This is a genomic window from Enterobacter cloacae complex sp. SHL009, assembly GCF_049237205.1.
Lineage (GTDB): Bacteria > Pseudomonadota > Gammaproteobacteria > Enterobacterales > Enterobacteriaceae > Enterobacter > Enterobacter cloacae_M.
This window is the reverse complement of record NZ_JBMKIW010000001.1, coordinates 1-56,113: the sequence shown is the minus strand read 5'-3', so window position 1 is coordinate 56,113 and position 56,113 is coordinate 1. Positions and strand designations below refer to the sequence as shown.

General features: G+C 58.2%; 53 protein-coding genes, 2 tRNA genes and 1 riboswitch (1 of these 56 cut by a window edge). Of the genes, 26 read left to right on the top strand and 29 right to left on the bottom strand.

The features are described from left to right. The 3 genes in view from ACOTZC_RS00275 to ACOTZC_RS00265 are tightly spaced (at most 20 nt apart) and all read left to right on the top strand, a layout consistent with a single transcriptional unit that may run on beyond the window. Positions 1 to 2,030, top strand: partial view of a fimbria/pilus outer membrane usher protein gene (locus ACOTZC_RS00275; protein WP_421635534.1) — the 3' portion only. 514 nt of this gene lie to the left of the window's left edge; 2,030 of the gene's 2,544 nt are visible here — the last part of the coding sequence; the start codon falls outside the window, past its left edge; the stop codon is at positions 2,028 to 2,030. Positions 2,031 to 2,050: 20 nt separating this feature from the next. Next, on the top strand, positions 2,051 to 3,043 hold the full coding sequence (locus tag ACOTZC_RS00270) for a fimbrial protein (RefSeq protein ID WP_045403826.1): 993 nt from the start codon (positions 2,051 to 2,053) through the stop codon (positions 3,041 to 3,043). Continuing rightward, entirely contained in the window at positions 3,040 to 3,543 is a 504-nt protein-coding gene (locus tag ACOTZC_RS00265) for a fimbrial protein (RefSeq protein WP_047173460.1), read from the top strand. Before ACOTZC_RS00270 ends, ACOTZC_RS00265 begins: the two co-directional genes overlap by 4 nt. Here ACOTZC_RS00265 and dinG read toward each other — a convergent pair. After that, positions 3,530 to 5,707 (bottom strand): ATP-dependent DNA helicase DinG, encoded by a 2,178-nt coding sequence (dinG, locus tag ACOTZC_RS00260; protein WP_047173459.1) that lies wholly within the window; start codon positions 5,705 to 5,707, stop codon positions 3,530 to 3,532. The genes ACOTZC_RS00265 and dinG overlap by 14 nt on opposite strands. Positions 5,708 to 5,804: 97 nt before the next feature. Beyond that, positions 5,805 to 7,190 (bottom strand): ATP-dependent RNA helicase RhlE, encoded by a 1,386-nt coding sequence (rhlE, locus tag ACOTZC_RS00255; RefSeq protein WP_047173458.1) that lies wholly within the window; start codon positions 7,188 to 7,190, stop codon positions 5,805 to 5,807. Between the two features lie 207 nt (positions 7,191 to 7,397). Here rhlE and cecR point away from each other — a divergent pair, with 207 nt between their 5' ends. Genes cecR through ACOTZC_RS00230 form a run of 5 tightly spaced genes read left to right on the top strand, consistent with a single transcriptional unit; the run spans position 7,398 to position 13,038 of the window. Continuing rightward, complete coding sequence (gene cecR, locus ACOTZC_RS00250; protein WP_039261402.1) at positions 7,398 to 8,075, top strand: transcriptional regulator CecR; 678 nt, start codon at positions 7,398 to 7,400, stop codon at positions 8,073 to 8,075. Continuing rightward, entirely contained in the window at positions 8,072 to 9,067 is a 996-nt protein-coding gene (gene hlyD, locus ACOTZC_RS00245) for a secretion protein HlyD (RefSeq protein WP_045355736.1), read from the top strand. Before cecR ends, hlyD begins: the two co-directional genes overlap by 4 nt. Further along, complete coding sequence (locus tag ACOTZC_RS00240) at positions 9,060 to 10,799, top strand: ATP-binding cassette domain-containing protein (protein ID WP_421635533.1); 1,740 nt, start codon at positions 9,060 to 9,062, stop codon at positions 10,797 to 10,799. Before hlyD ends, ACOTZC_RS00240 begins: the two co-directional genes overlap by 8 nt. Continuing rightward, on the top strand, positions 10,789 to 11,922 hold the full coding sequence (locus tag ACOTZC_RS00235) for an ABC transporter permease (RefSeq protein ID WP_163353583.1): 1,134 nt from the start codon (positions 10,789 to 10,791) through the stop codon (positions 11,920 to 11,922). Before ACOTZC_RS00240 ends, ACOTZC_RS00235 begins: the two co-directional genes overlap by 11 nt. 9 nt (positions 11,923 to 11,931) lie before the next feature. Then, on the top strand, positions 11,932 to 13,038 hold the full coding sequence (locus tag ACOTZC_RS00230; RefSeq protein WP_063621223.1) for an ABC transporter permease: 1,107 nt from the start codon (positions 11,932 to 11,934) through the stop codon (positions 13,036 to 13,038). Here the strand turns inward: ACOTZC_RS00230 and ACOTZC_RS00225 are convergent. Beyond that, positions 13,000 to 13,410, bottom strand: a complete 411-nt coding sequence (locus ACOTZC_RS00225) for a YbhQ family protein (RefSeq protein ID WP_047173454.1) — start codon at positions 13,408 to 13,410, stop codon at positions 13,000 to 13,002. The genes ACOTZC_RS00230 and ACOTZC_RS00225 overlap by 39 nt on opposite strands. Positions 13,411 to 13,543: 133 nt before the next feature. Between ACOTZC_RS00225 and ACOTZC_RS00220 the strand changes: the two genes are divergently transcribed. The 3 genes from ACOTZC_RS00220 to ACOTZC_RS00210 are packed head-to-tail and all read left to right on the top strand — an operon-like array spanning position 13,544 to position 16,502. Continuing rightward, entirely contained in the window at positions 13,544 to 14,305 is a 762-nt protein-coding gene (locus ACOTZC_RS00220; protein ID WP_163353582.1) for an endonuclease/exonuclease/phosphatase family protein, read from the top strand. Continuing rightward, the gene (gene clsB, locus ACOTZC_RS00215; protein WP_421635532.1) at positions 14,302 to 15,540 is read left to right on the top strand and encodes a cardiolipin synthase ClsB; all 1,239 of its coding nucleotides are present in this window, start codon (positions 14,302 to 14,304) and stop codon (positions 15,538 to 15,540) included. The genes ACOTZC_RS00220 and clsB overlap by 4 nt, the downstream gene beginning before the upstream one ends. Continuing rightward, on the top strand, positions 15,540 to 16,502 hold the full coding sequence (locus ACOTZC_RS00210) for a lysylphosphatidylglycerol synthase domain-containing protein (protein ID WP_421635531.1): 963 nt from the start codon (positions 15,540 to 15,542) through the stop codon (positions 16,500 to 16,502). The genes clsB and ACOTZC_RS00210 overlap by 1 nt, the downstream gene beginning before the upstream one ends. A 105-nt stretch (positions 16,503 to 16,607) precedes the next feature. On the opposite strand, the gene ACOTZC_RS00205 is transcribed toward ACOTZC_RS00210, so the two are convergent. The 6 genes from ACOTZC_RS00205 to moaA form a co-directional block, all read right to left on the bottom strand. Further along, positions 16,608 to 17,315 (bottom strand): Bax inhibitor-1/YccA family protein, encoded by a 708-nt coding sequence (locus ACOTZC_RS00205; protein WP_008501145.1) that lies wholly within the window; start codon positions 17,313 to 17,315, stop codon positions 16,608 to 16,610. 64 nt (positions 17,316 to 17,379) lie between these two features. Beyond that, positions 17,380 to 17,832 carry a molybdopterin synthase catalytic subunit MoaE gene (moaE, locus tag ACOTZC_RS00200; protein WP_045403777.1) on the bottom strand — a complete coding sequence of 151 codons (453 nt, stop codon included), beginning with the start codon at positions 17,830 to 17,832 and terminating at the stop codon, positions 17,380 to 17,382. A gap of 1 nt (position 17,833) precedes the next feature. Continuing rightward, positions 17,834 to 18,079, bottom strand: coding sequence for a molybdopterin synthase sulfur carrier subunit (moaD, locus tag ACOTZC_RS00195; RefSeq protein WP_008501143.1), 246 nt, complete (start codon positions 18,077 to 18,079; stop codon positions 17,834 to 17,836). Continuing rightward, positions 18,072 to 18,557: a cyclic pyranopterin monophosphate synthase MoaC gene (moaC, locus tag ACOTZC_RS00190; protein WP_023292962.1), complete on the bottom strand. Its 486-nt coding sequence runs from the start codon at positions 18,555 to 18,557 to the stop codon at positions 18,072 to 18,074. Before moaC ends, moaD begins: the two co-directional genes overlap by 8 nt. 3 nt (positions 18,558 to 18,560) lie before the next feature. After that, positions 18,561 to 19,073 carry a molybdenum cofactor biosynthesis protein B gene (gene moaB / locus ACOTZC_RS00185; protein WP_045403780.1) on the bottom strand — a complete coding sequence of 171 codons (513 nt, stop codon included), beginning with the start codon at positions 19,071 to 19,073 and terminating at the stop codon, positions 18,561 to 18,563. Between the two features lie 24 nt (positions 19,074 to 19,097). Further along, on the bottom strand, positions 19,098 to 20,087 hold the full coding sequence (gene moaA, locus ACOTZC_RS00180) for a GTP 3',8-cyclase MoaA (RefSeq protein ID WP_045403782.1): 990 nt from the start codon (positions 20,085 to 20,087) through the stop codon (positions 19,098 to 19,100). Continuing rightward, positions 20,075 to 20,208, bottom strand: a riboswitch (molybdenum cofactor riboswitch). It overlaps the preceding gene by 13 nt. A gap of 225 nt (positions 20,209 to 20,433) precedes the next feature. Between moaA and yvcK the strand changes: the two genes are divergently transcribed. After that, positions 20,434 to 21,342, top strand: coding sequence for a uridine diphosphate-N-acetylglucosamine-binding protein YvcK (gene yvcK, locus ACOTZC_RS00175; RefSeq protein ID WP_023310851.1), 909 nt, complete (start codon positions 20,434 to 20,436; stop codon positions 21,340 to 21,342). Positions 21,343 to 21,414: 72 nt separating this feature from the next. Here the strand turns inward: yvcK and uvrB are convergent, their stop codons facing one another. After that, positions 21,415 to 23,430, bottom strand: coding sequence for an excinuclease ABC subunit UvrB (gene uvrB, locus ACOTZC_RS00170; RefSeq protein WP_109846300.1), 2,016 nt, complete (start codon positions 23,428 to 23,430; stop codon positions 21,415 to 21,417). A 752-nt stretch (positions 23,431 to 24,182) separates the two neighbouring features. Here uvrB and ACOTZC_RS00165 point away from each other — a divergent pair. After that, entirely contained in the window at positions 24,183 to 24,905 is a 723-nt protein-coding gene (locus ACOTZC_RS00165) for an ABC transporter ATP-binding protein (RefSeq protein WP_023310849.1), read from the top strand. On the opposite strand, the gene bioD is transcribed toward ACOTZC_RS00165, so the two are convergent. From bioD to bioB, 4 genes are read right to left on the bottom strand one after another with little or no spacing between them, the layout of a single operon-like run. After that, positions 24,868 to 25,569 carry a dethiobiotin synthase gene (gene bioD / locus ACOTZC_RS00160; RefSeq protein WP_045403786.1) on the bottom strand — a complete coding sequence of 234 codons (702 nt, stop codon included), beginning with the start codon at positions 25,567 to 25,569 and terminating at the stop codon, positions 24,868 to 24,870. The genes ACOTZC_RS00165 and bioD overlap by 38 nt on opposite strands. Beyond that, complete coding sequence (gene bioC, locus ACOTZC_RS00155; RefSeq protein WP_045355743.1) at positions 25,562 to 26,317, bottom strand: malonyl-ACP O-methyltransferase BioC; 756 nt, start codon at positions 26,315 to 26,317, stop codon at positions 25,562 to 25,564. Before bioC ends, bioD begins: the two co-directional genes overlap by 8 nt. Beyond that, complete coding sequence (bioF, locus tag ACOTZC_RS00150) at positions 26,301 to 27,458, bottom strand: 8-amino-7-oxononanoate synthase (protein WP_213751003.1); 1,158 nt, start codon at positions 27,456 to 27,458, stop codon at positions 26,301 to 26,303. The genes bioC and bioF overlap by 17 nt, the downstream gene beginning before the upstream one ends. Beyond that, positions 27,455 to 28,495 (bottom strand): biotin synthase BioB, encoded by a 1,041-nt coding sequence (gene bioB / locus ACOTZC_RS00145; protein ID WP_163353573.1) that lies wholly within the window; start codon positions 28,493 to 28,495, stop codon positions 27,455 to 27,457. Before bioB ends, bioF begins: the two co-directional genes overlap by 4 nt. Positions 28,496 to 28,581: 86 nt before the next feature. On the opposite strand from bioB, the gene bioA reads away from it, so the two are divergent. Both bioA and ACOTZC_RS00135 read left to right on the top strand, forming a co-directional pair. Then, a complete protein-coding gene (gene bioA, locus ACOTZC_RS00140) occupies positions 28,582 to 29,871 on the top strand; it encodes an adenosylmethionine--8-amino-7-oxononanoate transaminase (RefSeq protein ID WP_411860031.1) in 1,290 nt (429 codons plus the stop codon). A gap of 48 nt (positions 29,872 to 29,919) precedes the next feature. Next, complete coding sequence (locus ACOTZC_RS00135; protein ID WP_008501131.1) at positions 29,920 to 30,396, top strand: kinase inhibitor; 477 nt, start codon at positions 29,920 to 29,922, stop codon at positions 30,394 to 30,396. A gap of 98 nt (positions 30,397 to 30,494) precedes the next feature. Here ACOTZC_RS00135 and hutH read toward each other — a convergent pair whose 3' ends face one another. The 5 genes from hutH to hutI all read right to left on the bottom strand — a co-directional run bounded on the left by hutH (position 30,495) and on the right by hutI (position 36,740). Continuing rightward, positions 30,495 to 32,015: a histidine ammonia-lyase gene (gene hutH / locus ACOTZC_RS00130; protein WP_023310843.1), complete on the bottom strand. Its 1,521-nt coding sequence runs from the start codon at positions 32,013 to 32,015 to the stop codon at positions 30,495 to 30,497. Next, on the bottom strand, positions 32,015 to 33,700 hold the full coding sequence (hutU, locus tag ACOTZC_RS00125) for a urocanate hydratase (RefSeq protein WP_045355747.1): 1,686 nt from the start codon (positions 33,698 to 33,700) through the stop codon (positions 32,015 to 32,017). Before hutU ends, hutH begins: the two co-directional genes overlap by 1 nt. Before the next feature lie 127 nt (positions 33,701 to 33,827). Beyond that, entirely contained in the window at positions 33,828 to 34,562 is a 735-nt protein-coding gene (locus ACOTZC_RS00120; protein ID WP_126302875.1) for a histidine utilization repressor, read from the bottom strand. Between the two features lie 19 nt (positions 34,563 to 34,581). Next, entirely contained in the window at positions 34,582 to 35,520 is a 939-nt protein-coding gene (gene hutG, locus ACOTZC_RS00115; protein WP_126302876.1) for a formimidoylglutamase, read from the bottom strand. Beyond that, the gene (gene hutI, locus ACOTZC_RS00110) at positions 35,517 to 36,740 is read right to left on the bottom strand and encodes an imidazolonepropionase (RefSeq protein ID WP_248168889.1); all 1,224 of its coding nucleotides are present in this window, start codon (positions 36,738 to 36,740) and stop codon (positions 35,517 to 35,519) included. The genes hutG and hutI overlap by 4 nt, the downstream gene beginning before the upstream one ends. Before the next feature lie 226 nt (positions 36,741 to 36,966). Between hutI and ACOTZC_RS00105 the strand changes: the two genes are divergently transcribed. Further along, positions 36,967 to 38,250 (top strand): putative acyl-CoA thioester hydrolase, encoded by a 1,284-nt coding sequence (locus tag ACOTZC_RS00105; protein WP_047173442.1) that lies wholly within the window; start codon positions 36,967 to 36,969, stop codon positions 38,248 to 38,250. 120 nt (positions 38,251 to 38,370) lie between these two features. Here the strand turns inward: ACOTZC_RS00105 and pgl are convergent, their stop codons facing one another. Then, positions 38,371 to 39,366 carry a 6-phosphogluconolactonase gene (pgl, locus tag ACOTZC_RS00100; protein ID WP_248168888.1) on the bottom strand — a complete coding sequence of 332 codons (996 nt, stop codon included), beginning with the start codon at positions 39,364 to 39,366 and terminating at the stop codon, positions 38,371 to 38,373. A 140-nt stretch (positions 39,367 to 39,506) separates the two neighbouring features. Between pgl and ACOTZC_RS00095 the strand changes: the two genes are divergently transcribed. Next, a complete protein-coding gene (locus ACOTZC_RS00095) occupies positions 39,507 to 40,325 on the top strand; it encodes a pyridoxal phosphatase (protein ID WP_174412799.1) in 819 nt (272 codons plus the stop codon). Here the strand turns inward: ACOTZC_RS00095 and modC are convergent, their stop codons facing one another. The 4 genes from modC to ACOTZC_RS00075 all read right to left on the bottom strand — a co-directional run bounded on the left by modC (position 40,326) and on the right by ACOTZC_RS00075 (position 43,177). Next, positions 40,326 to 41,384, bottom strand: coding sequence for a molybdenum ABC transporter ATP-binding protein ModC (modC, locus tag ACOTZC_RS00090; RefSeq protein ID WP_126302879.1), 1,059 nt, complete (start codon positions 41,382 to 41,384; stop codon positions 40,326 to 40,328). It lies immediately after the preceding gene. A gap of 2 nt (positions 41,385 to 41,386) precedes the next feature. After that, positions 41,387 to 42,076 carry a molybdate ABC transporter permease subunit gene (gene modB / locus ACOTZC_RS00085; RefSeq protein ID WP_047173439.1) on the bottom strand — a complete coding sequence of 230 codons (690 nt, stop codon included), beginning with the start codon at positions 42,074 to 42,076 and terminating at the stop codon, positions 41,387 to 41,389. Next, complete coding sequence (gene modA / locus ACOTZC_RS00080) at positions 42,076 to 42,849, bottom strand: molybdate ABC transporter substrate-binding protein (protein WP_248168887.1); 774 nt, start codon at positions 42,847 to 42,849, stop codon at positions 42,076 to 42,078. Before modA ends, modB begins: the two co-directional genes overlap by 1 nt. Positions 42,850 to 43,027: 178 nt before the next feature. Next, a complete protein-coding gene (locus tag ACOTZC_RS00075) occupies positions 43,028 to 43,177 on the bottom strand; it encodes an AcrZ family multidrug efflux pump-associated protein (RefSeq protein WP_023310811.1) in 150 nt (49 codons plus the stop codon). A 127-nt stretch (positions 43,178 to 43,304) separates the two neighbouring features. Between ACOTZC_RS00075 and modE the strand changes: the two genes are divergently transcribed. From modE to gpmA, 7 genes are all read left to right on the top strand, one after another. After that, entirely contained in the window at positions 43,305 to 44,093 is a 789-nt protein-coding gene (modE, locus tag ACOTZC_RS00070) for a molybdenum-dependent transcriptional regulator (RefSeq protein WP_045357779.1), read from the top strand. Between the two features lie 67 nt (positions 44,094 to 44,160). Further along, entirely contained in the window at positions 44,161 to 45,633 is a 1,473-nt protein-coding gene (gene modF / locus ACOTZC_RS00065; protein WP_248212312.1) for a molybdate ABC transporter ATP-binding protein ModF, read from the top strand. A gap of 200 nt (positions 45,634 to 45,833) precedes the next feature. Next, on the top strand, positions 45,834 to 46,850 hold the full coding sequence (galE, locus tag ACOTZC_RS00060; protein ID WP_023334950.1) for a UDP-glucose 4-epimerase GalE: 1,017 nt from the start codon (positions 45,834 to 45,836) through the stop codon (positions 46,848 to 46,850). Positions 46,851 to 46,859: 9 nt separating this feature from the next. Next, positions 46,860 to 47,906: a galactose-1-phosphate uridylyltransferase gene (galT, locus tag ACOTZC_RS00055; RefSeq protein ID WP_045357773.1), complete on the top strand. Its 1,047-nt coding sequence runs from the start codon at positions 46,860 to 46,862 to the stop codon at positions 47,904 to 47,906. Between the two features lie 5 nt (positions 47,907 to 47,911). Beyond that, entirely contained in the window at positions 47,912 to 49,060 is a 1,149-nt protein-coding gene (galK, locus tag ACOTZC_RS00050; RefSeq protein WP_045403812.1) for a galactokinase, read from the top strand. After that, a complete protein-coding gene (gene galM / locus ACOTZC_RS00045) occupies positions 49,054 to 50,094 on the top strand; it encodes a galactose-1-epimerase (protein ID WP_348941812.1) in 1,041 nt (346 codons plus the stop codon). The genes galK and galM overlap by 7 nt, the downstream gene beginning before the upstream one ends. Before the next feature lie 206 nt (positions 50,095 to 50,300). Then, the gene (gene gpmA / locus ACOTZC_RS00040) at positions 50,301 to 51,053 is read left to right on the top strand and encodes a 2,3-diphosphoglycerate-dependent phosphoglycerate mutase (protein WP_023310804.1); all 753 of its coding nucleotides are present in this window, start codon (positions 50,301 to 50,303) and stop codon (positions 51,051 to 51,053) included. A 60-nt stretch (positions 51,054 to 51,113) separates the two neighbouring features. On the opposite strand, the gene aroG is transcribed toward gpmA, so the two are convergent. Continuing rightward, positions 51,114 to 52,166, bottom strand: coding sequence for a 3-deoxy-7-phosphoheptulonate synthase AroG (aroG, locus tag ACOTZC_RS00035; RefSeq protein ID WP_008501110.1), 1,053 nt, complete (start codon positions 52,164 to 52,166; stop codon positions 51,114 to 51,116). Positions 52,167 to 52,470: 304 nt separating this feature from the next. On the opposite strand from aroG, the gene ACOTZC_RS00030 reads away from it, so the two are divergent. Further along, entirely contained in the window at positions 52,471 to 52,851 is a 381-nt protein-coding gene (locus tag ACOTZC_RS00030; RefSeq protein WP_023310803.1) for a protein YbgS, read from the top strand. A gap of 106 nt (positions 52,852 to 52,957) precedes the next feature. Further along, a complete protein-coding gene (gene zitB / locus ACOTZC_RS00025; RefSeq protein ID WP_023310802.1) occupies positions 52,958 to 53,896 on the top strand; it encodes a CDF family zinc transporter ZitB in 939 nt (312 codons plus the stop codon). Here zitB and pnuC read toward each other — a convergent pair. From pnuC to ACOTZC_RS00005, 4 genes are all read right to left on the bottom strand, one after another. After that, positions 53,893 to 54,612 carry a nicotinamide riboside transporter PnuC gene (gene pnuC / locus ACOTZC_RS00020; RefSeq protein ID WP_047061376.1) on the bottom strand — a complete coding sequence of 240 codons (720 nt, stop codon included), beginning with the start codon at positions 54,610 to 54,612 and terminating at the stop codon, positions 53,893 to 53,895. The two genes, zitB and pnuC, sit on opposite strands and share 4 nt — an antisense overlap. Before the next feature lie 22 nt (positions 54,613 to 54,634). Continuing rightward, positions 54,635 to 55,678, bottom strand: coding sequence for a quinolinate synthase NadA (nadA, locus tag ACOTZC_RS00015; protein ID WP_252040758.1), 1,044 nt, complete (start codon positions 55,676 to 55,678; stop codon positions 54,635 to 54,637). A 222-nt stretch (positions 55,679 to 55,900) separates the two neighbouring features. After that, positions 55,901 to 55,976: transfer RNA gene (locus tag ACOTZC_RS00010), tRNA-Lys, on the bottom strand. 31 nt (positions 55,977 to 56,007) lie between these two features. Further along, a tRNA-Lys gene (locus tag ACOTZC_RS00005) sits at positions 56,008 to 56,083 on the bottom strand. Positions 56,084 to 56,113 lie beyond the last annotated feature (30 nt).

Sequence of the window (56,113 nt, the reverse complement as noted above, 5' to 3'; positions counted from 1 at the left end):
TCACCGCGGGCATCCTGAACTATAGCGTTAACGCCAGCCAAAGCCGCGCCCGCCAGCAGGGGAAAGCGGACAATAGCAGCCAGTTTATTAATCTGCGCCCCGGCTTTAACGCCGGTGCCTGGCGCGTGCGTAATTACAGTACCTGGAACCACAATTCGGACGGGGGTCAGGACGACGGCAAGCTGACCCCGGTCTATACCTATGCCCAGCGCGATATCGTGGGGCTGAAGAGCGAATTGACCGTGGGGCAGAGCAGCACCCAGGCCGACGTTTTCGACAGCGTCTCTTACACTGGCGCACAGCTGGCTACCGAAAGCGACATGCTGCCGGACAGCGAGCGCGGTTATGCCCCGGTGGTACGCGGCACGGCGCACAGTAATGCCCAGGTGGTGGTTCGCCAGAATGGCTACGTTATCTATCAAAACACCGTGGCCCCCGGCGCGTTTGAGATTAACGATCTCTACCCCACCGGCAGCAGCGGCGATCTGAACGTCACGGTAAAAGAGACCGACGGCAGCGAGAGTCATTTCGTGGTGCCGTTTGCCTCCGTGCCGGTGCTGCAGCGGGAAAAACACCTGAAATACAGCGTCGCGGCAGGGCGTTACCGTTCATACGATAAAGAGGTTGAGAAGACCCCTTTCGCCCAGGGCAGCGCCATCTATGGCCTGTCACACGGGGTCACCCTTTACGGCGGTACGCAGCAGAGTTCGCATTACCACTCCGCCGCGCTCGGCGCAGGGAAAAACCTTGGCGACCTCGGCGCGTTCTCCTTAGACGTTACCCGCGCCAAAGCGTTACTGAAAAAGCGCAAAACCAGCAAAGGGCAATCCCTTCGTCTGCGCTATAGCAAAAATTTTACCGCGACCGGCACTAGCTTCTCGCTGGCGGGTTATCGCTACAACAGCAAAGGCTTTTACACCCTGCAGGACACTATGGAGTCCTGGACTCGTGCAAACGACTGGTCCGCTCCACAGCAGCGCCGCGCACGAGCGGAGGCCACCATCGACCAGACGCTGGGCGATAAGTGGGGTTCGGTGACGCTAAGCCTGGTGAAAGAGCGTTACTGGAGCCAGAGTCAGGATATGACCTCCCTGAGCGTGAGCTACAACAACAGCTGGCACGGCGTGAGCTATAGCCTGAGCTACAGCGTCAATAAAAACAGCGACGACATGGACGAGGACGGTAAATCCATCAGCGATGACCGACAAATCGGCCTCAACGTGTCGGTTCCGCTCGACCGCTGGCTGCCTGACACCTGGGCAAACTACAGCCTGAACAACGGTAAAGACGGCACCACCCACAATCTGGGCCTGAATGGTACCGCGCTGGAGGGAGACAAGCTGAGCTGGAACGTTCAGCAGGGACTGGACAGCGCCAATAACAACACTTCTACCAGTATGAATGCGGATTACAAAGGTACCTACGGTGAAATACGCGGGGGCGTCAGCCAGGACAGCCATCAGCACACCGTGAGCGCCGGGATCCAGGGCGGCATCGTCGCCCACTCTGACGGCGTCACCTTCGGTCAGACCCTGGGCGAAACCGTGGTGCTGATTAAAGCGCCGGGAACACACGGCACGCACGTTGCCAACCAGACGGGCGTGGAAACGGACTCTCGCGGCTATACGCTGGTGCCCTTTGTCACGCCGTGGCGTCACAACCCCATTTCACTGGACACGGAGACACTGCCAGACGATGCCGACGTCACGCACGCCTCGCAGACGGTAACACCATCACGCGGCGCGGTAGTTCGCGCCAGCTTCGATACTCGCGTGGGCAACCGCGTCTTAATGACCCTCGCCTGGAATGATAAACCGCTGCCCTTCGGCGCAACGGTTACCACGGAAGATAAGAGCAGTGAATTTATCGTCGGTAACGACGGCCTGGTGTATCTCACCGGACTGCCGCAGCACGGACGCCTTTTCGTTTCCTGGGGCAAGGAGGGGAGCGAGCATTGCGTCGCCGATTACGCCCTGATGCAAGAGAAGGATAACACCAACATTATTAATGCTGCGGCGCAGTGTCACTGATTAACACCGGACCGATCATGATGCAGATAGCAAAATCATTTTTCTTACTTTTAGTTCTGGCGACGGCAGCACTCTTTATGCCGCACGCAAAAGCTTCTTGCCAATCGCCGAGCCTGCCCGCGCTACTATCATTAACGTCGATTTCGGTCTCCACCAGCCTGCCCGTGGGTTCGACCATTCCGGGAACTGAACGCACCGTGCACATATCGGGAAACTGTTACTACGCGCCGGATGCGGGTCAGCCAATCATCGCGTGCTACAACGGCTTCGGCAAAGAGATCCCCGGGCTCCCTGGCGTCTATGAAACAGGCGTTGCTGGTATCGGTATCTCGCTAAAAAATGATAAAGGACAGCGCGTGACCGGCGCTGCGGACCAGATTTGTTCGGCGAACATGCCCGTAGGCCAGGTCTCCGGTACGATAAACAGTGACTCTACCATCCCCTTTAGCTTTGACGTGATGCTGGAACTGGTAAAAACCAGCGAAACCGTGGCTTCGGGCGCACTGACAATGAGCAATACGCAATTCAACCTTGCAGTGGGACGCGTTGAGGCCCTGGGTGACCCTAATACCCTCTCTTACTCAGGCAATGTTCAGGTAAAAGCAGTGACCTGTTCGGTGTCACCTAAATCCCTGACCGTCACGCTGGGTGATTTTCCGGTGAGCCGTTTTACCGGTCCGGGAACCCTGGTCTCACAGTCGGTATTCAATATCGGCATGCTCTGCGATCGGGATGTACAGCCGGAAATGATGATCACCAGCGCCAATGGCTATGAAACGAATTTTCCCGGCGTGATCAAATTAACGCCGGAAAGCGGCGTCGCCACCGGCGTGGGGGTGAAAATGCTCTTTGACGGTCAGATACCTGTTTTCGGGCAATATATGAATACCTTTACCGCCTATGCCAATGTCCAGTCGCAATATCCCTTCAGCGTCTCTTACGAACAAACCAGTTCGGAGGTGACGCCCGGAACGGCGAATGCCGTCGCAACCATTACGGTAGCCTACAAATGAAAACGTTATTAACCCTTTTACTGCTTGGTGTGGCCAGCCAGAGCCTGGCGGAAGAAATTCAACTCGATGTTCGCGGAAACATTTATGCCAACGCCTGCCAGGTGGACAGCGCCAGCCAGAACCTGACGGTCAATCTGGGCAAAGCGAATACCGGCGATTTTAAGGACGTGGGCGATACCGGACAATGGACATCATTCGACTTAACCCTGTCGAAATGCCCAACCACTTCCGTGCTGGCCACGGCCACCTTTCACGGTCAACCAGACAGCCTTCATCCGACTAAATTCGCCAGCACCGGAACCGCGAAAGGACTGGCGCTGGAGCTTGCCGACCCGCAGGATCAGATCTCGCTTGCCCCGGACGCCAGCTTCAGCGTGCTGATCAACCAGAACAATCACACGGCGGATTTCCCGCTGGCCGCCCGCTATTACGCCACCTCATTGCCGGTCACGGCAGGAACGTTCAGCAGCGTGGTACAGGTGACCTTCATTTACCAGTAGGACTGCGCCCCTTAGCACGGATGCTTTTCTTGCGCCCGGCGGCTGGTTTTGCCGGGCGTTTTTTTACCTCGGGCACCTCTGGCTGTTCGATCGGGAAGATCGGCAGGGCGTTCAGGAGCCGTTGGCCGTAATTTTTGGTGAGCAGGCGTTTGTCATAAATCACCACCTCGCCCCAGCAGCCGTGGCTACGTATCAAGCGGCCGACCTGCTGAATCAGATTAAACGACGCCGCAGGTAAACTCTGCACCTCAAACGGATAGCGGTTGAGGCTTTTCAGCCACTCCCCCTCGGTAATCACCACCGGGCTGTCGATAGGCGGGAAGGCTATTTTATGGATATGCACCTGCGTCAGGTAATCGCCTTTCAAATCCAGACCTTCAGCAAACGACTGCAACCCCACCAGCACGCTGCGCTCGCCGCTATCAATGCGTTTACGGTGGGTTTCCACCAGCCGGTAGCGCGGCTGCTCCCCCTGCACCAGCAGGAGTAAACGCAGATCGGTGACGTGTTCGAGGAAGCGCTGCATCGCCCGCCCGCTGGCAAACAGCACCAGCATGCCGGGGTACTTTTTACTCTCGACCTGATCGCGGAAGTAGGCCGCCATTTCAGCGATGTGCTGCTCTTCGTTATCAATAAGCGGCTCGAATTTCATGCGCGGAATGACCAGCTTGCCCTGCTCGCAGTGGTTAAACGGCGAGTCCAGCGCCACAAAGCGGTCGCCCGCTTTCTCTTTTAGCCCGCTCATCTCCTGCAGCCTTGAAAAACTGTTCAGGGAGCGCAGCGTGGCAGAGGTGACAACAACGTGCGGCACGCTGCGCCAGATCAGCTTTTCCAGCTGATCGGCCACGCGGATGCCCACGCAGTGGAAAAAGAGATGAACCTGCCCGTCCCGCACTTCGCGAGTGGCCCATTTGGTGACCGGCGCGCCGGACGCCTGCGCCATCGAGGCCAGACGCCAGAGCTTGCTTTGCGCTTCGAACATCCCCAGCGCGCGGTTCATCTGCAGCAGAACGCGGTGCAGACGTACCACGTCATGCGAGCCGGTTTTCTCGCTGAGATCGTTTAAGAACATCTCCGCCAGCCCGCGCAGCTTTTCCAGATGCTTCGCCAGCTGCTGGCAAATCTCCATCACCTCTTCCGGCAGCTCACCCATCGCAAAGCGGTGTTCGGCTTCCTGGGTTGCCGGAAGATAAAGATTCAGGATGTTGTTCAGGGATGAGATGAGGCTATACACCTCTTCGCAGTGGTCGCTCAGCCGCTCCGGCACCGCCAGCGGCGGCGTGGTTTTCGGGCGGAACTGCTCCATGCAGGTCGCCACCAGCTTGCAGAAGAGATCCAGCTGCAGGCGGAACCAGGGCGCGGTGATTTCGGCGCTCATCTCCAGCGCGTCACGCGCCACGTCCGGCAGATGATGACCTTCATCAAGCACCAGCAGCAGGTTTTTCGGCTCCGGCAGCACCGCTTCGCTCTCCAGCGCCGCCATTACCAGGGCGTGGTTAGCCACCACCACTTCGGCTTCCTGAATTTCGCGCCGGGCGACAAAGAACGGGCATTCGCGGTAGTAGTGGCAGTTGCGGTTCAGGCAGCTGGCTTTGTCGGTGCTGAGCCTGCGCCACAGGTCATCGCTGATGGCCTGACTGGTGTGATCCCGCAGGCCGTCCCACTTATAGCCGTCGAGCTCGGCTTTGAGTTTTGCACACTGCTCCTGCTCGGCCTTATTGTTTGGCGTCAGCTCGTCATCCAGAAACGCGAGCAGATCCTGCTGATTCGGCTCGCTGCTGGCCAGCGCCGCCAGGTTACGCGGACACACGTAACGCCCGCGCCCAAAGGCTGCCGTAAACCGCAGGTCGGGGATAATTTTGCGCAGCAGGGGTAAATCCTTGCTGAAGATCTGGTCCTGCAGCGCCACGTTGGCGGTGCTGACCACCAGCGTTTTGTCCTCTTCCCGCGCAATCGCGATGCCGGGAATGAGATACGACAGGGTTTTCCCGACGCCGGTTGGGGCTTCAATCGCCAGATGTCGCCCGTCGTCCCCGGCGAGCGTTTTTGCCACGTCAGCAATCATCTGCCGCTGCGGCGCTCGGGGGATAAAATCGGGGATCTGCTGTTGTAGCGCCTTATACCATGCGCCAATTTGCGCCTTGAGCGCAGCGGTTAAAGCCATCGGAAAACCTGAAACACTGTATAAACAGCCACTATTGTGGCACTTTCTCTTCGCTGCCGCAAAAAGAAAAGCCCGGCTTTACGACCGGGCTTCCAGATTACTGCGGGTTAGCGGGCTTGCGCGGGCGGCGTCGACGCTGCCCTTCTCCTGCCGGTTTCCCTTCGCCGCTGCGCCACGGGTTTTCACCCGCCGGTTTGCTGTCGTTGTTACGACGCGGCGGTTTGCCGGATGATTTCGGCGCGCTACCTTCGGCACGACGCGGCTGCTGACCGCGACCGCCGCCGCCCTGGCCACGTCCACCGCCGCCCTGACGACCGTTCTGAATCGGCTCGGCTTTGATCGACGGATCCACTTCGTAACCCGGGGTTTCGATGCGCGGGATCTCTTTCTTCAGGAGGCGCTCGATGTCGCGCAGCAGCTTGTGCTCGTCCACGCAGACCAGAGAGAGCGCTTCACCGGTTGCCGCCGCGCGGCCGGTACGGCCGATACGGTGAACGTAATCTTCCGGCACGTTCGGCAGCTCGTAGTTCACCACGTGCGGCAGCTCTTCAATGTCGAGACCACGGGCAGCGATGTCGGTCGCCACCAGCACGCGGATGTCGCCGGATTTAAAGTCCGCCAGCGCACGGGTACGCGCGCCCTGGCTCTTGTTACCGTGAATGGCGGCGCTGCGGATGCCGTCTTTATTCAGCTGTTCCGCCAGGTGGTTGGCGCCGTGCTTGGTGCGGGTAAAGACCAGCACCTGCTGCCAGTTGCCCTGACCGATCATCTGGGAGAGCAGTTCCCGCTTGCGCTTTTTATCCACAAAGTGAACGTGCTGCGTCACCTGCTCGGAGGCGGTGTTGCGGCGCGCGACTTCCACTTCCAGCGGGTTATGCAGCAGCTTTTCCGCCAGCGCCTTGATCTCGTCGGAGAAGGTCGCGGAGAAGAGCAGGTTCTGACGACGCGCAGGCAGCTTGGCCAGCACGCGACGAATATCGTGGATGAAGCCCATGTCGAGCATGCGGTCGGCTTCGTCCAGCACCAGAATTTCGATGTTATCCAGCTTCACCGCGTTCTGGTGTTCGAGATCCAGCAGACGGCCCGGCGTTGCTATCAGCACGTCCACGCCGCCGCGCAGCTTCATCATCTGCGGGTTGATGCTGACCCCGCCGAAAACCACCAGCGAGCGGATGTTGAGATATCGGCTATAGTCACGCACGTTCTCACCAATCTGCGCCGCCAGCTCGCGGGTTGGGGTCAGGATCAGGGCACGAACCGGACGACGGCCTTTGGCGTGCGGCTGGTTTTTTACCAGCAGCTCTAACAGCGGCAGGGTAAAGCCCGCGGTTTTGCCGGTACCGGTCTGGGCGCTCGCCATCAGGTCACGGCCCTGAAGAACGGCGGGGATCGCCTGCTGCTGGATTGGGGTTGGCTCAACGTAGCCCTGCTCTGCGATCGCGCGCAGAATTTCCGGGTTCAGGCCAAGGGAATCAAAAGACATAAAAACTCCGAACCGCCCCGACCATCACAGGTGTAGTTTTCAGGGAGATATAACGAATAGGGGAGGACAAAAACCACAATGTCGCGAAGGAGCGGAGTGTAGCAGCTTTTGTGACGTAGCGCATAAAATATCCCTCAGCGTTCCCTCGACGTAAGCGGGAATCAGGCATAATCTTAATCAATCGATTGATTAATTCTTAATGCCGCCATGAATACGACACCCACAACAACCAAAGGTGAACAGGCCAAAAATCAGCTTATCGCCGCCGCGCTGGCGCAGTTTGGTGAGTACGGGCTGCATGCAACCACGCGCGATATTGCCGCGCTGGCCGGGCAGAACATTGCGGCGATTACCTACTATTTTGGCTCAAAAGAGGATTTATACCTCGCCTGCGCCGAGTGGATCGCCGATTTTATCGGCACGCAGTTTCACCCGCACGTTGAGGAAGCCACCGCGCTGCTCGGCCAGCCGTCGCCGGATCGCGCCGCCGTTCGCCAGCTTATTCTCAATGCCTGTCACGATATGATCCGCCTGCTGACGCACGACGATACGCTCAACCTGAGCAAGTTTATCTCCCGGGAGCAGCTCTCCCCGACCGTCGCCTACCAGCGGGTACACGATCGGGTGATTGAGCCAATGCACTCGCACCTGACCCGGCTGATCGCCGCCTATACCGGGCGGGACGCCAGTGATACCGAGACAGTTTTGCATACCCACGCCCTGCTGGGTGAAATCCTTGCCTTCCGTCTGGGCAGGGAAACCATCCTGTTACGCACCGGCTGGACACAATTTGATGAGGATAAAGCCGCGCAGATTAGCAAGGTGATCGCCTGTCACGTCGATCTGATCCTGCAAGGCTTAACGCAAAGGAGCCTGAAGTCATGAAAAAACCTGTCGCCATCATTCTGGTGGTTGTTGTTTTGCTTGCCGCCGGAGTCGGTGGATGGCTGTGGTATCAGAGCCATCAGGATAAAGGCCTGACGCTGTACGGTAACGTGGATATTCGTACGGTGAACATGAGCTTCCGCGTGGGCGGACGTCTCGCCTCGCTGAGCGTGGACGAAGGCGATGCCATTAAAAGCGGGCAGACGCTGGGGATGCTGGATAAAGCGCCCTATGAAAATGCGCTGCTGCAGGCCAAAGCGGGCGTGTCCGTCGCCCAGGCGCAGTATGACCTGATGCTGGCTGGCTATCGCGACGAAGAGATCGCCCAGGCCGCCGCCGCCGTTAAGCAGGCGCAAGCCGCCTATGACTACGCGCAGAACTTCTACGCGCGCCAGCAGGGGCTGTGGAAAAGCCGCACCATTTCCGCCAACGATCTGGAAAATGCACGCTCGTCCCGCGACCAGGCGCAGGCCACGCTGAAGTCCGCGCAGGATAAATTAAGCCAGTACCACACCGGTAACCGACCGCAGGACATCGCCCAGGCGAAGGCCAGCCTTGAACAGGCGCAGGCGCAGCTGGCCCAGGCAGAGCTGGATCTGCACGACACCACCTTAATCGCGCCGTCTGACGGCATGCTGATGACCCGCGCCGTGGAGCCGGGCAGCATGCTCAGCGCCGGCAGCACCGTCTTAACGCTCTCCCTGACCCGCCCGGTCTGGGTACGCGCCTACGTTGATGAGCCAAACCTCGGCCAGATGCAGCCGGGCCGCGAGCTGCTGCTCTATACCGACGGTCGCCCGGACAAGCCGTATCACGGCAAGGTGGGCTTTGTCTCCCCTACCGCCGAATTCACGCCGAAAACCGTTGAAACACCGGACCTGCGCACCGACCTCGTGTATCGCCTTCGCATCATCGTGACCGATGCGGACGACGCGCTGCGTCAGGGCATGCCCGTCACCGTAAAAGTAGACAACGGGGAACGACATGAATGACGCGGTTATTCAGCTCAATAATCTGGTTAAACGCTTCGCGGGAATGGACAAACCGGCCGTCGCGCCGCTGAACTGCACTATCCAGAAAGGCTATGTGACCGGGCTGGTCGGCCCGGACGGCGCGGGGAAAACTACGCTGATGCGGATGCTGGCCGGACTGCTGAAGCCGGATGAAGGCTCGGCCAGCGTGCTGGGCCTGGATCCGATTAAAGACGACGGCGCGCTCCACGCCATGCTCGGCTATATGCCGCAGAAGTTTGGCCTGTATGAAGATCTGACGGTGATGGAAAACCTGAACCTGTACGCCGACCTGCGCAGCGTTACCGGCGAAACCCGGGAGAAAACCTTCGCCCGCCTGCTGGAGTTTACCTCCCTCGGCCCGTTCACCGACCGGCTGGCGGGCAAGCTTTCCGGTGGGATGAAGCAGAAGCTGGGTCTGGCCTGCACGCTGGTGGGCGAGCCAAAAGTGCTGCTGCTGGACGAGCCCGGCGTGGGCGTCGACCCGATATCGCGCCGCGAGCTGTGGCAGATGGTGCACGAGCTGGCGGGCGACGGGATGCTGATCCTCTGGAGCACCTCCTACCTCGACGAAGCGGAACAGTGCCGGGACGTGCTGCTGATGAACGAAGGCGAACTGCTTTATCAGGGCGAGCCGACGACGCTGACGCAGAGCATGGACGGGCGCAGCTTCCTGCTGCACAGCCCGCAGGAGTCCAACCGCAGGCTGCTGCAGCGGGTGCTTAGGCTGCCGCAGGTCAGCGACGGGATGATCCAGGGCCGCTCGGTACGGGTAATTCTCAAAAAAGAGGCCACCGTCGACGAGATTCGCCGCGCGCCCGGCATGCCTGAGATCGAGATGGAAGAGACCGCGCCGCGCTTTGAAGACGCGTTTATCGACCTGCTGGGCGGCGCGGGTACGTCAGAGTCGCCGCTTGCCGCCATTCTGCATACGGTGGACGGCACGCCGGGCGAAACGGTCATTGAGGCCAAGTCCCTCACCAAGAAATTTGGGGATTTCGCCGCCACCGACAACGTCAATTTCGCGGTGAAGCGCGGGGAGATTTTTGGCCTGCTCGGGCCGAACGGCGCGGGAAAATCGACCACCTTTAAGATGATGTGCGGCCTGCTGGTGCCGACGTCCGGCAAGGCGCTGGTGCTGGATATGGATCTGAAGGTCAGCTCCGGCAAGGCGCGCCAGCATCTGGGCTACATGGCGCAGAAGTTCTCCCTGTATGGCAACCTGACGGTCGAGCAGAATCTGCGCTTTTTCTCCGGCGTGTACGGCCTGCGCGGGCGGGCGCAGAACGACAAAATCCGCCGCATGAGCGATGCCTTCGGGTTAACGAACATTGCTTCACACGCCACCGACGAGCTGCCGCTCGGCTTTAAACAGCGGCTGGCGCTGGCCTGCTCGCTGATGCACGAGCCGGATATTCTGTTTCTGGATGAACCCACGTCTGGCGTTGATCCCATTACCCGCCGCGAGTTCTGGCTGCATATCAACAGCATGGTGGAAAAAGGCGTGACCGTGATGGTGACCACCCACTTCATGGACGAGGCGGAGTACTGCGACCGCATCGGGCTGGTGTATCGCGGCAAGCTGATTGCCCACGGCACGCCGGACGACCTGAAAAACCAGGCCGCCGACGATGAGGTACCGGACCCGACCATGGAGCAGGCGTTTATCACCCTCATCCACGACTGGGATAAGGAGAATGCCCATGCGCAGTAAGGCCATTTCCTGGCGCAGGGTGCGCGCGCTGTGCATTAAAGAGACGCGGCAGATCGTGCGTGACCCCAGCAGTTGGCTGATTGCGGTAGTGATCCCCCTGCTGCTGCTGTTTATCTTTGGCTACGGCATTAACCTGGATTCCAGCAAGCTGCGGGTCGGGATTTTGCTGGAGCAGCAGAGCAAAGAGGCGCTGGACTTTACCCACGCCATGACCGGTTCGCCCTACATTGACGCCACCATCAGCGATAACAGGCAGGAGTTGATCCAGAAAATGCAGGCCGGGAAAATTCGCGGCCTGATCGTCATTCCGGTGGATTTTGCCGCCAATATGGCGCGGGCAAATGCCGATGCGCCGATCCAGGTGATCACCGACGGCAGCGAGCCAAACACCGCCAACTTCGTGCAGGGCTACGCGGAGGGGATCTGGCAGCTCTGGCAGATGCAGCGGGCGGAAGATCGGGGTGAAGAATTTAAACCGCTCATCGACGTGCAGACGCGCTACTGGTTTAACCCCGCCGCCATCAGTCAGCACTTTATTATTCCGGGCGCGGTGACAATTATCATGACGGTGATTGGCGCGATCCTGACCTCGCTGGTGATCGCCCGCGAGTGGGAGCGCGGGACCATGGAGGCGCTGCTTTCTACCGAAGTCACGCGCGTCGAGCTGCTGCTGTGTAAGCTCATCCCCTACTATTTCCTCGGCATGCTGGCGATGCTGCTCTGCATGCTTGTCTCGGTCTTTATCCTCGGCGTGCCGTATCGCGGCTCGCTGGTGGTGCTGTTTTTTATCACCAGCCTGTTTTTACTCAGTACACTGGGCATGGGGCTGCTCATCTCCACCATCACCCGCAACCAGTTCAACGCCGCGCAGGTGGCCCTCAATGCCGCCTTTTTACCGTCGATTATGCTGTCCGGGTTTATCTTCCAGATTGACAGTATGCCTGCGGTGATCCGCGCCGTGACCTACATCATCCCGGCACGCTACTTTGTGAGCACGCTGCAAAGCCTCTTCCTGGCGGGGAATATTCCGGTGGTGCTGCTCGTCAACACGCTGTTTTTAATGGCGTCAGCGGCGATGTTTATTGGGTTGACGTGGATGAAAACCAAACGGCGACTGGATTAAGGAGCGAACATGTTTCACCGATTATGGACGTTGATACGCAAAGAGCTGCAATCCCTGCTGCGCGAGCCGCAAACCCGCGCCATTCTGGTGTTGCCGGTGCTGATCCAGGTTTTACTGTTCCCGTTTGCCGCCACGCTGGAGGTGACCAATGCCACCATCGCCATTTACAACGAAGACAACGGCAAACATTCCGTCGAGTTAACGCAGCGCTTTGCGCGTGCGAAAGCCTTTACCCACATCCTGCTGCTGAAAAGCCCGCAGGAGATCCAGCCTACCATCGATACGCAAAAAGCGCTGCTGCTGGTGCGGTTCCCGGCGGATTTCTCCCGCAATCTGGATACCTTCCAGACCGCGCCGCTGCAGCTGATCCTCGACGGACGCAACTCCAACAGCGCCCAGATCGCGGCCAACTATCTGCAGCAGGTCGTGAAGGATTACCAGCAGGAGCTGATGGACGGCAAACCGAAGCCCAACAACAGCGAGCTGGTGGTGCGCAACTGGTATAACCCGAATCTGGACTACAAGTGGTTTGTAGTGCCGTCGCTGATCGCCATGATCACCACCATCGGGGTGATGATCGTCACCTCCCTCTCCGTCGCCCGCGAGCGCGAACAAGGCACGCTGGATCAGCTGCTGGTCTCCCCGCTCGCCACCTGGCAAATTTTCGTCGGCAAAGCGGTGCCGGCGCTGATTGTCGCGACCTTCCAGGCCACCATCGTGCTGGGGGTGGGAATTTGGGCCTACCAGATCCCGTTCGCCGGATCGCTGGCGCTGTTTTACTTCACGATGGTGATTTACGGGCTGTCGCTGGTGGGGTTTGGGCTGCTGATTTCCGCACTCTGCTCGACGCAGCAGCAGGCGTTTATCGGGGTATTCGTCTTTATGATGCCCGCGATCCTGCTCTCGGGGTACGTCTCGCCGGTTGAGAATATGCCGGTGTGGCTCCAGGATCTGACGTGGATAAACCCGATTCGCCACTTTACGGATATCACCAAGCAGATCTATCTGAAGGATGCGAGTCTGGATATTGTCTGGGGAAGTTTGTGGCCGCTACTGGTCATCGCGGCCACGACGGGCTCAGTGGCGTACGCGATGTTTAGACGCAACATCGCGTAGCTTTTTCTCTTTGGTCAGCAACGAGACCACCGCAGGCCCTGCGAGGATAGCCAGACCCGCCAGGGCCAGCAGCAAGTTGTTTTGCAGCACGCGCGACAGCAGCCACAGGACAATCATCGCTGCGCCAAAGTACCAGGTGGTGGTGAGCTCTTCGAGCACATCACCCACCTCGCGCCAGCGCGCGTCATGGTGGCGCTGTAGGAACAGCATCGACAGCACGGTGACGCCGTAAAGGACGCATAGCCCCAGGCCAACACGCACCAGCGTGCCGCTCATCCAGCCCATCACCAGTACGGCCACGACCAGTAAATGCAACATTATCTGCCAGCAACTCAGGCCAGTTGCGACACGAACACGTTGTTGCCACTTCATGGCTTCTCTCCTGAAGGATTTTTCTCTGCTTAATCAGACTACCGCACTTTACGGAAAATTCCGTAACGCCGCATCTTTTTGTGACGCCGACTACACTTTATTTTCATTGGGATAGTCACTCAGGAAGGAGCTTATGACGAAAAAAATGCAGCATTTCTCGCTTAAAGTGCTGACGATAAACATTCATAAAGGCTTCACAGCATTTAACCGCCGCTTCATTTTACCGGAGCTGCGCGACGCGGTGCGCACCGTCAGCGCGGATATTGTCTGCCTGCAGGAGGTGATGGGCGCACACGAAGTGCATCCGCTTCACTTTGAGAACTGGCCCGACACGCCGCACTATGAATTTCTGGCCGACACCATGTGGAGTGATTATGCCTACGGCCGCAACGCGGTCTATCCGGAAGGGCATCACGGCAACGCGGTGCTGTCCCGCTACCCCATTGAACATTACGAGAACCGCGACGTTTCCGTCGGGGAGAGCGAAAAACGCGGCCTGCTTTACTGCCGCATTACCCCGCCCGACCTTGAGCTGCCCATCCACGTCGGCTGCGTTCACCTGGGCCTGCGCGAAGCCCATCGTCAGGCGCAGCTGAAAATGCTGGCCGAATGGGCCAACGCGCTTCCCGAAGGTGAACCGGTGGTGGTGGCGGGCGATTTCAACGACTGGCGACAGCGGGCAAACCATCCGCTGAAGGTGGATGCCGGGCTGGAAGAGATTTTTACTCGCGCCAACGGCAGGCCTGCGCGTACCTTCCCGGTCCGTTTCCCGCTGCTGCGGCTTGACCGCATCTACGTAAAAAATGCCCATGCCAGCAGCCCGACCGCCCTGGCGCTCCTCAACTGGCGGCATCTTTCCGACCATGCCCCGCTCAGCGCGGAGATCCACCTATGAAATGTTCCTGGCAGGAAGGCAACCGGATCACGCTGCTGGTCAACGGGGACGAGTATTACCCGGCCGTGTTTAAGGCGATTGATCACGCCCAGCAGAAGGTGATCCTCGAAACCTTTATCTGGTTCGAAGACGACGTGGGCAAGCAGTTGCATAGCGTGCTGCTGCGCGCCGCCCGGCGCGGCGTCAAAATTGAAGTGCTGCTTGATGGCTATGGTTCGCCGGATCTCAGCGATGCGTTTGTGAATGAATTGACCTCCGCGGGCGTGGTGTTTCGCTACTACGATCCCGGCCCTCGCCTGTTCGGCATGCGGACCAACCTTTTCCGCCGGATGCACCGCAAAATTGTGGTGGTGGATGAGACGGTGGCGTTTGTCGGCGGCATTAACTACTCCGCGGAGCATATGTCCGACTACGGCCCGGAAGCGAAGCAGGACTACGCCATTCGCATTGAAGGCCCGGTGGTGCAGGACATCTTACTGTTTGAGCTGGAGAACCTGCCGGGTAAAGAGGCCGTTCGCCACTGGTGGAGACGCCGCCATCGCCCGGAAGAGAACCGGAAGCCCGGCGAAGCGCAGGCCCTTTTCGTCTGGCGGGATAACGGCGAGCACCGGGACGACATAGAACGTCATTATCTCAAGATGCTCGCCAACGCGAAGCGCGAAGTGATTATTGCTAACGCCTACTTTTTCCCGGGCTATCGTCTGCTGCACGCCATGCGCAATGCGGCCCGACGCGGGGTACGCGTGAAGCTAATTGTGCAGGGCGAGCCGGATATGCCGATTGTCAAAGTGGGCGCACGCCTGCTGTATAACTACCTGGTGAAGGGCGGCGTACAGATCTACGAATATCGCCGCCGACCGCTGCACGGCAAAGTGGCGCTGATGGACGATCACTGGGCCACCGTGGGTTCGAGTAATCTCGATCCGCTGAGCTTATCGCTCAATCTCGAGGCTAATCTGATCATTCACGATCGCCAGTTTAACCAGACCCTGCGGGATAACCTGCAGGCGCTAATCGTTAACGACAGCGTGCGCGTGGACGAGTCCATGGTCCCCAAACGTACCTGGTGGAACCTGGGCATCAGCGTGGTGGTGTTCCACTTCCTGCGCCATTTCCCGGCGATGGTCGGCTGGCTTCCGGCGCATACGCCTAAGCTGGCGCAGGTGGACCCGCCGGTACAACCGGAAATGGAAACCCAGGACCGTATTGAAGCGGAAGATGGAGGCAAACCCTGATGTCGAAATCGCATCCGCGCTGGCGGCTGGCAAAAAAGATCCTGACCTGGCTGTTTTTTATTGCGGTCGCCGTTCTGCTGGTGGTCTACGCGCAGAAAGTTGACTGGGAAGAAGTGTGGAAAGTCATCCGCAACTATAACCGGATGGTGCTGCTGGGCGCTGTGGGGCTGGTTATTGTCAGCTACCTGATGTACGGCTGCTATGACCTGCTGGGCCGCGCTTACTGCGGCCACGAGCTGGCCAAACGTCAGGTTATGCTGGTGTCGTTTATCTGCTACGCCTTTAACCTGACGCTGAGCACCTGGGTCGGCGGCATTGGCATGCGCTATCGCCTTTACTCGCGGCTCGGCCTGCCGGGCGGGACCATCACGCGCATTTTCTCGTTAAGCATCACCACCAACTGGCTGGGCTATATTCTGCTCGGCGGGGTGATCTTCACCATCGGCGTGGTGCAACTGCCCGCGCACTGGTATATCGATGAGGCCACGCTGCGCATTCTGGGCATCGTGCTGCTACTGATTATCGCCGTTTATCTGTGGGCCTGCGCGTTTGCCAGACGCCGCCATATGACCATCAAGGGGCAAAAGCTGGTTCTGCCCTCGTGGAAGTTTGCGGTGCTGCAGATGGCGGTCTCCAGCGCCAACTGGATGGCAATGGGGGCCATTATCTGGCTGCTGATTGGCGAGGACGTGAACTACTTCTTCGTGCTGGGCGTGCTGCTGGTGAGCAGTATTGCGGGCGTAATTGTGCATATTCCTGCCGGGATCGGCGTGCTGGAGGCGGTATTTATCGCGTTGCTGGCCGGGGAGCATGTCTCTCAGGGAACGATTATCGCCGCCCTGCTGGCGTACCGCATGCTGTATTATTTCCTGCCGCTGGCGCTGGCAACGGTCTGTTATCTGGTGCTGGAGAGTCGGGCGAAGAAGCTGAGAGCGAAGAACGAGAAGGCGTTGGCGAAATAAAAGCAAAACGGCAACCTTGTTGCCGTTTTTGATGTTTGTTCCCTCTCCCGTGGGAGAGGGTCAGGGTGAGGGCACCAGACCGCACCGCCACCCGGCAAAACAACCTTAACGACGGTTGCCTAAAATTCGCAGCAGCATCAGGAACAGGTTGATGAAGTCCAGATACAGCGTCAGCGCGCCCAGAATGGAGTATTTGCGCAGGTTGGAACTGTCGCGCACGTCGATCTGCTCACCGATGTTTTTCAGCTTCTGGGTGTCATAGGCCGTTAACCCCACGAAGAGCACCACCCCGATATAGGTCACAGCCCACATCAGCGCGTCGCTCTTCAGCCACAGGTTCACCAGCGACGCCAGCACAATCCCGATCAGCCCCATAAACAGCATGCTGCCGAAGCCGCTCAGATCGCGCTTCGTGGTGTAACCGTACAGGCTCATCGCACCAAACATCCCGCCGGTCACCACGAAGGTGCTGGCGATGGATGAATAGGTGTAAACGATGAAAATGCTGGAAAGCGTCAGGCCCGTTAGCGCCGAATAGAGCATAAACAGGGTCGTTGCCATGCCGGCACTCAGCTTGTGCACCAGACCAGAAAGCACAAACACCAGCGCCAGCTGCGCAATAATCAGCCCAAAGAAGGTGATTTTGCTGGAGAAGATAAACATCATCAGCTCCGGCGTGTTCGCTGCATACCACGCGATAAACGCGGTAAGCAGCAGGCCAACCGTCATCCAGCCATACACCTGAGCCATATACGTCTGCAGGCCGCTACGGGTCTGCTGTACTATTGAATCGGAACGCGGAAATCGGTCCATGATTCACTCCTGATTAAGATTAAGTAGACACACTCGTTAAGAGTAACACATCCACGTAAACCAACTACCAACGGCTGGCGGCCTGCTTATCGCTGTCGCGAGATTCTACCCAGCGATCCCCTTCCGGCGTGGCTTCGCGCTTCCAGAACGGGGCTTTGGTTTTGAGGAAATCCATAATGAACTCCCCTGCCGCAAACGCGCTGCCGCGGTGGGCGCTGGTCACGCCGACGAAGACAATCTCCTCGCCGGGCCACATCTCGCCGATACGGTGAATAACCGTGACGCGCCCGAGCGGCCAGCGGCCTCGCGCCTCGTCGACAATCTCCGCCAGCGATTTCTCCGTCATGCCGGGATAGTGCTCCAGCGTCAGCGCCTTCACGCTGTCACCGAGGTTGTGATTGCGCACCTTGCCGGTAAAGGTCACGACCGCGCCGTCTTCATCGCGTTCCGCCAGCCAGCCGTATTCGGTCCCTACGTTAAAACGCTCAGGACTCACCAGAATTCGGGTTTCAGCCATCTTAGCCCCCTGTGACCGGCGGGAAGAAGGCCACTTCATCCCCGGCCTTCAGCGGATGGGTAAGCTCCACCAGCGTCTGGTTAACGGCGGCCAGCAGCTTGCCTTCGTCGAGCGCCAGCGCCCAGCGGTCGCTCTGTGCCGCCAGATGCGCGCGCAGGGCCGCAACGTTTTCAAAAGAGGCATCCAGAGTCAGGCTGTCGGTATTCACCAGCTCGCGCACCTGCGCAAAAAAGAGCACCTTAATCATGGCTGTCCACCTTAAAATCACCGGATTTGCCGCCGCTTTTTGCCAGCAGGCGAACCGGGCCAATCACCATATCTTTCTGCACCGCTTTGCACATGTCGTAGATGGTCAGCGCGGCAACGGAGGCCGCCGTCAGCGCCTCCATCTCCACGCCGGTTTTGCCGGTTAAGCGGCAGAGTGACTCAATGCGCACGCGACTCTGCTCCGGCTGCGCCTGCAGGTTCACCTCCACCTTGCTCAGCATCAGCGGATGGCACAGCGGGATGAGATCCCAGGTGCGCTTGGCGGCCTGAATACCCGCGATGCGCGCGGTCGCAAAGACATCACCCTTGTGATGGCTGCCGTCGATAATCATCGCCAGCGTTTCCGGCAGCATGGTGACGAACGCTTCGGCGCGCGCCTCGCGCACCGTTTCCGCTTTGGCGGAGACGTCCACCATATGCGCTTCGCCAGCGGCGTTAATGTGGGTCAGTTGTGACATAGCTTATTTCTTTAAATGGGGATGGAAATTACACGGACGGGTACGGGCGTCCAGCTGCGGGGCGATGATGTTTTCCCACGCGGTGCGGCAGGCTTTCGTCGAGCCCGGCATGGCGAAAATCAGGGTTTTGTTCGCCACCCCGGCAACGGCGCGCGACTGCAGCGTGGAGGTGCCAATCTCTTCAAAGGAGAGCATGCGGAACACCTCGCCGAAGCCTTCCACCTCGCGGTCGAACAGCGGGAGCAGCGCTTCAGGCGCCTGATCGCCCGCGGTAAAGCCGGTGCCGCCGGTGATCAGCACCACCTGCACCTCATCACTGGCGATCCACTGCGAGACCTGCGCGCGAATGGCGTAGCGGTTCTCCTTCACGATCGCTTTATCAACAATGTTATGCCCCGCGTCATGGGCCGCCTCGCGCAGCCAGTGGCCGGAAGTATCATCCTCTTCGCCACGGCGGTCGGAAACGGTAAGGATCGCAATGCGTGTCGGGATAAATTCTGCACTGACCTGACTCATCTTCTGATTCCTTCTTAAGACTGGTTACCCGCCAATGTAAGACAGGTTCTGAGTAATGCCGGTATTGCCCTGATGCAGGAAGTGGGTCTGTTTTTTATGCGTCAGTGCTTCAGAAATGCGCGCTTCAAGCGCCTCCTGCTGCGCATCGTCTTCCAGCAGATCGCGAAGGTCCACGCCGCCGTCGCCGAACAGGCAGAGATGGAGTTTGCCCACGGAAGAGACGCGCAGGCGGTTGCAGCTGGCGCAGAAGTCTTTCTCGTAAGGCATGATAAGCCCGATCTCGCCTTCATAATCAGGATGGCAGAAGACCTGCGCCGGACCGTCGCTGCGCTGGCGGATCTGGTGGATCCAGCCGCGCCTGAGCAGCTCGTCGCGCAGCACCATGCCGGAGATGTGATGGCGGCGAAACAGCTCGCTGCCCTCGCCGGTTTCCATCAGCTCAATAAAACGCAGCTGAATGGGGCGGGTTTTGATCCACGCCAGGAAAGTATCGAGCTGGTGATGGTTTACATCACGCATCAGCACCGTGTTGACTTTGACTTTTTCGAAGCCGGCCGCAAATGCCGCATCGATACCGTCCATGACCTGCTGGAATTTATCCTGGCCGGTAATGGCGTGAAACTGGCGGGCGTCCAGACTGTCCACGCTGACGTTAATGGCGGTTAAGCCCGCATCGCGCCAGGTGGCTACGTCGCGCGCCATACGGTAACCGTTGGTGGTTACCGCAATCTGGCGGATACGTTCGTTTTCACGCACGGCGGCAATGATGTCGGGGAAATCGCGGCGCAGCGAGGGTTCACCGCCGGTAAGGCGCACTTTTTCGGTGCCGAGCTCAGAGAAGGCGCGCGTGACGCGGCGCACTTCATCCACGGAGAGAAAGCCGTTATTGGTGACGCTGCCCGGTTTGTAGCCATCGGGCAGGCAGTAGGTGCAACGGAAGTTGCACACATCGGTAATCGACAGACGTAAGTAATAAAACTTACGCGCGAAAGCATCAGTAAGTTGTGAAGCCATGTACACCTTTCCAGATCGGGAGGCACAGTCATTTCTTTCTGTACCCTGGTGGCAAATTCGCCACGGCCAGAGCGCCATATCTTTCGACACAGGCACAAGGGCTAGAGTGTATGTTTTCAATTTTGAAAACGTGGTTAGGGCGATAGTAGCGCGGAAATTCTCACGACGCCATTATCGCCTTTCGCTATATAGTTACGTATATAGCGAATCAATCCTGCATTTTCGCTACAGAATACCTAAAAACCGCATTTTCACATTGATATACGTCATTTTGCGTCGGGTGAGGCATCGTCTTTTAGGGGTAGTTAGGTTACTGTTACGCGATCGAACGTGATAAGGAATACGTATGCGCAATCGCACTTTTGCGGATCTTGACCGAGTGGTCGCTCTTGGCGGAGGACACGGCTTAGGCCGGGTTATGTCCTCTTTGTCGTCACTCGGCTCAAGGCTGACAGGGATAGTGACCACCACCGACAACGGCGGCTCAACCGGACGCATTCGTCGTGCCGAAGGCGGTATTGCCTGGGGAGACATGCGCAACTGCCTGAACCAGTTAATTACCGAGCCAAGCGTCGCGTCGGCGATGTTTGAGTACCGTTTTGGCGGTAATGGCGAACTTTCCGGACATAACCTCGGAAATTTGATGTTAAAGGCGCTCGATCACCTGAGCGTAAGGCCTCTGGAAGCCATCAACTTAATCCGTAATCTGCTCAAAGTGGACGCATTCCTGATCCCCATGTCTGAACAACCGGTTGACTTGATGGCCATCGACGCCGAAGGGCATGAAGTTTACGGCGAGGTGAATATCGACCAGCTCATCCTGCCGCCCACGGAGTTAATGACCTATCCGAGCGTACCCGCCACGCGAGAAGCGGTGGAGGCCATCGGAGAAGCGGATCTTATCCTGATCGGTCCGGGCAGTTTTTATACCAGCCTGATGCCCATTCTGCTGGTGAAAGAGCTGGCGCAGGCGCTGCGCCGCACCCCTGCCCCGATGGTTTACATCGGCAACCTGGGACGTGAACTGAGTCCGGCGGCGGCGAGCCTGTCGCTGGCAGATAAACTTGAATTAATGGAGCAGTACGTCGGCAAAAAAATTATCGACGGCGTCGTGGTCGGGCCGAAGGTGGATGTGTCGGGTATTGGCGACCGCGTGGTGGTGCAGGAGCCGCTGGAAGCGAGTGACATTAAGTATCGCCATGACCGTCACCTGCTGCGCGAGGCGCTGGAGAAGGCGATTCAGGCGCTGGGCTAGATTCGTTTTGTGCGGCCTGATGCCCTCACCCCGGCCCTCTCCCTCAGGGAGAGGGAGAAAACAACGCTTTACTCACGATGCCGCGATGAAAAGATCCCGCAGCTGATGAAGCTGGTCGCGGATCTGCGCCGCTTCTTCGAACTCCAGGTTCTGCGCGTGCTGCATCATCTGCCCTTCCAGCTCGTGGATTTTCTGCTGCAGCGCTTTCGGCGTCAGCACGACGGTATCTTCTTCCACCACTGAACGCGCCTTGCCGCGACCTTTCGCTTTGGTTTTGGCAATGTTCTGACCCAGCGCCAGAATATCCACCACCTTCTTGTTCAGCCCCTGCGGGGTAATGCCGTGCTCTTCGTTGTAGCGCTGCTGTTTCTCGCGGCGGCGCTCCGTTTCGCCAATCGCTTTCGCCATCGACGGGGTGATTTTGTCACCGTACAGAATCGCTTTCCCGTTGACGTTACGCGCGGCGCGGCCGATGGTCTGGATCAGCGAACGCTCGGAACGCAGGAAACCCTCTTTGTCCGCATCCAGAATCGCCACCAGCGAGACTTCAGGCATGTCCAGACCTTCTCGCAGCAGGTTGATCCCCACCAGCACGTCAAACTCGCCCAGACGCAGATCGCGGATAATCTCCATGCGCTCCACGGTGTCGATATCCGAATGCAGATAGCGCACCTTCTCGCCGTGCTCTTCGAGATACTCGGTGAGGTCTTCCGCCATACGCTTGGTGAGCGTGGTCACCAGCACGCGCTCGTTGATGGCGGAACGGGCGCGGATCTCTGAGAGCAGATCGTCCACCTGCGTAGCCACTGGACGAACTTCAATAATTGGGTCGAGCAACCCGGTCGGACGCACAACCTGATCGACAACGTCTTCACCGGATTTCTCCAGCTCGTAGTTGCCCGGCGTGGCCGAGACGTAAATGGTTTGCGGCGCTAATGCCTCAAATTCTTCAAACTTCATCGGACGGTTATCCAGCGCTGACGGCAGGCGGAACCCGTACTCTACCAGCGTCTCTTTACGCGCCCGATCACCGCGGTACATCCCGCCGATCTGCGGGATCGTGACGTGGGATTCGTCGATCACCAGCAAACCGTCTGCCGGAAGGTAGTCAAACAGCGTCGGCGGCGGCTCGCCCGGCCCGCGCCCGGAGAGGAAGCGCGAGTAGTTTTCAATGCCGGAGCAATAGCCCAGCTCGTTCATCATCTCAAGGTCAAACTGGGTACGCTGGCTCAGGCGCTGCTCTTCCAGCAGCTTATTGTTCGCCAGCAGCACCTTACGGCGCTCGGCCAGCTCCACTTTGATCTCTTCCATCGCCTGCACGATACGCTCGCGCGGCGTCACGTAGTGCGTTTTCGGGTAGATGGTGAAGCGCTGGATCACTGATTCAATGTGTCCGGTCAGCGGGTCGAAGAGCGACAGGCGTTCAACCTCTTCGTCAAACAGCTCGACGCGCAGCGCCATATCGTCCGATTCCGCCGGGAAGATGTCGATCACCTCACCGCGTACGCGGAAGGTGCCGCGCTGGAACGCCTGGTCGTTACGGGCATACTGCAGCTCCGCTAGACGGCGAACGATGGCGCGCTGGTCGATAATCATCCCCTGCGTCAGGTGCAGCATCATCTTGAGATAGAGATCCGGATCGCCCAGACCGTAGATCGCGGAAACCGACGCGACGACGACCACATCGCGACGCTCCAGAAGCGCCTTCGTGGCCGACAGACGCATCTGCTCGATGTGCTCGTTCACCGAGGCATCCTTCTCGATGAAGGTGTCAGAGCTCGGTACGTAGGCTTCAGGCTGGTAGTAATCGTAGTAGGAGACGAAATACTCCACCGCGTTTTCCGGGAAGAACTCTTTCATCTCGCCGTAAAGCTGCGCGGCCAGGGTTTTGTTGGGTGCCAGCACCATCGTTGGGCGCTGGAGATCCGCAATCACGTTGGCGATGGTGAACGTTTTACCCGAGCCGGTTACCCCCAGCAGCGTCTGGTGCGCCAGCCCGTCTTCCAGGCCCTCTTCCAGACGACGGATCGCCTCAGGCTGATCGCCAGATGGACGGAAAGCAGAATTCAATTTGAACGGTTTACTCATGGGCGACAACCTGATGACGTTATAAGCGGCAGGTGAGTAATTTTACTCGTTGTTGCCAGGAATGCCAGTAAAAAACACTGGATGAAAAACCAGTAGCATGTCAGGATATTTAGCATAGCGCCTGAATGATTAGCGCGATAGCGGCCAAAATTTGGACTGTGACAATATAAAACACCAGTCAGGTCAGGTTATCCCCAGAACTTTTTCTTTTTTAACATTTGTCAAGCCAGGTAATGATAGTTTTGTGGCAACGGGTGACACTTTCATGACGGGAATTGCTTTTATCTAAGCAATTAAATAATAAACGATATTTTCTAAAGCCGCGTTTCGCGCCAATTTGGGCGTAAGCCGCGTCTTCTCTCGCTTATCGCGTGTTTTCTAACTCTAATGCACATGGTTATCCACAGGAATAGTGGATAACTGCTTCCAGCCCATGCAGACTGGCGCTCGGCAAATTCCCGGTTTTTCCCACGAGACCGCAGTAAAAAAATTTTATAGCTATTTTTTGATGATTAACAGTTGCGTCATTCATAACCAACCGATGGGATCTTGCTCACATTTTCATCATTTCGGATTCTGCACCACAACTCACCACCTCCAGCACCGTCGATGTGCAATTCCCTTTTTTCTCAGCCCCTCTCTGGTGACTTATTCCTAAAAAAGCCGTTTTTTTGAACACTTTTCGGTTTCTGGCAGGGGTTTTGCAGATTCAAACGCGAGCCTCACCTACACACATTTTTAAGGAGAAAAAGATGTTGAGTCTGCGTGCTGTGAATCAGTTTTACGGAAGCCAACATACGCTATGGAACGTGAATTTGGATTTTCCGCAAGGGATGTGTACAGGCGTCGTTGGCCTGCCGGGGATGGGGAAAACCACCCTCATGAATTGCATCGCCGGGAGAGTGCCCGTTGAAAGCGGTAGCATCATCTGGCACGAGGCGGGCGCACCGCCGCGCGACTTGCTTAACCTGCCGCCAGAACAGCGCTCAGGACCGGGGATAGGCTATGTCCCGCAGGACAGGCGGATCTTCTCCCAGTTAACGATTGAGGAGAATCTGCATATTGCCATGCGGGCGATGGGGAAACCCAACCCGGAGGCGAAAAATGACGTTTACGACCTGTTTCCGGCGCTCTACGCATTGCGACTGGCCCGTGCGAACACGCTCTCTCCGGACGACCAGTACCAGCTGGCGCTGGCTAATGCGCTGGTGAACCGTCCGCACCTGCTGATCCTCGATGAGCCTCTGCACGGCGCAGGACACAGCTTCGCCCAGAAGCTGGGGCAGCTGCTGGTGCGCTTAAACCGGGAGTTTGGTATGACGGTGCTATTAGCGGAGCAGCAGCTGTCGTTTATCCGCCGGGTTGCGGACCGCTTCTGCATGCTCTATCGCGGGCGTAACGTGGCGCAGGGCCACGTTAACGAGCTGGATGACGAGCTTATCGCGCACTGGATGTCGCGGGAAGCAAGACGCTGAGATCGAGATAACGCCCGGTGTCGGCATTTTCCACGCCGTCAGCAAGCCAGGGAATTTCCCCGAGGCACGGGGCGGGAAGTACTCGCCTGAGCGTCGCCAGATACTCCTGGTGTCGTTTCCCCGGCGCAACCACGTCGTTGGCTATCCAGCCCGCCAGCGTCAGCCCGGCCTGCTGTACGGCCTGCGCGGTCAACATGGCGTGATTGATGCAGCCCAGCCTGACGCCGACGACCAGAATGACGGGAAGCTGCTCGGCCTGCACCCAGTCAGCAAACGTCTGCGTGTCCGAAAGCGGCGTAAACCAGCCGCCTGCGCCTTCCACCAGCACCCAGTCGGCCTGGCTTTCCAGCGTCCGTAACCCGGCTGACAGCACGGTGAAATCAATCGGACGACCTTCGTCAGCGCTGATGATGTGCGGCGAGGTCGGCTCGGCAAAGGTGTACGGATTCACCGCTGAATAGGCAAGCTCACGCGTGCTGTTACGCTGGAGCGCCAGCGCGTCGGTATTGCGTAACCCTTCCGCCGTCATCTCGCTGCCGGAAGCAACCGGCTTATATCCGGCGGTGTTTTTCCCAAGCTTTCGCGCCGCCTGCAGCAGCGCCGAGCTGGCCACCGTTTTTCCCACTTCCGTATCCGTTCCGGTGACAAAATAACGTTCACTCACGTTCGATAATCCCATGAAAAAGTTGATAAGAGAGCGGGAAATGTCCCCGCTGCTGCGGCCAGGCCAGCTCCAGACGCTGCAGCTGTCCCCGGGTCAACGGTTTTTTCTCGCGTCCGGTATGCAGGTGCGTGGCCCCGATGCCCTTCAGCGAGCGCATCGCGCTCAACGCATCGCTAAAATTGAGGGTGATGGTCTGCACCGTGCTGCAATAGCGCCAGCCTGCCAGCGCCTGCGTCACCTGCTCATGCGATAAAAATCGGTTAGCGTGCGGCTGCTCATCCACCGCTTTCCACGCCTGATTCAGCTCCGGCAGCGAACTTTCCAGCAGGGTGGTAAAGGCTACCTTCCCGCCCGGTCGCGCGACGCGATAAAGCTCGCGCAAGGCCTGCGGCAGGCTGCTGCACCACTGGACCGCCAGATGACTCCAGACCAGATCGAACTGCGCATCCGCCAGCGGGATCGCCTCGATATCCGCCAGCAGATAGCGATCCGCTGCCTGCCTCTGACGCGCCTCGTCGAGCATCTGGTCCGAGAGGTCGATAGCCGTCACCTGGCTTCCCGTCCCGCGCCAGTAGCGGCTGTTGCTGCCGGGACCACATCCGGCGTCCAGCACCTGCGGAAAGCGGTTCTCGCCAAGCGCGGCCAGAAGCCCCTGCGCGCTCAAACGCTGCAGCTCATCGTGCTGCGAATAGCTCTGCGCGGCCCGGCCAAATGCCGCCGCAACGGCCTGTTTATTCACCGGCGTCATGGAGCGCCTCCAGCAGCGTCTGGATATCCCGAGCCTCATGCGCCGCCGTCAGGGTTAAACGCAGCCGCGCGGTGCCCGGCGGGACCGTTGGCGGGCGAATGGCGGTCACCCACATGCCGCGCTGGCGCAGCGCCTGTGCCAGCGCCAGCGCGCGGCCGTTTTCGCCGACAATCACCGGCTGGATGGCGCTCTGCGAATCGGGGCTGTGGAAGGGCAGCGCCGCTAGCCCCTTGCGGAAGCATGAGATATGGTCTGCCAGCCGCTGGCGACGCTCATCTCCTTCCGCGCTGCGGATCAACGCCAGCGACGCAGACAGCGCCACGGCCTGCGCCGGGGGCATGCTGGTGCTGTAGATCAGGTGCCGGGCAAACTGCAGCAGATAGTCGGCGACGGACTCGCTGCACAGCACGGCGGCGCCGCTGGCGCCAAAGCCTTTGCCGAAGGTGACAATCAGCAGCTCCGGCTTTACGTTTTGCTGATGCGCGCTGCCGCGACCTTCGTCACCCACTACGCCAATGCCGTGGGCGTCGTCAACCAGCAGCCAGGCGTTTTGCCGCTTTGCGGCCTCGTGCAGCGCGGCAAGCGGGGCGCTGTCGCCGTCCATGCTGAACACCCCTTCGGTGACCGCCAGCTGCTGTCCGTCGCAGGGTTTATCCAGCAGCGCGGCGAGTTGCCCCGCATCGTTATGGGTAAAGCGGCGCAGCTGCGCCGGGCTTAAATTTGCCGCCTCCAGCAGCGAGGCGTGGCTCAGGCGGTCAGCGACAATACGGTCCTCTTTTCCCATCAGGGCGGTAATGACCGCCTGGTTGGCGGCAAAGCCGGAGATGAACAGCAGCGCGCGCGGGTAGCCGAGCCAGTCGGCAAGCGCCTCTTCCAGCGCCTGATGCGCCGTGGTGTAGCCGCTGACGTGTCCCGAGCCGCCGCTGCCCACGCCAAACCGCTCCGCACCCTGCTGCCAGGCGCGGATGATGGCAGGATGCTGGCTCAGCCCGAGATAGTCGTTGCTGGAGAAATTACAAAACTGCCGCCCCTCGCGGGTAAGAAAACGGCCCGCGCCGTTTTCCACCACCCTGCGAACGCGAAACGCCTCTGCCGCCCGGCGTTCGTCCAGCGCGGTATTAATGCGTGCCTGCCAGGTCATACGGCTGCCGCGTTGTAGAACTGGTCGGTGTCGGCGTTGAAAATCTGCTGCTCCAGCTGCTGCTGTTGCTCGTTATCGCCCGTCAGCACATCGGTCTGATGCGGGTTAAGCCCCAGTTTGCGGAACAGCTGAACGTCTTTGTCCTCTTCCGGGTTCGGCGTGGTCAGCAGCTTGCAGCCGTAGAAGATGGAGTTGGCTCCGGCCATAAAGCACATCGCCTGGGTCTGCTCGTTCATCTGCTCGCGACCGGCAGAGAGGCGCACGAAAGAGGTCGGCATCATGATGCGCGCCACCGCGATGGTGCGAATAAAATCAAACGCATCCACGTCGTCGTTGTCCGCCAGCGGCGTTCCCTTAACCTTCACCAGCATGTTGATCGGCACGCTTTCCGGCGGGGTCGGCAGGTTTGCCAGCTGCAGCAGCAGGCCCGCGCGGTCTTTCACCGTTTCGCCTAAGCCGACAATACCGCCCGAGCAGACCTTGATCCCCGCGTCACGCACTTTATCCAGCGTGTCCAGACGCTCCTGATAGGTCCTCGTGGTGATGATGTTGCCGTAAAACTCCGGCGAGGTGTCGAGGTTGTGGTTGTAGTAGTCCAGCCCTGCGGCGGAGAGGCGCTGCGCCTGCTCCTCGTTTAATGTGCCGAGCGTCATACAGGCTTCGAGGCCCATCTCCTTCACGCCCTTCACCATCTGCTCCAGATACGGCATGTCGCGGTCGTGCGGGTTCTTCCACGCCGCGCCCATGCAGAAGCGGGTCGAGCCGGCGTTTTTCGCCTTGCGAGCGGAGTCGAGCACCTGCTCCACTTCCATCAGCCGTTCGGATTCGAGACCGGTTTTGTAGCGCGCGCTCTGCGGGCAATATTTGCAGTCTTCAGGACAGGCACCGGTTTTGATCGACAGCAGCGTGCTGACCTGAACATGGCGCGGATCGAAGTGCTGACGATGCACCTGTTGGGCTTCGAACATCAGCTCAAGGAAAGGTTTGTTGAATAATTCAGTGACTTGCGACATCGTCCAGCGTGCGTGGTGAGCCATCGGGCTTCTCCAAAGGGTTTTGTTAATTTTCGGTTCGGTTTATACTCGTAAACCTAAAACTTTTCAAAATGGTTTACAAGTCGATTATGACCCAGGACGATCTCGCCTTCGACAAGCAGCATATCTGGCACCCTTACACTTCCACTACCCGCCCTCTTCCCGTTTATCCGGTGGCCTCGGCCCACGGCTGCGAGCTGCACCTCGCCAGCGGCGAACAGCTCGTTGACGGGATGTCTTCGTGGTGGGCGGCCATTCACGGGTACAACCACCCGCGCCTGAATGCGGCGATGAAGGCCCAGATTGACCAGATGTCGCACGTGATGTTTGGCGGAATCACCCATCAGCCCGCGGTGGATTTATGCCGTCGCCTAGTGGCGATGACGCCTGAGTCGCTGGAGTGCGTGTTCCTGGCCGATTCCGGCTCCGTGGCGGTGGAAGTGGCGATGAAAATGGCGCTGCAGTACTGGCACGCGAAGGGTGAAACGCGCCAGCGCTTCCTCACCTTCCGCAACGGCTACCATGGGGATACCTTCGGGGCGATGTCGGTGTGCGATCCGGACAACTCGATGCACAGCCTGTGGAAAGGCTATCTGCCGGAAAACCTGTTTGCCCCTGCCCCGCAGAGCCGTTTCGACGGCGAGTGGAACGAGATGGACATGGTCGGCTTCGCGCGGCTGATGGCGGCGCATCGCCATGAAATCGCCGCCGTGATCCTGGAGCCGATTGTGCAGGGCGCAGGCGGAATGCGGATGTACCATCCGGAATGGCTGAGGCGTATTCGCAAGATGTGCGACCACGAGGGCATTCTGCTGATTGCCGATGAGATCGCCACCGGCTTTGGCCGCACCGGCAAGCTGTTTGCCTGCGAACATGCGGGCATTGCGCCGGATATACTGTGTCTGGGCAAGGCGCTGACCGGCGGCACCATGACGCTCTCCGCCACGCTCACGACCCGCCAGGTGGCCGACACCATCAGCGACGGCGAGGCCGGCTGCTTTATGCACGGCCCGACGTTTATGGGCAACCCGCTGGCCTGCGCCGTCGCAAGCGAAAGCCTCGCCATTCTGGAGAGCGGCGAGTGGCAGACGCAGGTGGCGGCGATTGAGGCGCAGCTGAAAGAGGAGCTGAGCGCCGCCTCTGGCGCAAATTTCGTGGCAGACGTGCGCGTGCTGGGCGCCATCGGCGTGATTGAAACCACCCATCCGGTGAATATGGCGGCGCTGCAGCGCTTCTTCGTTGAGCAGGGCGTCTGGGTGCGGCCTTTCGGCAAGCTTATCTACCTGATGCCGCCGTACAGCATTACGCCAGAGCAGCTGCGTAAATTAACCGACGCGGTTGTAACAGCCGTTAACATTCCCGCGCATTTCACGATGTAACCCTATGCATTACACTTGCTGAACGAGCGATCAACAAGGGTAAACCGTATGAAAATCATCAGTAAAGATCTGCGCGACGGTGAAAAACTGCCGGAACGCCACGTATTCAACGGCATGGGGTATCAGGGAGACAACATCTCCCCGCACCTGGCGTGGGATGAGGTTCCGGCCGGAACAAAAAGCTTTGTCGTGACCTGCTACGACCCGGATGCGCCGACCGGCTCCGGCTGGTGGCACTGGATTGTGGCGAACCTGCCTGCCGACACGCGCGTCCTGCCGCAGGGTTCAGGTTCAGACCTGGTTGCCCTGCCTGAAGGCGCCATTCAGACGCGCACCGATTTTGGTAAAGCGGGCTACGGCGGCGCGGCGCCGCCAAAAGGGGAAACCCACCGCTATATCTTCACGGTGCACGCGCTGGATGTGGAGAAGATTGAGGTCGATGAAGGGGCGAGCGGCGCGATGGTAGGGTTTAACGTGCATTTCCATTCGCTGGGCAGCGCGTCGATTACGGCGATGTATTCATAATAGTGCGGGCTGATGCCCTCACCCCAGCCCTCTCCCACAGGGAGAGGGTGAAAACCGGGCAATTCCCTCTCCCTGTGGGAGAGGGTGAGGGCAAAAAATCACAGCACCGAAGGTAACAGTCCTACAAGGCTTCCCTCTTCCAGAAGCTGCATCGCCTTATCAATATCCGGCGCAAAGAAGCGGTCATCATCGTAGTGCGATACGTGCTCGCGCAGCACATGACGCGCCTGCTCCAGCAGCGGGCTGGATTTTAGCCCTTCACGCAGATCGACACCCTGACATGCCGCCAGCCACTCCACCGCCAGCACGCCGCGGGTGTTGGAGGCCATTTCCCACAGACGACGCCCGGCAGCCGGCGCCATCGAAACGTGATCTTCCTGGTTCGCTGACGTTGGCAGGCTGTCCACGCTGTGCGGGTGCGACAGGGCTTTGTTCTCGCTCGCCAGCGCCGCCGCGGTCACCTGGGCAATCATAAAGCCCGAGTTGACCCCGCCGTTACGCACCAGGAACGGCGGCAGCTGGGACATATGTTTATCCATCATCAGCGCGATGCGGCGCTCGGACAACGCGCCGACTTCGGCAATCGCCAGGGCGATATTATCCGCCGCCATTGCCACCGGCTCGGCATGGAAGTTGCCCCCGGAGACCACCTCGTTTTCCTGGGCGAACACCAGCGGGTTATCGGACACCGCGTTGGCCTCCACCAGCAGCACTTCTGCCGCCTGGCGCAGCTGCGTCAGGCACGCGCCCATCACCTGCGGCTGGCAGCGCAGGGAATAGGGATCCTGAACCTTCTCGCAGTTGTGGTGTGAATCCGCGATCTCGCTGGTGTCGGTAAGCACGTGACGGTACATCGCGGCGACATCAATCTGCCCGCGCTGACCGCGCACCTCGTGGATGCGGGCATCGAACGGGCGACGCGAGCCCAGCACGGCTTCGGTGGTCAGCGCACCGCACACCACCGCTGAGGCAAACAGATCTTCCGCTTCAAACAGGCCGCGCAGCGCGAAAGCGGTCGATGCCTGCGTGCCGTTCAGCAGCGCCAGCCCCTCTTTCGCCGCCAGGGTGATCGGGTTTAACCCGGCTTTTTTCAGCGCCTCTTTCGCAGGAAGCCACTCGCCCTGCCAGCGCGCTTTGCCTTCCCCCAGCAGCAGCAGCGACATGTGCGCCAGCGGCGCAAGATCGCCGGAGGCACCGACGGAACCTTTTGCCGGGATCCACGGATAGACTTCCGCATTGACCAGCGCCATCAGCGCCTGAATCACGCTCAGTCGAATGCCGGAGAAGCCGCGGGCCAGGCTGTTGATTTTGAGCACCATCATCAGACGGACAATCTCATCATCCAGTGGCTGACCCACGCCCGCCGCGTGTGACAGCACCAGCGAACGCTGTAAGTTTTCCAGATCGTGTGTCGCGATGCGGGTCTGCGCCAGCAGGCCAAAGCCGGTGTTAATCCCGTAGGCGGTGCGCCCTTCGGCAACGATGGCTTCGACGCAGGCGACGCTGTCGTTAATGGCGGCATGGGCACTTGCATCCAGCGAAAGGGTGACCGGCTTGCGCCAGACGTTACGCAGCTGCTTGAGCGTCAGCGAGCCGGGAGTGAGTGTTAATGCGTTCATTAATGCTTTCCTTGTGTGGCAGGGATCATCGGCAGGTTAAGGCCCTGCTCTTTGGCACAGTCAATGGCAATTTCGTAACCCGCATCCGCGTGACGCATCACGCCGGTTGCCGGGTCGTTGTGCAGTACGCGAGCGATACGCGCGGCGGCTTCATCGGTTCCGTCGCAGACGATGACCATCCCGGAATGCTGGGAGAAGCCCATCCCCACGCCGCCGCCGTGGTGCAGCGACACCCAGGTCGCGCCGCTGGCGGTATTCAGCAGAGCGTTCAGCAACGGCCAGTCGGAGACCGCATCCGAGCCGTCGCGCATGGCTTCGGTTTCGCGGTTCGGGCTGGCGACGGAGCCGGAGTCCAGGTGGTCGCGGCCGATGACGATCGGCGCGGAGACTTCACCGCTGCGCACCATTTCGTTGAAGGCGAGGCCGAGTTTTTGACGCCACTCCAGCCCTACCCAGCAGATACGCGCCGGCAGGCCCTGGAAGTTAATGCGCTCGCGGGCCATGTCCAGCCAGTGGTGAAGATGTTCGTCATCAGCGACGATCTCCTTCACTTTGGCGTCGGTTTTGTAGATATCCTCCGGGTCACCGGACAGGGCAACCCAGCGGAACGGACCGATACCGCGGCAGAACAGCGGGCGAATATAGGCAGGAACGAAGCCCGGGAAGTCAAAGGCGTTATTCACGCCCATCTCTTTCGCCATCTGGCGAATGTTGTTGCCGTAGTCAAAGGTCGGAATGCCCATCTGGCTGAAGGCCAGCATGGCGGAGACGTGCTCGGCCATGGAGCGTTTCGCGGCAAGCACCGTGCCTTCCGGGTCGGTTTCCGCTTTTTGCTGATATTCTTCCCACGTCCAGCCTTTTGGCAGATAGCCGTGCAGCGGGTCATGGGCGCTGGTCTGGTCGGTGACCAGATCCGGGCGCACGCCGCGGGCGACGAGTTCAGGAAGAATGTCCGCCGCGTTGCCGCACAGGGCAATCGACACCGCTTTGCCTTCGGAGGTGTATTTTTTGATGCGCGCCAGCGCATCGTCCAGATCGGTTGCCTGCTCATCGACGTAGCGGGTGCGCAGACGGAAATCAATGCGGCTCTGCTGGCACTCAATGTTGAGCGAGCACGCGCCGGCAAGCGTGGCGGCCAGCGGCTGCGCGCCGCCCATGCCGCCGAGACCCGCGGTCAGCACCCAGCGACCTTTGAGCGAGCCGTTATAGTGCTGGCGACCGGCTTCCACGAAGGTTTCGTAGGTGCCCTGCACGATCCCCTGGCTGCCGATGTAGATCCAGCTCCCGGCGGTCATCTGGCCATACATCGCCAGCCCTTTCGCATCCAGTTCGTTGAAGTGTTCCCACGTGGCCCAGTGCGGCACGAGGTTAGAGTTAGCGATCAGCACGCGCGGCGCGTTTTTGTGCGTTTTAAACACGCCAACCGGCTTGCCGGACTGCACCAGCAGGGTTTCGTCGTGTTCGAGTTCGGTCAGGGATTTTACAATCGCGTCATAGCATTCCCAGTTGCGCGCGGCGCGGCCTATGCCGCCGTAGACCACCAGCTCGTGGGGGTTCTCCGCCACCTCAGGGTCGAGGTTGTTCATCAACATGCGCAGCGGGGCTTCGGTGAGCCAGCTTTTGGCGGTAAGCGTGGTGCCGCGCGCGGCGCGGACGTCCTGCTGGCGGTATTTACCTGACGACATTGTGTGCTCCTCATAGGGGACAGATGATGCATTTAGATATACTTGTATAGACAAGCACACACAAGGTCAGATTTAACAAAAAAGATACAATTTTGTTATATTGCGTTAGCGATCACGCTTATAAAACTTATGACATGAAGTGGCCCTGCAGCCGGTAGCGATTCCCCGGGAAAAGCAGCCGGGCATGCGACACAATGTGCGACGAGGACCAGGTACGGCGGCGGATCAGCAGGCACGGATCGTGCTCTTTAATGCGCAGCCTTTCGCACTCCTGCGGCGTGGCGCGCACGGCCTCCACAATGTGCTCCCCTTCAGTCAGCGGTGCGACGAGCGAGAGATAGGCATGCGGCGTGGTCTGGGTGTAATCCTGGTTCAGATAGTCCGGTATCCGCTCAGCGTTAACGCAGCGATCTTCAATCTGCACCGGAATGTCGTTTTCGAAATGCACCATCACGGAGTGGAAGATGCGGCTTCCCTCCTTGACGTTAAGCTCTGTGGCCTGCTCGGCGCTGGCCTGGGTCTCTTCGAGCACCAGCACCTCGCAGCGGTGCTGATGATTACGCGCGGCTATCTCGTCCGCAATGCTGCGGATTTCAAACAGCGCCGACTGTCCTTTCGGTTCCGCCACAAACGTCCCCACGCCCTGCAGGCGCACCAGAAGCCCTTCGTCGGTCAGCTCGCGCAGCGCCCGGTTGACGGTCATCCGGCTAAAACCAAACTGCGCCACCAGCTCGGCCTCGGAAGGAATGCGATCGTGCGGGCGCCAGACGCCGGTAGCGATTTTTTCGCTAATTGCCTGCTTCACCTTTTCGTAGAAAGGCGCGGGAGGGCTCGGCTGCGGCAGAGGTGAGCGTGAAAACATCGTGACTCCTTGAATAGTGTTATGCCCACCAGTGAGCAATTTGCCAGGCCAGGCGGGCGGCGAGCTTAGCGCCCTGCCCGTCCCGATCGTACTGCGGGTTAAACTCTACCAGATCGGCGGCCTGTAGCTTACCGCTGCGGCAGATTTGTTCGATAACCGGGAGAAGATCCAGCGCCGGTATGCCTAACGCAGCCGGTGCGGACACGGCAGGCATTTCGCTGGCGGGCAGGACGTCCAGGTCGATTGTCAGATAGATACGATCGGCCTGCGCCAGCACCCTTTCCAGGGCGGATAGCGCATCGCGCCTGAAATGAAGATCTTCCACCAGCGTGACGTTCAGGCGTTCGGCCTCATCCCACAGCGCCAGCGTGTTCGCCGCCCGGCTCACGCCAAGGCAGGCGTAGTGAAATTCCCGCCCGCGCTCATCGCAGTAGCGCGCCAGCTGGCGAAACGGGGTGCCGGACGTCGCCCGGTCGGCCTTGCGCAGATCGAGATGGGCATCAAGGTTGATAATGACAACCCGCTCGCTCGGGAAGGCGTCCAGCACGCCGCGACCGTGCGCCCACGCGGTTTCGTGCCCGCCGCCAAACACCAGCGTCCGCATCCCGGACTGCTGACAGGCCGTGACGGCATCGCTTAACGCCTGCTGTGCCGCTTCCAGCTCGCCGCCTTCAACGTACACCGAGCCCATATCCGCCAGCCGGTCATGCCCCTGATGGCTTGCCATATTTGCCAGCGCTTTTCGCAGCATATCCGGTGCCTGCACGGCGCCGGGCCTGCCCTGATTGCGTTTTACCCCTTCATCACATTCAAAGCCTATCAGCGCGATGCCGGATGAAAGCGGCGTGAACTGGCCCTGCTGCTTTATCGTCTGGAAAATGCGCTTTGCGCTGCTGGCCTCGGCGCTGTCATCGCGCCCCTGCCAGACGGTTTCGGCTACGGGCCGCCATAACCTCATACTGCCTCCCCACGGAAAATACGTTTATACAGCGGATTGCGTCCCGGCTCGTAGACCATCTCTACCGGATGATGAGCATCCCAGACGATAAAATCGGCGACAAACCCTGCCCGCAGCTGCCCGTGGGTTTCACCGCGGCCCAGCGCCTGCGCGGCATGGCGCGTGACGCCAGCCCAGGCTTCTTCCGGGGTCAGGCCAAACTGGACGCAGGCCATGTTCATCGCCAGGTGCAGGCTCGTAAACGGGCTGGTGCCGGGGTTATAGTCGGTGGCGACCGCCATCGGCACGCCCTGTTTTCTGAGCTGTTCAACCGGTGGACGCTGGCGCTCCTGAAGAAAATAGAACGCACCCGGCAACAGGACCGCAACCGTGCCGCTTTGCGCCATCGCCTGAACGCCTGCGTCGTCGAGATACTCAATATGATCGGCGGAAAGGCCCTTATACTGGCTGACCAGCGCCGCGCCGCCCTGATTCGACAGCTGTTCGACATGCCCTTTCACCGGGATACCCAGCGCGGCGGCGGCCTTGAAGAGGCGTTCGGTTTGCGACGGGGTAAAGCCGACGTTTTCACAAAACACGTCGACTGCTTCATATAACTCTTTTTGCCACAGCGTGGGCAATATCTGCTCGCAGACCAGCGTGAGGTACGCATCAGGATCCTGCCGGTATTCCGGCGGAACCGCATGGGCCGCCAGCAGCGTTGGGCTGATATCAATCGGATTATTGAGGCCCAGCTGGCGGGCAACCTGCAGCATCTTCTCTTCGGCCTCGGCGTTGAGGCCGTATCCTGATTTAATTTCAACGGTCGTCACGCCTTCATTCATGAGACGCTGGAGCCGCTGCTGCGCCAGTTTCAGCAAGGTTTCGGCTGAGCTGCTGCGCGTCGCCGTCACGGTAGCGTTAATCCCGCCCCCCTGGGCGCTAATGGTTTGATAAGAGACGCCGTTCAGACGCTGCTCCCACTCCGCCGCGCGGTCGCCGCCAAATACCAGGTGGGTATGGCAGTCAATCAGGCCAGGCGTGACCAGACGTCCCTGAAGATCGACACAGTGACGGTGTCCGGAAGAAATGTCAGATTCAGGGATCGCGGCCAGAATAGTGTGGCCGCGCACGACCAGGGCGTGTTGCTCTTTCAGTCCATAAGGCGCAGGTACGTCCGGAGCCATCGTAGCCAGTCGCGCATTTCGCCATATTACATCGTCGGGATGAATCTGCTGCATGGGGCATTCCACTTGTCTTAGGTTGTATAGACATTTATTTGCATCCACCGTCTACTGTCAACCGCCTTGACTGAAAATGTTATTTATTTGTGATCACTTACCTGCCGCTCCGGGGCTAAAAATGCAACTTTTACCCTTTTTATCTTCCCGTTTCGCTCAACTTAGTATAAAAAAGCAGGCTATTTCGTCTATCCCGTTTAAGACTTGCATACCCAGGAGCTCTACCTTGAACATTTCCAGGATTTCCCGTCTGGCGTTAGCACTCGCCTTTGGCGTGACCTTATCCGCATGCAGTTCAACACCACCGGATCAGCGCCCTTCTGAGCAGGTTGCGCCCGGTACCGCCTCCCGCCCGATTTTGTCCGCTGATGAAGCGAAGAACTTCGATCGTGCGCACTACTTCTCGGCGATGGATCCTAACGCTGCGCCGTGGACACCGTCTTCTATCAACCTGCCTAAACAGCCTGACTTCGTGGTTGGCCCGGCGGGTGCGCAGGGCGTAACGCATACCTCTATTCAGGCTGCGGTTGATGCTGCCATCACTAAACACAGCGCGTCTCGCCAGTACATCGCGATCCTGCCGGGTGAATATGAAGGCACCGTGTATGTTCCGGCGGCACCGGGCAGCATTACGCTTTACGGTCTGGGCGAAAAAGCGATCGACGTAAAAATTGGCCTGGCGATTGATTCCGAAATCGACAGCAACACCTGGCGTCACCTGGTGAACCCGGCCGGTAAATATATGCCGGGCAAACCGGCTTGGTATATGTTTGATAACTGCCAGAGCAAGCGTTCCGCCACCATTGGCGTGATGTGCTCGGCGGTGTTCTGGTCTCAGAATAACGGTCTGCAGCTGCAGAACCTGACCATTCAGAATACCCTGGGCGACAGCGTTGATGCCGGCAGCCACCAGGCCGTTGCGCTGCGTAGCGATGGCGATAAGGTGCAGATTAACAACGTCAACATTCTTGGCCGTCAGAACACCTTCTTCGTGACCAACAGCGGCGTGCAGAACACCCTGCAGAATAACCGCCTGACCCGTACCCTGGTGACCAACAGCTACGTTGAAGGTGACGTGGATCTGGTGTCCGGTCGCGGCGCGGTGGTGTTTGATAATACCGATTTCCGCGTGGTGAACTCACGTACTCAGCAGGAAGGTTACGTGTTTGCTCCGGCAACCCAGTCTAACCTCTTCTACGGCTTCCTGGCCGTGAACAGCCGCTTTAATGCTGCCGGTGACGGCGTGGCGCAGCTGGGACGCTCCCTGGACGTGGACTCTGCGACCAACGGTCAGGTCGTGATCCGCGACAGCGTGATCAACGAAGGCTTCAACATGGCGAAGCCGTGGGCTGATGCCGCGATCTCCAAACGTCCATTCTCCGGCAACACCGGTGCGGTGGATGATAAAGGGAACGTGCAGCGCAACCTGAACGACGCTAACTTCAACCGCATGTGGGAATACAACAACCGCGGTCTGGGTAGCAAAGTGGTTACTGAGCCGAAGCAGTAAGCTGTTTTGCCGGGTGGCGGCTTCGCCTTACCCGGCATACATAACCCGTAGGCCCGGTAGACGCACTGCCACCGGGCATAAAAAAACCTCGCATTCGCGAGGTTTTTTGTTTGTAGCCGCTTAGTGAGCGTTTACCACGACCCACATTGGCCCCTGGCCTACGGCGTAACGTCCTTTCTCTTCCAATAGCCCCTGCTCGCCTTTAATTTCATACAGCGCGATGTGGTGGGATTTCTGCCCCGCCGCAATCAGGTATTTACCGCTGTGATCGATATTAAAGCCGCGCGGCTGGGTTTCCGTTGGCTGGAACCCTTCAATCGCCAGCACGCTGCCGTCTTCAGAGACGCTAAACACGGTAATCAGGCTGGAGGTACGGTCACAGGCGTACAGATGGCGACCATTTGGCGTAATGTGGATATCCGCCGCCCAGCGGGTATCGGAGAAATCAGACGGCATCATGTCCAGCGTCTGCACGCACTCGATCTGACCGTTAGGATCTTTCAGCTCCCATACGTCCACCGAGCTGTTCAGTTCATTAACCACATAGGCGTACTGCTGGTTCGGATGGAAGACCATATGGCGCGGGCCGGCGCCTTCAACGGTAGTCACTTCGGCAGGATTCTGCGCCACCAGGTGACCATCGTCACTCAGGGTGAACAGGCAGATACGATCCTGCTTCAGCGCAGGCACCCACAGCGTGCGGTTATCCGGAGAGATATTCGCCGAGTGGCAGCCTTCAAGCCCTTCCACCACATCCAAGGTTTCGACCGGAATGCCCTCTTCCAGACGCGTTACGCTGACGCAGCCCGCGTTATACGATCCGCTGAAGACAAAGTTGCCTTTACGATCGGTCGAGATATGGGTTGGGCTGCCCGGCAACGGGGCTTCGGCAGTGTACGTCAGCGCGCCATCGTCCGGAGAAATGCGATAGGCCAGCACGCGAAACTCCGGGCGCACACCCACGTACAAGAAACGTTTATCCGGGCTGATGACCATCGGCTGTACCTGGCCTGGCACATCTACAACCTGAACCAGCGTGAGTGTCCCTTCGGTATTTAAACGCCAGACGTGGATCTGCTGGCTTTCAGGACTGGCGGTATAAACGGTTTGTTTCATGAATATTCACTCCTCACTGCGCATGAAAGTAGTTAACTTTTGACGGTGAATGCTGAATTGTCGACAGGAGTTTTGAAGCGTTCGCCTCTCGGTGTACCATCCCATCAAAACGTAAATTCAATATTAACCCGGGAAAACAGATGACCTCGCGTGTGATTGCTCTGGATTTAGACGGTACCTTACTGACGCCGCAAAAAACCCTTCTCCCCTCCTCCCTTGAGGCGCTAAAACGCGCGCAGGAAGCGGGATATCAACTCCTTATCGTAACGGGTCGACATCACGTTGCCATTCACCCTTTTTATCAGGCACTGGCGTTAGATACACCTGCAATTTGTTGTAATGGCACTTATTTGTATGATTATCAGGCAAAAAAGGTTTTAGAATCCGACCCGCTGCCGGTTCCCCAGGCGCTGCAGCTGATCGATCTGCTGGATGAGCATGCCGTTCACGGACTGATGTATGTGGATAACGCGATGCTGTACGAGCGCCCTACCGGCCACGTGGTGCGCACCAGCAACTGGGCGTTGTCCCTGCCTGAAGCGCAGCGTCCGGTCTTTACCCAGGTTTCCTCCCTGCGTCAGGCCGCCCAGGACGTTGAGGCAATCTGGAAATTCGCCCTGACCGATGAAGACACCACCAAACTGAATACCTTCGCAAAACACGTGGAACAAACGCTGGGTCTGGAGTGCGAATGGTCCTGGCATGACCAGGTGGACATTGCCCGCAAAGGCAACAGCAAAGGCAAGCGCCTGACGCAGTATGTAGAGTCTCAGGGCGGGTCGATGCGTGACGTGATCGCCTTCGGCGACAACTACAACGACATCAGCATGCTGGAAGCCGCCGGTACCGGCGTGGCGATGGGCAATGCCGACGACGCGGTAAAAGCGCGCGCTAACGTGGTGATTGGCGACAACACCACCGACAGCATCGCGCAGTACATTTACACCCACCTGCTGTAATCAGGCGGTGATCGAGACGCTCTTAATTTGCGCGTAAAGCCACAGGCCGGGTTTGATCCCTAACTCATCCCTCGCCCACGGGCTGATGCGCGCCCAGAGCTTCCTGCTGCCGACTTCAAGCTTCACTTCCACCTGCCCGTTATCATCAAAACACTCCGCCACTTTGGCGCGCAGAATATTTCGAATACTGGTTTGCAGCGGCGGCTGCAGCACCAGCGAGACGTCCGACGCCTGGATGCGAATTCTCAGCGCGGACTGTAGCGGTTTGTCGATCTTATTGACCCACAGATGCTGGTCGCCCAGCGCCAGGGCGGTCATCGCGTAGTGCGGATGGTGTTCCAGAACGCTCACTTTAAGAATGCTGCTCTGCTGTTCCCTGGGTAACCACGGGTGCATTACGCTGCTGCCCCACACCTCTTCCAGGTTGCCGAACGCCTTCACGCTGCCCTCTTCCAGCACCAGCACCCTGTCGGCGAGATGCAGGATCTCATCCAGCGAATGACTAACGTAGAGCATCGGAATATTAATTTCCCGGGTCAGGCGCTGTAGATAAGGCAGAAGTTCCCGTTTACGCGGAATATCGAGCGAGGCCAGCGGTTCGTCGAGCAGCAGCAGCTCGGGGGCGGTCAGCAACGCGCGGCCAATGGCCACGCGCTGTTTTTCTCCGCCGGAGAGTGAGGATGGCAGCCTGTCGAGCAGAGGCTCAATGCCTAAAAGCGTCACCAGCTTATCAAACTGTCCGGCCATGCTTTTCGCCATGCCGTAACGCAGGTTGCCGCGCACGCTATAGTGCGGGAATAAGCGCGCGTCCTGGAAAACATAGCCAATGCGGCGTTTATCCGGCGTGAGATAAACCTTGTTTTCCACGTCGTTTAAGACGCGGTTATTCAATACAATCCGTCCTGACTGCGGCCGCGTCAGACCACTGATAGCATTTATCAGCGACGTTTTTCCCGCTCCCGAGACGCCGAAGATGGCAGTGATACCGCTTGCAGGCAGCGTCTCGTTAAGCGTCAGGGTATGGTTTCCCAGCGTCTGGGTGAAATGGAGTTCCAGCATGCTTATTTCCCCATCCGCTGGCGGCTGAGCCGCGCCAGCCATTCAGACACCATTAGCGATGCCAACGCCAGCAAAATTGAAATAATACACAGCCGCGCCGCCGCGCCTTCACCGCCCGGCGTTTGAATCAGAGTATACATTGCCGACGGGATGGTTCGCGTCTCGCCGGGGATGTTCGACACAAACGTGATGGTCGCGCCAAACTCGCCCAGCGAGCGGGCGAAGGCCAGTACCGTCCCGACAATAATGCCCGGTAGCGTAAGCGGGAGCGTGATGGTGAAAAAGACGCGCCAGCGCCCGGCACCGAGCGTACGGGCCGCCTGTTCGAGCTTCATGTCCACGCCTTCCAGCGCGAGGCGGATCGCCCTCACCATCAGCGGGAATGACATCACCGCCGCCGCCAGTACCGCACCGCGCCAGCTAAACGCAAACGTCAGCCCAAACCAGTCGTAGAGCTTCTCGCCGATAAAACCGCGTCGCCCCATCGAAATCAGCAGCAGGTAACCGACCACCACGGGCGGCAAAACGAGCGGAAGATGCAGCACGCTGTCGAGCAGCGTTTTGCCGGGAAACCGACAGCGAACCAGTAGCCAGGCAAAGAAGATCCCAAAGGGCAAGCTCAGCGCAACCGCCAGGGAAGAGACTTTAAGGCTCAGCAGAACAGCCTGCCATTCAGGATCGGTCAATATCATCAGTGAGTCGTAAATCCGTAACGTTTAAAGATCGCGGACGCCTCCGGCCCCTTCAGATAATCGCGGAAGGCCGTCACGGCCGCATTTTTATGTCCATCAACAATCGCAACAGGATATTCCACTTTCTTGTGGGAGTCTTCCGGGAACGTTGCGACCACTTTTACCCCTTTACTGGCAACGGCATCAGAGCCATACACAATGCCCAGCGGAGCTTCATTGCGCTCTACCAGCGCCAGCGCGCCGCGCACATCTTCCGCCGGGGCCAGCTTCGGTGACAATGTCTCCCATGCACCCAGCTTTTGCAGCGCTTCTTTGGCATAAATCCCGGCCGGAACGTGCTCCGGGTCGCCCACCGCCAGACGGCCACCGTTTAGCAGTCTCGTCCAGTTGGTCTGTTTGTTGATGGTGAAGTCCGCCTGCACGCTGGCTTTTGGCGCCACGACAACCAGGCTATTGCCCAGCAGCGTTTCGCGGGATGTGGCATCAATCGATTTCTTCTCCGCCGCGTAATCCATCCACTTCTGGTCAGCCGAGATGAACAGATCCGCCGGTGCGCCCGCTTCTATCTGGCGCGCCAGCGTAGAGGAAGAGGCAAACGAGGAGACCACCTCGACGTTTTTCTCTTTTTTATACGCCGCCGCGATGTCCTGCAGCGCGTTGGTCAGCGACGCCGCCGCAAAGACCGTAATTTTACCTTCGTCCGCCAGCGCGTGTCCGGTAAGAGAAAGCGTCAGCGTTGCCCCTGCGAAAAGGCGTACCCATGAACGTGCCATCTGTAACTCCTGTGAGTAGCGTTATATACATATTAATATAACGGTAACGTCAGGGAGATCCCAGCGTTTAATCGTACCGCTGAAGGGGTAAACCGGGGTGATGCGTTAAATAATATCGGCGTAGACGGGAAAATCTTGAGAGCAAAACGCCCGGACTCGCCGGGCGTTTTGTGGGGAATCAATGCTGCTTTTTAGCCTGGTCTTTGTGACCAATGTTCGAAAAGACGTTGAACACTTCACCCAGGCCGTAGATGGCACCGAGGATGATGGCCATCACTACTGGTACCATGATCACGGCGAATACCAGACTTTTCAACAACTCTAACATGGTTTTCTCCAGATATTGTGAATAGCTCATTCTACCCTTTCAAGTGAGAAAAACATCCCCTTTTGTGCGGTACCCTTTGCGCCCTGCACCATTTGGGTCACAATACTCTTTTTGCCAGGACACTGTTATGCAGGCCGAAATTCTCCTCACTTTACGACTTCAGCAAAAGCTTTTCGCCGATCCGCGACGTATCGCCCTGCTTAAACAAATAGAACAAACGGGCTCGATTAGCCAGGGGGCGAAAAACGCGGGCATCAGCTACAAAAGTGCCTGGGACGCCATCAACGAAATGAACACCCTGAGCGAACAACCGCTGGTGGACAGAGCCACAGGCGGCAAAGGCGGCGGCGGTGCGATCGTGACGCGCTATGGCCAGCGCCTTATTCAGCTTTACGATCTGCTGGCCCAGATCCAGCAAAAGGCGTTCGATGTGTTGAGCGACGACGATAACGTTCCGCTGGACAGCTTGCTGGCCGCCATTTCCCGCTTCTCGTTACAAACCAGCGCCCGCAACCAGTGGTTTGGAACGGTGACGGCGCGCGACAATCTCCAGGTACAGCAGCATATTGAGATCCTGCTTGCCGATGGCACCACTCGTCTGAAGGCCGCCATAACGGCGCAAAGCGCGGAACGTCTTGAGCTGGATGAAGGTAAAGAGGTGCTGGTTCTGCTGAAAGCGCCGTGGGTCAATATTACGCGCGATCCCGACGCCGCAAAGGCGGCCGATAACCAGCTTCAGGGCGCAATCAGCCATATCGAACGCGGCCAGGCGCAGTGCGAAGTGCTAATGACCCTGGCAGACGGGCAACCGCTTTGCGCGACCATACCGCTTAGCGAAGCGGAAGGTTTAGAAGACGGTTCTGTCGTTACCGCCTGGTTCAACGCAGACCGGGTAATTATCGCCACATTGTGCTGAGCGCATTGACAATCGCGCCGACAGTGCGTATCCCTGATATCTGGTGCTGCAAAAACAGGGATAAATCATGTCATCATTGCATATTTCGCAAGGCACGTTTCGTCTTAGCGATACCCGAACGCTGACGATTGCTGATTTGACGATACGCGCGGGTGAAAGCTGGGCGTTTGTCGGCACTAACGGCAGCGGTAAATCCGCGCTGGCCCGCGCGCTGGCCGGCGAACTCCCCCTCCTCAAGGGCGAATACCAGGGCGACTTTACGCGCCTGACGCGCCTGTCATTTGAACAACTGCAAAAGCTGGTAAGCGAGGAGTGGCAGCGCAATAACACTGATTTACTCAGCCCAGGCGAAGAAGATACCGGCCGTACGACGGCGGAAATTATTCAGGATGAGGTGAAAGATCCCGCCCGCTGTCAGCGCCTGGCAGAACGGTTCGGTATCACCGCCCTGCTCAACCGGCGCTTCAAATACCTTTCTACCGGCGAGACGCGAAAAACGCTGCTTTGCCAGGCGCTGATGAGCGAGCCCGAGCTGCTTATCCTCGACGAACCGTTTGACGGCCTTGACGTGCAGTCCCGTGCGCAGCTGGCGTCCCTGCTGGAGTCGCTTAATCAGCAGGGATATACCCTGGTTTTGGTGCTTAACCGCTTCGATGAAATTCCGGACTTTATTCAGCACGCGGGCGTACTGGCCGACTGTAACCTGACCGAGACCGGTGAAAAAACAGCGCTGCTCAAGCAGGCGCTAATTGCCCAGCTCGCGCACAGCGAACAGCTCGACGGAATTACCCTTCCGGAACCTGACGCCCCTTCGGCCCGCCATGCGCTCGATCCCCACCAGCCGCGCATCGTGCTGCGGGATGGGATTGTCTCTTATGACGATCGCCCGATCCTCAACCGTCTTAGCTGGACGGTCAATCCCGGCGATCACTGGCAGATTGTCGGCCCTAACGGCGCGGGGAAATCCACGCTGCTGAGCCTGATCACCGGCGATCACCCGCAGGGCTATAGCAACGATCTGACGCTGTTTGGTCGGCGTCGCGGCAGCGGCGAAACCATCTGGGATATAAAAAAACATATCGGCTATGTCAGCAGCAGCCTGCATCTGGATTACCGGGTCAGTACCACGGTACGCAACGTGATCCTTTCCGGATATTTTGACTCGATCGGCATTTATCAGGCGGTGTCGGACAAACAGCACAAGCTGGCCCAGCAGTGGCTGGACATTCTGGGCATGGACAACCGGGTCGCTGACGCGCCGTTTCATAGTCTGTCGTGGGGGCAGCAGCGTCTGGCGCTGATCGTTCGCGCGCTGGTGAAACACCCTACGCTGCTGATCCTCGACGAACCGCTGCAGGGACTCGACCCGTTGAACCGCCAGCTTATCCGCCGCTTTGTGGACGTGCTGATTAGCGAAGGTGAAACGCAGCTGCTGTTCGTTTCACATCACGCTGAAGATGCCCCCTCCTGCATCACCCATCGCCTGGAGTTTGTGCCGGACGGTGAGGGTTATCGCTACCTTCTCAGCAACGTCGATTAACCGTGGAGGGCTCTGCCCTCCTCTTTTCAGATAACTTGCATCAATACATCGCTATCTCTTTGATCTAGAATGCTCTCAGTCATTGAAAAAGCGAGTGTTAAAACGAGTGTAAACGATTCCACTATTTTATCCCATGTCACACTTTTCGCGTCTCTGTTATGCTATGGTTATTACATACCATAAGCCCAATGGAGCGAAATATGCGAGTTCTGGTAACAGGTGGTAGCGGTTACATAGGTAGTCATACCTGCGTGCAACTGCTGCAAAACGGTCACGACGTCATCATCCTCGACAACCTGTGCAACAGTAAGCGCAGCGTGCTGCCGGTGATTGAACGCCTTGGCGGTAAACAACCGACTTTCGTGGAAGGCGACATCCGCAACGAAGCGCTGATGACCGAGATCCTTCACGACCACGCCATCGAAGCGGTGATCCATTTCGCAGGTCTGAAAGCAGTCGGTGAATCCGTTGCGAAGCCGCTCGAGTATTACGACAACAACGTCAACGGTACCCTGCGTCTCATCTCCGCCATGCGCGCGGCCAACGTCAAAAACTTTATCTTCAGCTCCTCCGCCACCGTTTACGGCGATCAGCCCAAAATCCCTTACGTTGAAAGCTTCCCGACCGGTACCCCGCAAAGCCCGTACGGCAAAAGCAAGCTGATGGTGGAGCAGATCCTGACCGACCTGCAAAAAGCGCAGCCGGAGTGGAGCATCGCGCTGCTGCGCTACTTCAACCCGGTCGGCGCGCATCCGTCCGGCGACATGGGTGAAGATCCGCAGGGCATCCCGAACAACCTGATGCCGTATATCGCCCAGGTTGCCGTGGGTCGCCGCGACTCGCTGGCGATTTTTGGCAATGACTATCCGACCGAAGACGGCACCGGTGTGCGCGACTACATCCACGTGATGGATTTGGCCGACGGTCACGTTGCGGCTATGCAACAGCTGGCCAACAAACCGGGCGTGCATATTTACAACCTCGGCGCCGGGGTCGGCAGCAGCGTGCTGGACGTGGTTAACGCCTTCAGCAAAGCCTGCGGTAAGCCGGTGAACTACCACTTCGCTCCGCGTCGTGATGGCGACCTGCCTGCTTACTGGGCCGATGCCACCAAAGCCGACAAAGAGCTCAACTGGCGTGTGACGCGCACGCTTGATGAAATGGCACAGGATACCTGGCACTGGCAGTCACGCCACCCGCAAGGCTATCCGGACTAAGGATCCGTCATGACGCAATTTAATCCCGTCGATCATCCGCATCGTCGTTTTAACCCGTTAAGCGGGCAATGGATTTTGGTCTCCCCGCATCGCGCCAAGCGCCCCTGGCAGGGGGCTCAGGAGACGCCTGCAAAACAGACGCTGCCACAGCATGACCCGGACTGCTTCCTCTGTCCGGGCAACACGCGCGTCACCGGGGACAAAAACCCTGACTACAAAGGCACCTTCGTGTTCACCAACGATTTTGCCGCCCTGATGACCGACACGCCGGACGCGCCGGAAAGCCACGATCCGCTGATGCGCTGCGAAAGCGCGCGCGGAACCAGTCGCGTGATCTGCTTCTCGCCGGATCACAGCAAAACGCTGCCCGAGCTGAGCGTGGACGCGCTGAAAGAGGTCGTCAGCACCTGGCAGGCGCAAACCGCAGAGCTGGGGCAGAGCTATCCGTGGGTGCAGGTGTTCGAAAACAAAGGCGCGGCCATGGGCTGCTCAAACCCGCACCCGCACGGCCAGATCTGGGCGAACAGCTTCCTGCCTAACGAAGCCGAGCGTGAAGACCGTCTGCAGAAAGCGTATTTCGCGGAAAACGGTTCGCCGATGCTGGTGGACTATACCCGGCGCGAGCTGGCCGACGGCAGCCGCACCGTGGTGGAAACCGAACACTGGCTGGCCGTCGTCCCTTACTGGGCCGCCTGGCCGTTTGAAACGCTACTGCTGCCGAAAGCACACGTGCAGCGCATCACCGATCTCAGCGACGCGCAGCGCGACGACCTTGCCCTGGCGCTGAAAAAGCTCACCAGCCGTTACGACAACCTGTTCCAGTGCTCCTTCCCGTACTCCATGGGCTGGCACGGCGCCCCGTTTAACGGCGAAGAGAATCAACACTGGCAGCTGCACGCCCATTTCTATCCGCCGCTGCTGCGCTCTGCGACGGTGCGTAAATTTATGGTGGGCTATGAAATGCTGGCGGAAACCCAGCGTGACCTGACGGCGGAACAGGCGGCAGAACGTCTGCGTGCCGTTAGCGACGTCCACTATCGCGAATCAGGAGTCTAAAAAAAATGAGTCTGAAAGATAAAACCCAATCCCTGTTTGCTGAGAAATTTGGCTACCCTGCCACCCACGTTATCCAGGCGCCAGGCCGCGTTAACCTGATCGGTGAACACACCGACTATAACGACGGTTTCGTGCTGCCGTGCGCCATCGATTACCAGACAGTCATCAGCTGCGCGAAGCGCGACGACCGTAAAGTTCGCGTGATTGCGGCGGATTACGGTAATGAGACGGACGAGTTTTCTCTCGATGCCCCGATTGTGACGCACGACAGCCAGCAGTGGTCTAACTACGTGCGCGGCGTGGTGAAACACCTTCAGAAGCGCAACAAGAACTTTGGCGGCGCCGATTTAGTTATCAGCGGCAACGTGCCGCAGGGTGCGGGCTTAAGCTCCTCTGCGTCGCTGGAAGTCGCCGTGGGCACCGTGTTCCAGCAGCTTTATCATCTGCCGCTGGACGGCGCGCAAATTGCCCTGAATGGTCAGGAAGCAGAAAATCAGTTCGTGGGCTGTAACTGCGGCATTATGGACCAGCTGATCTCCGCGCTCGGCAAAAAAGAGCATGCCCTGTTAATTGATTGCCGCTCGCTGGGTACCAAAGCCGTTCCCCTGCCAAAAGGCGCGGCTGTCGTCATCATTAACAGCAACTTTAAGCGCACGCTGGTGGGCAGCGAATACAATACCCGCCGCGAGCAATGCGAAACCGGCGCCCGCTTCTTCCAGCAGCCTGCCCTGCGCGACGTGACGCTCAATGAATTTAACAAAGTGGCACACGAGCTGGATCCGGTCGTCGCCAAACGCGTTCGTCACGTGCTGACGGAAAATGCCCGTACCGTTGAAGCCGCGTCCGCGCTGGCGAAAGGCGATCTGAAACGCATGGGTGAGCTGATGGCGGAATCTCACGCCTCCATGCGCGATGATTTTGAAATCACCGTGCCGCAGATCGACACCCTGGTGGACATCGTTAAAGCCACCATCGGCGACAAAGGCGGCGTGCGCATGACGGGCGGCGGTTTTGGCGGCTGCATCGTTGCGCTGGTGCCTGAGGAGCTGGTCCCTGCCGTACAGGATGCCGTGGCGAAGCAGTACGAAGCAAAAACGGGCATCAAAGAAACCTTCTATGTTTGCAAAGCATCACAAGGAGCCGGACAGTGCTAAACGAAACACCTACCCTTGCACCGGATGGTCTGCCGTATCGCCTGTTAACCCTGCGCAATCGCGCGGGGATGGTCGTTACGGTGATGGACTGGGGGGCAACCCTTCTTTCTGCCCGCGTACCGATGCCGGACGGCAGCGTGCGTGAGACTCTGCTCGGCTGCGCCTCGCCTGAGCAGTACGTCAATCAGTCCGCCTATCTTGGCGCGTCCGTTGGGCGCTATGCTAACCGCATCGCGAAAAGCCGTTTTGAACTCGACGGCGTGCAGTACACCCTGCTTCCAAGCCAGGGTGAGAACCAGCTGCACGGCGGACCGGACGGGTTTGATAAACGCCGCTGGAAGATTGTTCGTCAAAACGATGGCGAAGTTCTGTTCTCGCTGGATTCGCCTGATGGCGACCAGGGCTTTCCGGGGAACCTTGTCGCGTCCGCGCGCTTTACGCTGACCGACGACAACCGTATCGCCATCGAATACCGTGCGACGGTCGACAAGCCGTGTCCGGTCAATCTGACCAATCACGCGTATTTCAACCTGGACGGTAGCCAGTGCGACGTGCGTAACCATAAGCTGCAGATCCTGGCGGATGCGTATCTGCCGGTTGACGAGATGGGCATTCCATATCAGGGCCTCAAAGACGTGAGCGGCACCAGCTTTGACTTCCGCAGCGCGAAGTCCATCGCCCAGGATTTCATGAGCGATGACGATCAGCGCAAGGTGAAAGGCTACGATCACGCTTTCCTGCTGCAGGCCAAAGGCGATGTGAAACAGCCTGCCGCGCAGGTCTGGTCTGCGGATGAGAAACTGCAGATGACGGTTTATACCACCGCCCCCGCCCTGCAGTTTTACTCAGGCAACTACCTCGGAGGCACGACGGCGCGCGAACACGATGAGTACAGCGACTGGCAAGGCCTGGCGCTGGAGAGCGAGTTCCTGCCGGACAGCCCGAACCATCCTGAATGGCCACAGCCGGACTGCGTGCTGCGCCCGGGTGAAGAGTACGTGAGCGTGACGGAATATCATTTTATTCCGCATTAATATCCAGCCCTCCCTCCGGAGGGCTTTTTTCTGCGCGCCTTGCTGAAAATAGCGCCGATCGCAGACAAAATCATAACCCTGGATTCACAAGCATCTTACACTCAGAGACTATTTTCGCTATGGTTAGGGTTAAGCGTTGCTGGTGGCACGGCCACGGCAATATAATGAGAATTGTTATCATTCTAAAAATGCTTGAGGAGTAAGAGATGGCTATTACTAAGCTGGTTCTGGTGCGTCACGGCGAAAGCCAGTGGAACAACGAAAACCGCTTTACCGGTTGGTACGACGTTGATCTGTCTGAGAAAGGCGTAAGCGAAGCAAAAGCAGCAGGTAAACTGCTGAAGGAAGAAGGCTTCAGCTTTGATTTTGCTTACACCTCTGTGCTGAAACGTGCCATCCACACCCTGTGGAACGTGCTGGACGAACTGGATCAGGCCTGGCTGCCGGTTGAGAAGTCCTGGAAACTGAACGAACGTCACTACGGTGCGCTGCAGGGCCTGAACAAAGCGGAAACCGCTGAGAAATATGGCGACGAGCAGGTTAAACAGTGGCGTCGCGGCTTCGCAATCACCCCACCAGAGCTGACCAAAGATGACGAGCGCTACCCGGGCCACGATCCGCGTTACGCGAAGCTGACCGACGCTGAGCTGCCAACCACCGAAAGCCTGGCGCTGACCATCGACCGCGTTGTGCCTTACTGGAACGAAACCATTCTGCCACGCCTGAAAAGCGGCGAGCGCGTGATCATCGCGGCTCACGGTAACTCCCTGCGTGCGCTGGTGAAATACCTGGACAACATGGGTGAAGACGAAATCCTCGAACTGAACATCCCAACCGGCGTACCGCTGGTGTATGAGTTCGACGAAAACTTCAAGCCAATCAAACACTACTATCTGGGTAACGCAGAAGAGATCGCGGCGAAAGCAGCGGCTGTCGCGAACCAGGGTAAAGCGAAGTAATTTTCGCCAGATATAAAAAAAGCGCGGAGCCTTCCGCGCTTTTTATTTATGACTGAGAATTCAGCCGCGACGCGCTTTTACCGCATTCGCCAGCTGACGCAGGATAGCATCGGTATCGTCCCAGCCAATGCAGGCATCGGTGACGCTTTTGCCATACACCAGCGGCTCGCTGCCTTCCAGGTTCTGGTTACCTTCAACCAGATGGCTTTCGATCATCACCCCAATCACCGCCTTCTCACCGCCGGCAATCTGCTGGCAGACGTCTGCACCCACTTCCATCTGCTTTTTAAACTGCTTGCTGGAGTTGGCATGGCTGAAATCGATCATCACCTGCGGTGGCAGCCCGGCTTTTTCCAGCCCGACCTTCACTTCTGCCACGTGTTTCGCGCTGTAGTTCGGCTCTTTGCCGCCGCGCAGAATGATATGGCAGTCACCGTTCCCGCTGGTGTTAACGATGGCGGAATGGCCCCATTTGGTTACGGACAGGAAGCAGTGCGGCGCACCCGCTGCGTTGATGGCGTCGATAGCCACCTTAATGGTGCCGTCAGTGCCGTTTTTGAAACCCACCGGGCAAGAGAGACCGGAAGCCAGCTCACGATGAACCTGAGATTCAGTCGTGCGCGCACCAATTGCGCCCCAGCTCATCAGGTCTGCCAGGTATTGTGGCGTAATCATGTCCAGGAATTCACCGGCAGCAGGCAGGCCGCTGTCGTTGATCTCCAGCAGCAGCTTGCGCGCAATGCGCAGACCGTCGTTGATCTGGAAGCTGTTATCCATATGCGGATCGTTAATCAGCCCTTTCCAGCCCACGGTGGTGCGCGGTTTTTCAAAATAGACGCGCATTACGATTTCAAGCTCGTCCTTCAGCTCTTCACGCAGAGTGAGCAGACGGGCTGCGTACTCTTTCGCAGCTGCAGGATCGTGAATGGAGCACGGGCCAATCACCACCAGAAGACGATCGTCATTACCTTTCAGGATCTTATGGATCGCTTTACGAGCATGAGAAACCGTGTTTGCGGCATTTTCAGTGGCGGGGAATTTCTCAAGGAGCGCTACAGGAGGTAATAACTCATTGATCTCTTTAATGCGTAAATCGTCGTTCTGATAATTCATCTTCGTTCCAGCTCTGCCATATCTTTAGTAATGAAAGCAATCCTTTCAATCTATCTTGTCGACCAGGAAGTGTAAACACGGTTTTACACTTCACGCAGATAATTCCTGGAATTCGCCTAAAAATCGCCACAAAATAGCGAAAAACGAGATCTAACCTAAGCTTTTTAACTGTAACAACCAATTTTAAACGCTTAAACGCGATTCCCTACTGACGTAAGTCCGTGAGGCGGAATCTTTCGCCTCTGAAAGAGATGCACTGTTGGAGAAAGTTATCCAGCGTAACGACAAGAACAGGAGCACCATGATGAAAATGACTAAACTGGCAACCCTCTTCCTGACCGCCACACTCACTCTGGCAAGCGGCAGCGTCCTGGCCGCGGAAACGGGCACATCCGATAGCAACGGGGATGCCAATGCCGCTGCGGCAGCAGGCCAACCCGCCCCTGATGCGAAACAGAACATCGCCCCGAATAATGTCGACAACAGCCAGATCAATACCGGTAACACCAACACCGGCGGCACTATGCTGCATCCCAACAGCAGCGGTTCCGGCACCATGAATCATGACAATATGAGTTCGGATGAGGTTCATAAGAACTCGATGTGTAAGGACGGCAAATGCCCCGATCCTAATGATAAAGTAGGGAACGACGCGAATACCAAAACCGATGGCACAACCCAGTAAGGGGTGGTAACCGGTAAGAAAAAGGAGAGCTCAGGCTCTCCTTTCTTTTTGGAGTAACCTATTAAAAACGCTACACTAAAAACAATAACACATCATGAAAGCAGATATGGCGCACTCCCATTCCCACTCACACTCTCCCGGCAACGACAACGCTAAACGACTGATGCTGGCCTTTGGCGTCACGGCAACGTTTATGGTTATCGAGGTCATTGGCGGCCTGATTTCCGGCTCTCTGGCGCTACTGGCTGATGCCGGGCATATGCTGACCGATGCCGCAGCGCTGCTCTTCGCCCTCCTGGCGGTACAGTTTGCGCGTCGTCCTCCCAATGCGCGCCATACCTTCGGCTGGCTGAGGCTGACAACCCTTGCCGCGTTTGTGAACGCTATTGCGCTGGTGGTCATCACCGTTCTTATCGTCTGGGAGGCCGTACAGCGCTTCAGACACCCGCAGCCAATCGCCGGGACAACAATGATGGTGATTGCAGTGGCGGGGCTGCTGGCAAATATCCTGGCCTTCTGGATTCTGCACCGCGGCAGCGGAGAAAAGAACCTCAACGTGCGCGCTGCGGCTCTGCATGTCCTGGGTGATTTGCTCGGCTCAGTCGGGGCGATCGTCGCCGCGCTGGTGATCCTCTATACCGGCTGGACGCCTGTCGATCCGATTCTGTCCGTGCTGGTGTCATGTCTGGTCTTGCGCAGCGCCTGGCGACTGCTGAAGGAGAGCGTGAATGAACTGCTTGAAGGGGCACCGACATCTATGGATATTGAAGAGCTGAAGCGCAACCTGCGCCGTTCAGTCCCGGAAGTACGCAACGTTCATCACGTGCACGTCTGGCTGGTGGGGGAAAAACCGGTCATGACGCTGCACGTCCAGGTGATCCCGCCTCACGACCACGATGCACTGCTTGAGCGCATCCAGCATTTTCTTGAACATCACTACGAAATTGGCCACGCCACCATCCAGATGGAGTATCAGCCCTGTAACGGGCCGGACTGCCACCTTAACGAGGCGCAGTCCGGACATTCACATCAGCATCACCACTAGCTGGAAAGCGCGTGAGAACCTCGCTCACGCGCGCTCTTAATCCACATCCGGCTGCCGTTCAGCGCGATGAAGGTCAACAGCAGATATTCCAGCGACATCGCATAGACGCCCTGCAGAGCGAAGATCGCTACGCTAATAACGTTGATGATGACCCACAGCAGCCAGTTCTCAACGTATTTTCGCGTCATCAGGATCATCGCCGCAATCGACAGCACCATCATGCAGGAATCCCAGAACGGGAAGGCATCCGGCTGGAGCTCGGGCATCGTCACGTTCAGGCCGAAACCGGACATGACCGACACGGCAACGCGGGTCAGGAACGCAAACACCGGGTTGATGTAGACGGTCATTAAGCCAATGGCCACCACGCAAGCGACGAACCAGGCGATAGCTTTGGGCAGGGGCAGCCAGCGGATCTGCAGCTCGGCCTCCTGCTGGCTGTTCTGACGCGACCACGCGTACCAGCCGTAAATATTGGCGGCAAAGAAGAACAGCTGCAAAAGCAGGCTGGCGTACAGCTGGATCTGGAAGAAGATAATCGCAAACAGCGTAACGTTAATCAGCCCGAACGCGTAGTTGCTGATCTTCTCCAGGCTTGCCAGCCAGATACAGAGTAATCCCGCCAGCGTGCCAACGGCCTCAATCCATGACAGGTCATAGCCACCTGCACCAATCGGTATATGAACCAGAATGTTCTGCGTGCTAAAAAAATCCATCTTTTCCCCGGGACGTTTTGAATTAAGTACGTAGTGTAGCCGCAAAATCCAGCATGCGGTTAAGCGGAATTAACGCACCTTCACGCAGGGCGGCATCCACATGGATTTCATGTGCTGCACCGCCCGTCTCGAGCCCTTCGGCAATGGCCTTCAGGCCGTTCATCGCCATCCACGGGCAGTGCGCACAGCTGCGACACGTTGCGCCCTCGCCCGCCGTTGGCGCTTCAAGGAGCTCTTTCTCCGGCACGGCCTGCTGCATCTTGTAGAAGATACCGCGATCGGTCGCCACGATGAGCTGCCCGTTAGGCAACGTTCTGGCCGCGTTGATAAGCTGGCTGGTTGAGCCCACGGCGTCCGCCATGTCGACAATAGACTGGGGTGATTCAGGGTGAACAAGAATCGCGGCGTCAGGATAAAGTGCCTTCATGCGCGCCAGCGCCTGGGTTTTGAATTCGTCGTGCACAATGCAGGCACCCTGCCAGCAGAGAACGTCAGCCCCCGTCTGCTTCTGGACATAATTTCCAAGATGGCGGTCAGGCGCCCAGATAATTTTCTCGCCAAGGCAGTCCAGATGTTCAATCAGCTCAACGGCGATGCTGGAGGTGACAACCCAGTCTGCACGCGCTTTTACCGCCGCAGAGGTGTTGGCGTAAACCACCACGGTCCGGTCAGGGTGGGCGTCACAGAAGGCCGTGAATTCGTCAATCGGGCAGCCGAGATCCAGTGAACACTCCGCATTAAGCGTCGGCATCAGAATGGTTTTTTCAGGGCTCAGGATCTTTGCCGTTTCACCCATAAAACGCACGCCAGCAACCAGCAGCGTGGAAGCGGGATGTCTTGCACCGAAGCGTGCCATCTCCAGTGAGTCAGAAATACAGCCCCCGGTCTCTTCCGCCAGCTGCTGAATTTCCGGGTCGGTGTAGTAATGGGCCACCATCACCGCATCTCGTTCTTTAAGAAGACGTTTGATCTTCTCACGGTAGAATTGCTTTTCGTCCTGGCTTAGCGGGACAGGCTTTGGCGGAAACGGATAAATTGCGGCTTCAGGATCAAACATCACACTCATTATGGCTTCTCGTTTTACGGGCTTAACAATATTGCCTTTCTTTTGCATGACATAGCAAAACGCATGGCAATTGTGTTTTGTATACTAAACAAGATAGCGAATATGAGAGGAAAAGTCACCGGAAATAGGTGCGGATAGCATTTGTCGGCAGGCGGCTTCACCTTGCCCGACCTGCACAGACGGCAGATAGCAAAAAGGCGCCTTTAGGGCGCCTTTTTACACTGGTGGGTCGTGCAGGATTCGAACCTGCGACCAATTGATTAAAAGTCAACTGCTCTACCAACTGAGCTAACGACCCCTTGCGGGATGTACTTCAAATTTATTCAGGCTGGTGGGTCGTGCAGGATTCGAACCTGCGACCAATTGATTAAAAGTCAACTGCTCTACCAACTGAGCTAACGACCCTTTTTGGTGTTGCCTGAATTATCACTCGGA

Bases quoted from the DNA above. Each gene is read 5' to 3' on its own strand.
- rhlE (WP_047173458.1), bottom strand. From the start codon at position 7,190: ATGTCTTTTGATTCCCTTGGCCTGAACCCGGAAATTCTGCGCGCGATC.
- nadA (WP_252040758.1), bottom strand. From the start codon at position 55,678: ATGAGTGTGATGTTTGATCCTGAAGCCGCAATTTATCCGTTTCCGCCA.
- zitB (WP_023310802.1), top strand. From the start codon at position 52,958: ATGGCGCACTCCCATTCCCACTCACACTCTCCCGGCAACGACAACGCT.
- moaD (WP_008501143.1), bottom strand. From the start codon at position 18,079: ATGATTAAGGTGCTCTTTTTTGCGCAGGTGCGCGAGCTGGTGAATACC.
- ACOTZC_RS00235 (WP_163353583.1), top strand. From the start codon at position 10,789: ATGCGCAGTAAGGCCATTTCCTGGCGCAGGGTGCGCGCGCTGTGCATT.
- ACOTZC_RS00270 (WP_045403826.1), top strand. From the start codon at position 2,051: ATGCAGATAGCAAAATCATTTTTCTTACTTTTAGTTCTGGCGACGGCA.
- modB (WP_047173439.1), bottom strand. From the start codon at position 42,076: ATGATATTGACCGATCCTGAATGGCAGGCTGTTCTGCTGAGCCTTAAA.
- clsB (WP_421635532.1), top strand. From the start codon at position 14,302: ATGAAATGTTCCTGGCAGGAAGGCAACCGGATCACGCTGCTGGTCAAC.
- ACOTZC_RS00030 (WP_023310803.1), top strand. From the start codon at position 52,471: ATGAAAATGACTAAACTGGCAACCCTCTTCCTGACCGCCACACTCACT.
- ACOTZC_RS00225 (WP_047173454.1), bottom strand. From the start codon at position 13,410: ATGAAGTGGCAACAACGTGTTCGTGTCGCAACTGGCCTGAGTTGCTGG.
- modF (WP_248212312.1), top strand. From the start codon at position 44,161: ATGTCATCATTGCATATTTCGCAAGGCACGTTTCGTCTTAGCGATACC.
- ACOTZC_RS00135 (WP_008501131.1), top strand. From the start codon at position 29,920: ATGAAAATCATCAGTAAAGATCTGCGCGACGGTGAAAAACTGCCGGAA.
- hutU (WP_045355747.1), bottom strand. From the start codon at position 33,700: ATGTCGTCAGGTAAATACCGCCAGCAGGACGTCCGCGCCGCGCGCGGC.
- ACOTZC_RS00210 (WP_421635531.1), top strand. From the start codon at position 15,540: ATGTCGAAATCGCATCCGCGCTGGCGGCTGGCAAAAAAGATCCTGACC.
- modA (WP_248168887.1), bottom strand. From the start codon at position 42,849: ATGGCACGTTCATGGGTACGCCTTTTCGCAGGGGCAACGCTGACGCTT.
- ACOTZC_RS00240 (WP_421635533.1), top strand. From the start codon at position 9,060: ATGAATGACGCGGTTATTCAGCTCAATAATCTGGTTAAACGCTTCGCG.
- ACOTZC_RS00075 (WP_023310811.1), bottom strand. From the start codon at position 43,177: ATGTTAGAGTTGTTGAAAAGTCTGGTATTCGCCGTGATCATGGTACCA.
- hutI (WP_248168889.1), bottom strand. From the start codon at position 36,740: ATGCAGCAGATTCATCCCGACGATGTAATATGGCGAAATGCGCGACTG.
- pgl (WP_248168888.1), bottom strand. From the start codon at position 39,366: ATGAAACAAACCGTTTATACCGCCAGTCCTGAAAGCCAGCAGATCCAC.
- galT (WP_045357773.1), top strand. From the start codon at position 46,860: ATGACGCAATTTAATCCCGTCGATCATCCGCATCGTCGTTTTAACCCG.
- ACOTZC_RS00120 (WP_126302875.1), bottom strand. From the start codon at position 34,562: ATGTTTTCACGCTCACCTCTGCCGCAGCCGAGCCCTCCCGCGCCTTTC.
- moaB (WP_045403780.1), bottom strand. From the start codon at position 19,073: ATGAGTCAGGTCAGTGCAGAATTTATCCCGACACGCATTGCGATCCTT.
- hutH (WP_023310843.1), bottom strand. From the start codon at position 32,015: ATGAACGCATTAACACTCACTCCCGGCTCGCTGACGCTCAAGCAGCTG.
- ACOTZC_RS00205 (WP_008501145.1), bottom strand. From the start codon at position 17,315: ATGGACCGATTTCCGCGTTCCGATTCAATAGTACAGCAGACCCGTAGC.
- cecR (WP_039261402.1), top strand. From the start codon at position 7,398: ATGAATACGACACCCACAACAACCAAAGGTGAACAGGCCAAAAATCAG.
- hutG (WP_126302876.1), bottom strand. From the start codon at position 35,520: ATGAGGTTATGGCGGCCCGTAGCCGAAACCGTCTGGCAGGGGCGCGAT.
- moaE (WP_045403777.1), bottom strand. From the start codon at position 17,832: ATGGCTGAAACCCGAATTCTGGTGAGTCCTGAGCGTTTTAACGTAGGG.
- moaC (WP_023292962.1), bottom strand. From the start codon at position 18,557: ATGTCACAACTGACCCACATTAACGCCGCTGGCGAAGCGCATATGGTG.
- pnuC (WP_047061376.1), bottom strand. From the start codon at position 54,612: ATGGATTTTTTTAGCACGCAGAACATTCTGGTTCATATACCGATTGGT.
- modC (WP_126302879.1), bottom strand. From the start codon at position 41,384: ATGCTGGAACTCCATTTCACCCAGACGCTGGGAAACCATACCCTGACG.
- yvcK (WP_023310851.1), top strand. From the start codon at position 20,434: ATGCGCAATCGCACTTTTGCGGATCTTGACCGAGTGGTCGCTCTTGGC.
- aroG (WP_008501110.1), bottom strand. From the start codon at position 52,166: ATGAATTATCAGAACGACGATTTACGCATTAAAGAGATCAATGAGTTA.
- ACOTZC_RS00095 (WP_174412799.1), top strand. From the start codon at position 39,507: ATGACCTCGCGTGTGATTGCTCTGGATTTAGACGGTACCTTACTGACG.
- ACOTZC_RS00265 (WP_047173460.1), top strand. From the start codon at position 3,040: ATGAAAACGTTATTAACCCTTTTACTGCTTGGTGTGGCCAGCCAGAGC.
- ACOTZC_RS00220 (WP_163353582.1), top strand. From the start codon at position 13,544: ATGACGAAAAAAATGCAGCATTTCTCGCTTAAAGTGCTGACGATAAAC.
- modE (WP_045357779.1), top strand. From the start codon at position 43,305: ATGCAGGCCGAAATTCTCCTCACTTTACGACTTCAGCAAAAGCTTTTC.
- bioB (WP_163353573.1), bottom strand. From the start codon at position 28,495: ATGGCTCACCACGCACGCTGGACGATGTCGCAAGTCACTGAATTATTC.
- ACOTZC_RS00165 (WP_023310849.1), top strand. From the start codon at position 24,183: ATGTTGAGTCTGCGTGCTGTGAATCAGTTTTACGGAAGCCAACATACG.
- ACOTZC_RS00230 (WP_063621223.1), top strand. From the start codon at position 11,932: ATGTTTCACCGATTATGGACGTTGATACGCAAAGAGCTGCAATCCCTG.
- uvrB (WP_109846300.1), bottom strand. From the start codon at position 23,430: ATGAGTAAACCGTTCAAATTGAATTCTGCTTTCCGTCCATCTGGCGAT.
- galE (WP_023334950.1), top strand. From the start codon at position 45,834: ATGCGAGTTCTGGTAACAGGTGGTAGCGGTTACATAGGTAGTCATACC.
- dinG (WP_047173459.1), bottom strand. From the start codon at position 5,707: ATGGCTTTAACCGCTGCGCTCAAGGCGCAAATTGGCGCATGGTATAAG.
- galK (WP_045403812.1), top strand. From the start codon at position 47,912: ATGAGTCTGAAAGATAAAACCCAATCCCTGTTTGCTGAGAAATTTGGC.
- moaA (WP_045403782.1), bottom strand. From the start codon at position 20,087: ATGGCTTCACAACTTACTGATGCTTTCGCGCGTAAGTTTTATTACTTA.
- bioA (WP_411860031.1), top strand. From the start codon at position 28,582: ATGACCCAGGACGATCTCGCCTTCGACAAGCAGCATATCTGGCACCCT.
- bioF (WP_213751003.1), bottom strand. From the start codon at position 27,458: ATGACCTGGCAGGCACGCATTAATACCGCGCTGGACGAACGCCGGGCG.
- gpmA (WP_023310804.1), top strand. From the start codon at position 50,301: ATGGCTATTACTAAGCTGGTTCTGGTGCGTCACGGCGAAAGCCAGTGG.
- bioC (WP_045355743.1), bottom strand. From the start codon at position 26,317: ATGACGCCGGTGAATAAACAGGCCGTTGCGGCGGCATTTGGCCGGGCC.
- hlyD (WP_045355736.1), top strand. From the start codon at position 8,072: ATGAAAAAACCTGTCGCCATCATTCTGGTGGTTGTTGTTTTGCTTGCC.